Annotated in this window: 48 protein-coding genes and 1 riboswitch; of the genes, 6 read left to right on the forward strand and 42 right to left on the reverse strand. The window is 28.2% G+C overall.

Going from position 1 to position 48,864, the window contains the following annotated elements; translation table 11 throughout:
• Positions 1-199: 199 nt before the first annotated feature.
• The 9 genes from ACEXNK_RS16740 to ACEXNK_RS16780 all read right to left on the reverse strand — a co-directional run bounded on the left by ACEXNK_RS16740 (position 200) and on the right by ACEXNK_RS16780 (position 8,234).
• Entirely contained in the window at positions 200-850 is a 651-nt protein-coding gene (locus ACEXNK_RS16740) for a glycoside hydrolase family 73 protein (protein WP_373600777.1), read from the reverse strand.
• A 97-nt stretch (positions 851-947) separates the two neighbouring features.
• Positions 948-2,000, reverse strand: a complete 1,053-nt coding sequence (locus tag ACEXNK_RS16745) for an ABC transporter substrate-binding protein (protein WP_373600776.1) — start codon at positions 1,998-2,000, stop codon at positions 948-950.
• 38 nt (positions 2,001-2,038) lie between these two features.
• On the reverse strand, positions 2,039-2,710 hold the full coding sequence (locus ACEXNK_RS16750; RefSeq protein ID WP_373600779.1) for an ABC transporter permease: 672 nt from the start codon (positions 2,708-2,710) through the stop codon (positions 2,039-2,041).
• A 98-nt stretch (positions 2,711-2,808) separates the two neighbouring features.
• Positions 2,809-3,651, reverse strand: coding sequence for an ABC transporter permease (locus tag ACEXNK_RS16755; RefSeq protein ID WP_373600775.1), 843 nt, complete (start codon positions 3,649-3,651; stop codon positions 2,809-2,811).
• A 4-nt stretch (positions 3,652-3,655) separates the two neighbouring features.
• Positions 3,656-4,699, reverse strand: a complete 1,044-nt coding sequence (gene potA, locus ACEXNK_RS16760; protein ID WP_373600774.1) for a spermidine/putrescine ABC transporter ATP-binding protein — start codon at positions 4,697-4,699, stop codon at positions 3,656-3,658.
• A 20-nt stretch (positions 4,700-4,719) separates the two neighbouring features.
• Positions 4,720-5,259: a helix-turn-helix domain-containing protein gene (locus ACEXNK_RS16765; protein WP_373600773.1), complete on the reverse strand. Its 540-nt coding sequence runs from the start codon at positions 5,257-5,259 to the stop codon at positions 4,720-4,722.
• Between the two features lie 324 nt (positions 5,260-5,583).
• Positions 5,584-6,333, reverse strand: a complete 750-nt coding sequence (gene nagB / locus ACEXNK_RS16770; protein WP_373600772.1) for a glucosamine-6-phosphate deaminase — start codon at positions 6,331-6,333, stop codon at positions 5,584-5,586.
• 21 nt (positions 6,334-6,354) lie between these two features.
• Positions 6,355-7,488 (reverse strand): N-acetylglucosamine-6-phosphate deacetylase, encoded by a 1,134-nt coding sequence (nagA, locus tag ACEXNK_RS16775; protein ID WP_373600771.1) that lies wholly within the window; start codon positions 7,486-7,488, stop codon positions 6,355-6,357.
• 11 nt (positions 7,489-7,499) lie between these two features.
• Positions 7,500-8,234 carry a GntR family transcriptional regulator gene (locus tag ACEXNK_RS16780; RefSeq protein ID WP_373600770.1) on the reverse strand — a complete coding sequence of 245 codons (735 nt, stop codon included), beginning with the start codon at positions 8,232-8,234 and terminating at the stop codon, positions 7,500-7,502.
• A 199-nt stretch (positions 8,235-8,433) separates the two neighbouring features.
• On the opposite strand from ACEXNK_RS16780, the gene ACEXNK_RS16785 reads away from it, so the two are divergent.
• Positions 8,434-9,276 carry a CvfB family protein gene (locus tag ACEXNK_RS16785; protein ID WP_373600769.1) on the forward strand — a complete coding sequence of 281 codons (843 nt, stop codon included), beginning with the start codon at positions 8,434-8,436 and terminating at the stop codon, positions 9,274-9,276.
• A gap of 25 nt (positions 9,277-9,301) precedes the next feature.
• Here ACEXNK_RS16785 and ACEXNK_RS16790 read toward each other — a convergent pair whose 3' ends face one another.
• The 7 genes from ACEXNK_RS16790 to ACEXNK_RS16820 all read right to left on the reverse strand — a co-directional run bounded on the left by ACEXNK_RS16790 (position 9,302) and on the right by ACEXNK_RS16820 (position 16,302).
• Entirely contained in the window at positions 9,302-9,661 is a 360-nt protein-coding gene (locus ACEXNK_RS16790; RefSeq protein ID WP_373600768.1) for a hypothetical protein, read from the reverse strand.
• Between the two features lie 257 nt (positions 9,662-9,918).
• Positions 9,919-11,229, reverse strand: a complete 1,311-nt coding sequence (locus ACEXNK_RS16795; protein ID WP_373600767.1) for a 6-phospho-beta-glucosidase — start codon at positions 11,227-11,229, stop codon at positions 9,919-9,921.
• A 21-nt stretch (positions 11,230-11,250) separates the two neighbouring features.
• The gene (locus tag ACEXNK_RS16800; protein ID WP_373600766.1) at positions 11,251-12,609 is read right to left on the reverse strand and encodes a PTS sugar transporter subunit IIC; all 1,359 of its coding nucleotides are present in this window, start codon (positions 12,607-12,609) and stop codon (positions 11,251-11,253) included.
• Positions 12,610-12,866: 257 nt separating this feature from the next.
• Positions 12,867-13,571 (reverse strand): GntR family transcriptional regulator, encoded by a 705-nt coding sequence (locus ACEXNK_RS16805; RefSeq protein ID WP_373600765.1) that lies wholly within the window; start codon positions 13,569-13,571, stop codon positions 12,867-12,869.
• A 137-nt stretch (positions 13,572-13,708) separates the two neighbouring features.
• Entirely contained in the window at positions 13,709-14,887 is a 1,179-nt protein-coding gene (locus ACEXNK_RS16810) for an NAD(P)-dependent malic enzyme (RefSeq protein ID WP_373600764.1), read from the reverse strand.
• Between the two features lie 31 nt (positions 14,888-14,918).
• Positions 14,919-15,449: a Fe-S-containing hydro-lyase gene (locus tag ACEXNK_RS16815; protein WP_373600763.1), complete on the reverse strand. Its 531-nt coding sequence runs from the start codon at positions 15,447-15,449 to the stop codon at positions 14,919-14,921.
• A gap of 13 nt (positions 15,450-15,462) precedes the next feature.
• Positions 15,463-16,302 (reverse strand): fumarate hydratase, encoded by an 840-nt coding sequence (locus ACEXNK_RS16820; protein ID WP_373600762.1) that lies wholly within the window; start codon positions 16,300-16,302, stop codon positions 15,463-15,465.
• Between the two features lie 455 nt (positions 16,303-16,757).
• On the opposite strand from ACEXNK_RS16820, the gene ACEXNK_RS16825 reads away from it, so the two are divergent.
• Positions 16,758-17,681, forward strand: a complete 924-nt coding sequence (locus tag ACEXNK_RS16825) for an AEC family transporter (protein ID WP_373600761.1) — start codon at positions 16,758-16,760, stop codon at positions 17,679-17,681.
• 164 nt (positions 17,682-17,845) lie between these two features.
• Here ACEXNK_RS16825 and ACEXNK_RS16830 read toward each other — a convergent pair whose 3' ends face one another.
• From ACEXNK_RS16830 to ACEXNK_RS16880, 11 genes are all read right to left on the reverse strand, one after another.
• A complete protein-coding gene (locus ACEXNK_RS16830; RefSeq protein WP_373600760.1) occupies positions 17,846-18,451 on the reverse strand; it encodes a DNA-3-methyladenine glycosylase in 606 nt (201 codons plus the stop codon).
• 29 nt (positions 18,452-18,480) lie between these two features.
• Positions 18,481-18,957 (reverse strand): Cys-tRNA(Pro) deacylase, encoded by a 477-nt coding sequence (gene ybaK, locus ACEXNK_RS16835; protein WP_373600759.1) that lies wholly within the window; start codon positions 18,955-18,957, stop codon positions 18,481-18,483.
• 222 nt (positions 18,958-19,179) lie between these two features.
• Positions 19,180-20,970: an aminopeptidase P family protein gene (locus ACEXNK_RS16840; protein ID WP_373600758.1), complete on the reverse strand. Its 1,791-nt coding sequence runs from the start codon at positions 20,968-20,970 to the stop codon at positions 19,180-19,182.
• Between the two features lie 35 nt (positions 20,971-21,005).
• Entirely contained in the window at positions 21,006-21,674 is a 669-nt protein-coding gene (locus tag ACEXNK_RS16845) for an ATP-binding cassette domain-containing protein (protein WP_373600757.1), read from the reverse strand.
• On the reverse strand, positions 21,671-22,429 hold the full coding sequence (locus ACEXNK_RS16850) for an ABC transporter permease (RefSeq protein WP_373600756.1): 759 nt from the start codon (positions 22,427-22,429) through the stop codon (positions 21,671-21,673). Before ACEXNK_RS16850 ends, ACEXNK_RS16845 begins: the two co-directional genes overlap by 4 nt.
• A complete protein-coding gene (locus tag ACEXNK_RS16855) occupies positions 22,404-23,393 on the reverse strand; it encodes an ABC transporter substrate-binding protein (RefSeq protein WP_373600755.1) in 990 nt (329 codons plus the stop codon). Before ACEXNK_RS16855 ends, ACEXNK_RS16850 begins: the two co-directional genes overlap by 26 nt.
• 158 nt (positions 23,394-23,551) lie before the next feature.
• Positions 23,552-24,382, reverse strand: a complete 831-nt coding sequence (locus tag ACEXNK_RS16860) for an energy-coupling factor transporter transmembrane component T family protein (protein WP_373600754.1) — start codon at positions 24,380-24,382, stop codon at positions 23,552-23,554.
• Positions 24,379-26,085: an ABC transporter ATP-binding protein gene (locus ACEXNK_RS16865; protein ID WP_373600753.1), complete on the reverse strand. Its 1,707-nt coding sequence runs from the start codon at positions 26,083-26,085 to the stop codon at positions 24,379-24,381. Before ACEXNK_RS16865 ends, ACEXNK_RS16860 begins: the two co-directional genes overlap by 4 nt.
• A gap of 12 nt (positions 26,086-26,097) precedes the next feature.
• Positions 26,098-26,652: an ECF-type riboflavin transporter substrate-binding protein gene (locus ACEXNK_RS16870; protein WP_373600752.1), complete on the reverse strand. Its 555-nt coding sequence runs from the start codon at positions 26,650-26,652 to the stop codon at positions 26,098-26,100.
• A gap of 364 nt (positions 26,653-27,016) precedes the next feature.
• Positions 27,017-28,987 carry a YgiQ family radical SAM protein gene (locus ACEXNK_RS16875; protein WP_373600751.1) on the reverse strand — a complete coding sequence of 657 codons (1,971 nt, stop codon included), beginning with the start codon at positions 28,985-28,987 and terminating at the stop codon, positions 27,017-27,019.
• A gap of 186 nt (positions 28,988-29,173) precedes the next feature.
• Positions 29,174-30,565: an MATE family efflux transporter gene (locus tag ACEXNK_RS16880; protein WP_373600750.1), complete on the reverse strand. Its 1,392-nt coding sequence runs from the start codon at positions 30,563-30,565 to the stop codon at positions 29,174-29,176.
• A gap of 181 nt (positions 30,566-30,746) precedes the next feature.
• Between ACEXNK_RS16880 and ACEXNK_RS16885 the strand changes: the two genes are divergently transcribed.
• On the forward strand, positions 30,747-31,514 hold the full coding sequence (locus tag ACEXNK_RS16885; RefSeq protein WP_373600749.1) for a sulfite exporter TauE/SafE family protein: 768 nt from the start codon (positions 30,747-30,749) through the stop codon (positions 31,512-31,514).
• A 41-nt stretch (positions 31,515-31,555) separates the two neighbouring features.
• Here the strand turns inward: ACEXNK_RS16885 and ACEXNK_RS16890 are convergent, their stop codons facing one another.
• The 12 genes from ACEXNK_RS16890 to ACEXNK_RS16945 form a co-directional block, all read right to left on the reverse strand.
• Complete coding sequence (locus ACEXNK_RS16890; protein ID WP_373600748.1) at positions 31,556-32,008, reverse strand: DUF2383 domain-containing protein; 453 nt, start codon at positions 32,006-32,008, stop codon at positions 31,556-31,558.
• A 55-nt stretch (positions 32,009-32,063) separates the two neighbouring features.
• Complete coding sequence (locus tag ACEXNK_RS16895; protein ID WP_373600747.1) at positions 32,064-33,377, reverse strand: aminotransferase class V-fold PLP-dependent enzyme; 1,314 nt, start codon at positions 33,375-33,377, stop codon at positions 32,064-32,066.
• Positions 33,378-33,576: 199 nt separating this feature from the next.
• Entirely contained in the window at positions 33,577-34,164 is a 588-nt protein-coding gene (locus ACEXNK_RS16900; RefSeq protein ID WP_373600746.1) for a thiamine phosphate synthase, read from the reverse strand.
• Positions 34,164-35,267: a 2-iminoacetate synthase ThiH gene (thiH, locus tag ACEXNK_RS16905; RefSeq protein ID WP_373600745.1), complete on the reverse strand. Its 1,104-nt coding sequence runs from the start codon at positions 35,265-35,267 to the stop codon at positions 34,164-34,166. The genes ACEXNK_RS16900 and thiH overlap by 1 nt, the downstream gene beginning before the upstream one ends.
• A gap of 2 nt (positions 35,268-35,269) precedes the next feature.
• Positions 35,270-36,046, reverse strand: a complete 777-nt coding sequence (locus ACEXNK_RS16910; RefSeq protein ID WP_373600744.1) for a thiazole synthase — start codon at positions 36,044-36,046, stop codon at positions 35,270-35,272.
• A gap of 13 nt (positions 36,047-36,059) precedes the next feature.
• Positions 36,060-36,863, reverse strand: a complete 804-nt coding sequence (thiF, locus tag ACEXNK_RS16915) for a sulfur carrier protein ThiS adenylyltransferase ThiF (protein ID WP_373600743.1) — start codon at positions 36,861-36,863, stop codon at positions 36,060-36,062.
• Position 36,864: 1 nt separating this feature from the next.
• Positions 36,865-37,059, reverse strand: coding sequence for a sulfur carrier protein ThiS (gene thiS / locus ACEXNK_RS16920; protein ID WP_373600742.1), 195 nt, complete (start codon positions 37,057-37,059; stop codon positions 36,865-36,867).
• 86 nt (positions 37,060-37,145) lie between these two features.
• Positions 37,146-37,257: riboswitch (TPP riboswitch) on the reverse strand.
• A gap of 125 nt (positions 37,258-37,382) precedes the next feature.
• Positions 37,383-38,612, reverse strand: a complete 1,230-nt coding sequence (locus ACEXNK_RS16925; protein ID WP_373600741.1) for a 30S ribosomal protein S1 — start codon at positions 38,610-38,612, stop codon at positions 37,383-37,385.
• Positions 38,613-38,712: 100 nt separating this feature from the next.
• Positions 38,713-39,426 (reverse strand): phosphatase, encoded by a 714-nt coding sequence (locus tag ACEXNK_RS16930; protein ID WP_373600740.1) that lies wholly within the window; start codon positions 39,424-39,426, stop codon positions 38,713-38,715.
• Between the two features lie 138 nt (positions 39,427-39,564).
• On the reverse strand, positions 39,565-40,959 hold the full coding sequence (locus tag ACEXNK_RS16935) for an MATE family efflux transporter (RefSeq protein WP_373600739.1): 1,395 nt from the start codon (positions 40,957-40,959) through the stop codon (positions 39,565-39,567).
• A 139-nt stretch (positions 40,960-41,098) separates the two neighbouring features.
• Positions 41,099-42,151 (reverse strand): DNA polymerase IV, encoded by a 1,053-nt coding sequence (dinB, locus tag ACEXNK_RS16940; RefSeq protein WP_373600778.1) that lies wholly within the window; start codon positions 42,149-42,151, stop codon positions 41,099-41,101.
• A gap of 158 nt (positions 42,152-42,309) precedes the next feature.
• On the reverse strand, positions 42,310-43,818 hold the full coding sequence (locus ACEXNK_RS16945) for a DUF1846 domain-containing protein (RefSeq protein WP_373600738.1): 1,509 nt from the start codon (positions 43,816-43,818) through the stop codon (positions 42,310-42,312).
• A 419-nt stretch (positions 43,819-44,237) separates the two neighbouring features.
• Between ACEXNK_RS16945 and ACEXNK_RS16950 the strand changes: the two genes are divergently transcribed.
• On the forward strand, positions 44,238-44,552 hold the full coding sequence (locus ACEXNK_RS16950; protein WP_373600737.1) for a DUF1540 domain-containing protein: 315 nt from the start codon (positions 44,238-44,240) through the stop codon (positions 44,550-44,552).
• A 99-nt stretch (positions 44,553-44,651) separates the two neighbouring features.
• Positions 44,652-45,275, forward strand: coding sequence for a sporulation membrane protein YtaF (ytaF, locus tag ACEXNK_RS16955; protein ID WP_373600736.1), 624 nt, complete (start codon positions 44,652-44,654; stop codon positions 45,273-45,275).
• A 40-nt stretch (positions 45,276-45,315) separates the two neighbouring features.
• On the opposite strand, the gene ACEXNK_RS16960 is transcribed toward ytaF, so the two are convergent.
• The gene (locus ACEXNK_RS16960) at positions 45,316-46,659 is read right to left on the reverse strand and encodes a PTS sugar transporter subunit IIC (protein ID WP_373600735.1); all 1,344 of its coding nucleotides are present in this window, start codon (positions 46,657-46,659) and stop codon (positions 45,316-45,318) included.
• Between the two features lie 36 nt (positions 46,660-46,695).
• A complete protein-coding gene (locus ACEXNK_RS16965) occupies positions 46,696-47,310 on the reverse strand; it encodes a hypothetical protein (protein WP_373600734.1) in 615 nt (204 codons plus the stop codon).
• A gap of 74 nt (positions 47,311-47,384) precedes the next feature.
• Between ACEXNK_RS16965 and ACEXNK_RS16970 the strand changes: the two genes are divergently transcribed.
• A complete protein-coding gene (locus ACEXNK_RS16970; protein WP_373600733.1) occupies positions 47,385-48,089 on the forward strand; it encodes a MurR/RpiR family transcriptional regulator in 705 nt (234 codons plus the stop codon).
• Positions 48,090-48,218: 129 nt separating this feature from the next.
• On the opposite strand, the gene ACEXNK_RS16975 is transcribed toward ACEXNK_RS16970, so the two are convergent.
• Positions 48,219-48,864, reverse strand: a 646-nt coding sequence (locus ACEXNK_RS16975) for a C40 family peptidase (protein WP_373600732.1), incomplete at its 5' end; no start/stop codon positions are given.

Raw genomic sequence — 48,864 nt, forward strand, 5'->3', positions numbered from 1 at the left:
ATAATTTAAAAAGTTGTCCAATTGCTCAGCTAATCATTATCTGAATATCTGGCTTGGTTGTTTGTTGTTTAATTCTTAAAAAAGAATTTTTATAATTAACCTACTGTTTAATTTTCAAAGTTCTTGCTGCTCTTGTTGAGCACATTATTAATAATATCATCTTTAATTTCTAAAGTCAATTGTTTTTTTATTTTTTATTTTAATCTAATATATATAGTCTATATTTTTCTATTATTTCTATTAGTATGTCTCCATAAATATACTCTCCATTACTATTTTGCTTTGTACTATATCCCGCCTTTTCTAAAGCTTGAGCTTGTTCCTTATAATTTTCAGCATCAAATACTCCATTTTCTTCATACCTTTTATTTTCTTGTAAAAACTTCGCATGATCTTTTATAGAATCTTCTATAGAGTTATATTTTCTAAAGCTAGCAGTTATCTTATCATTATAATTTTCAGTAGTTATCACTTCTATAGTTTTCCCTTTCCAACTATCATCTGCTTTTATTCCAAATAAATTGTTACTATCTTTAGTTAGCTGAGAGTTACCCCATCCTGATTCTAATATAGCCTGCGCTATTGTTATAGATGGAAAAACTCCATATTCCTTATAGCTTTTTTGAGCTTCTTTCTCAATTGTTTTTATAAATTCAAAATTTTCCTCTTCAATTTTTAATTCTTCTCTAGTAAGAGTTTTATATTCATATTTATCTATGTCAAATATTACATATATACCTATGCCAATTCCAATTAAAAGAACCATTACTTTGATTTGTTTTTTTAACTTTTTCTTAGTCCTCGTTTTTAATTTAAATCTTTTTCCAATAAGCTTTTTTCTTCTCCCCATACTTACCTCCAATTTTTAATAATTTATATTATATACTATAAACTATTAATTAAAGCAAAAAAAATATGTGCTTATATAAGCACATATTTTTTATTTATTATTCAGATTTTATTTGTATCCAAGCTTCATCGTACTCTTTTAATACATCTTTATTTAAATCTTTGAATACTTCACTTTTTTCTATTATTTCCTTAGATGGGTTGAATATTGGACTATTCTTATACTCATCTGGTAACATATCTAAAGCAGCTTTATTAGGAGTTGAATATCCTATATATTCTACATTCGTTTTAGCATTTTCTGCATCTAACATAAAGTTTATGAATTGTTCTGCTTCTTTTTTATTTTCAGCAGTTGTTGGTATAGCCATAGCATCAAACCACTTATTAGTTCCTTCTTTTGGTATAGCATAAGCTAAGTAGTCATTTTCTTTTGTAAGTGTTAATGCATCTCCTGAGTATACTATTCCCATAGCAGCCTCTCCACCTACTAATCTATCCTTTAAGTCATCATTTCCATAAGCAGCAACTAAAGGTTTTTGTTTTATAAGTTGATCTTTAGCTTCATTTATTTGTTTAGAATCTTCACTGTTCATTGAGTATCCTAGTCTCTTTAAAGATATTCCCATACTATCTCTAACTGAGTCTAGCATCATTATGTTCCCTTTATACTTTTCATCCCATAGTATATTCCAGCTATCAACTTTATCATCTACCATATCTTTATTGTATAGTATTCCGAAAGTTCCCCAAAGATATGGAACACTATGTTTATTTTCTGGGTCGTAAGATAAGTTTTTAAATTCATCTGCTATATTTTTATAGTTAGGTATATTATTATAGTCTATTTCTTGTAACATACCTTCTTTATTCATCTTTTCAACCATATAATCAGAAGGGAATATTAAATCATAATTAGAACTTCCACTCTTTATTTTTTGATACATAGCTTCATTAGTGTCATAAGTTTCATATACTACATCTATACCTGTTTCTTTTTCAAACTTTTCAATTAAAGATTCATCTATGTAGTCTCCTACATTATAAATATTTAATACCTCACTAGAGTTTTTTTTACCAGCACAACCTGCTAATAGTCCCATTGCTACTATAACAGTTGTACTTAAAGCTACTACCTTTTTTAACTTCATAAACTTTCCTCCTTAGATTAATATTTTCCGAACTTTACTTATGCTGATTTTTTATCACTACTTCTATTAGATAGTAATAATAGTATTAAAACCACTACAAACATTATTGTTGATAGCGCATTTATTTCTGGTTTTATACCTCTTCTTGCCATAGAATATATCTCTATAGATAAGTTACTCACTCCATTACCTGTAGTAAAGAAACTTATAACAAAGTCATCTATTGACATTGTAAATGCGATTAATAATCCTGATATTATCCCTGGCTTTATTTGTGGTAAAATTACTTTTCTTAATGCATACATAGGTGTTGCACCTAAATCCATAGCTGCATCTTCTAAGTTAGACGGTAACTGCTTTAACTTAGGAAGAACAGATAGTATTACATATGGAATATTGAATAATATATGTGATAATAGCATTGTAAAAAATCCAAACTGTAAACTTAAAAATGCAAACATAGTCATTAAAGAAACCCCTGTAACTACATCAGGATTTAATATTGGTAAATAGTTTATATTAAGTAACAGTTTTTTACCTTTGCCATTTCTCATCCTATGTATACCAATAGCAGTTATAGTTCCTATTATAGTTGCTATAACAGCTGATAATATAGCCACTAAAATAGTATAGTATAGAGCTGTCATTATTCTATCATCTTCTAAAAGCTTGCCATACCATTTTAGAGTAAATCCTTGCCATCTAGCCATTGATTTGGAATCATTAAATGAAAATAAAGCTAATGCAAGTATTGGTGCATATAAAAATATAAATATCAATGTAAGATATATTTTAGATCCTAGTTTCTTTAAAATAGTAATCCCCCGCCTTCCTTGTTAGAATCACCATCAAATTTTGACATAAATGCCATAGATATAAGTATCATTATCATCATAAATATTGATACTGCTGATCCAAAGTTCCAATCTCCGACAGACATAAATTGTTGTTCTATCAAGTTACCTATCAGCATGTATTGCCCTCCACCTAATAATCTTGATATTACGAATGTTGAAACTGCAGGCATAAATACCATAGTTATCCCTGATGCTACTCCCGGTAAGCTTAAAGGGAATATTACCTTAGTAAATACTTGGAAGCTACTTGCTCCTAAATCTTTTGCTGCGTTTATTAAGTCTTGATCAATTTTTATTAATACTGTATATATAGGTAAAACCATAAACGGCAAGAAGTTATATACCATACCTAATAACACAGCTGTGTTAGTGTACATTATATTTATAGGTTCTAATCCTATTGTTGTCAAAAATGTATTTAATAAACCATTTCTTCCTAAAATAGCAGCCCACGCATATGTTCTTAATAAGAAGTTCATCCACATAGGTAGTATAAATAGCATTATAACCGTATTTCTTCTACTTAGTTTTATTTTAGATATTATATAAGCAACTGGGTATCCTAGTACCAAACATATTACAGTTGATACTAATGCTAACCATATAGATCTTAAAAATACTTTTGAGTATATAGGATCTATAAGTCTATTGTAATTTTCTAAAGAAAATATATACTGTCCGTTTTCTTTTACTGTAAAGCTAAAAAATAGTATTAGTATTAAAGGTACAACTATAAATAGTGCACTCCATACTATATAAGGGTATGCTAAGTATGATCCTTTATTTTTTCTCATATTCTTATTCACTTACCTTTTTCATTATGTGAATATCTTCTGGATATATATCCATACCTAAAACACTTCCTGTTTCTGCAGTCTTAGTATTATGTAATATCCACTCTCTACCATTTTCTTCTACTGTTATTTCATAGTGAACACCTTTAAACACACTAGATATAACTTTTCCTTTTAACATACCATCTTCAGCTTTTACCATTTTTATATCTTCCGGTCTTATTACAACTTCTATATTCTCATTTTTATTGAATCCTTTATCTACACATTCGAAAACTCTATTACAAAAATCTACTTTGTAATCTTCTAACATTATTCCATCAAATATATTACTTTCACCTATAAATCTAGCTACAAATGAGTTTTTAGGCTCATTGTATATATCTTCTGGAGTTCCCATTTGTTGTATCTTACCTTTATTCATTACAACTATAGTGTCAGACATTGTTAATGCTTCTTCTTGGTCATGAGTTACGAATATAAATGTTATTCCTAACTTTTGTTGTATTTTTTTAAGTTCTGTTTGCATTTCTTGTCTTAGCTTTAAGTCTAGTGCTCCTAGTGGCTCGTCTAGTAAAAGAACCTTAGGTTCATTAACTAACGCTCTAGCTATTGCAACCCTTTGTTGTTGTCCTCCACTTAGTGAGTCTACACTTCTATTTTCAAATCCTTCTAATGCAACTAGTTTTAGCATTTCTTTTACTTTTAAATCTATTTCTTTTTTAGGTAATTTCTTAATTTTTAATCCAAATGCTATATTTTCATATATATTCATATGAGGAAATAATGCATATTTTTGGAAAACTGTATTTATTTGTCTTTCATTTGGAGGTAAGTTATTAATTTCTTTATCGTCAAACATTACACTTCCATTATCTGCAAATTCAAATCCAGCTATTATTTTTAAAGTAGTTGTTTTCCCACATCCACTAGGTCCTAGTAATGTAAGAAATTCATTTCTCTTTATATCTAAACTTAAGTTGTTTAATACAGTATTATCATCATACGTCTTAGATATATTTTTTAATTCTATTATATTATCTACCATTTTCTCACCTCTTTATTTCTCTAAAATGTTGGTGGTGTGCTCACCCATATAACTTTTGCTTCTGTCTTTCCTGCATTTGATATATAGTGATTAGCTCTAGGTTTAAAGTAGAAACTTTCTCCTTTTCTAACCTTATTTTTTTTATCACCAATATGCAAGTAAATAGAACCTGCTAATATATAACCAAATTCTTCTCCTTCATGAGGTTTTTCTTCTTTATATTGTCCGCCTGGCGATAAAGTAACTATTACTGGCTCCATCTCATTCTTTTGAGAATTTGGAACTAGCCATTTAAATGTATATTTCAATTCTTCATCTTCAGTTTCAAACATGTCTTCTTTAGTAAAGCAAATTTTTTCATTGTCCATCTCATTGAAAAACTCTTTAAGATTTGTTCCTAAAATTTCTAATATATCTATAAGTGTCGCAATGGATGGTGATGTTAAGTTATTTTCTAATTGAGATATAAACCCTTTAGAAAGTTCACACCTATTTGCTAATTCTTCTTGCGTTAGTTGCTTTTCTATCCTTAGTCTTTTTATTTTCTCACCAATATCCATGGTCCACCTCCTAATTCTATTCATTTTTACTAAACCTTATGTTTAAAATTCCTAAACAACAAATCATATTATATAAAATTTGCAGTTATATTTCAATAGTTTTTGATAAGTTTTTTATTTTTTTGCTTAATTAGAAAAGCTAGTATTTTACACACTTTCTGTGTTATTTTAAAAAACTTGTTTATATTAATATTTACAAAGTTTAGTATCCCTAATTTTAAAGTAAACATCCATAATAATTAATTATTTAACTATTATGGATGTTTACTTTATTTAAATTTTATGCAAAAAGTCTATTCCTATTTAATAGGAATAGACTTTTCTTTATACTAATTTATAATCCTCTTTATTTAACTTGCTAGCTGCTTCTTCATCTAAGATTAGTACTACATCTTCATGAAGTTGAAGTATAGAAGATGGTACCTCTGGTGTTATATTTCCATGAACAGTATTATATATAGCTTCAGCTTTTCCTTCTCCTGATGCCATTAACATTATTTTTTTAGCTGTAAAAATTGATCCAATACCCATAGTTACTGCTTTTTTAGGAACATCATCTATAGATTCAAAAAATCTAGCATTAGCTTGTATTGTAGATTCTTTTAAGTCAACTAAATTTGTACCTTTTTCAAAAATACTTGCAGGTTCATTAAATCCTATGTGCGCATTATGACCTATACCTAGTACTTGTATATCAACTCCACCTATATTCTTTATAGCTGTATCATATTTTTCACACTCAGCTTCTACATCTTCATTCATGCCATTAGGTATATTTACATTTTCTTCTTTAATATTTATATGATTAAATAAATTTTCATGCATAAAATAGTAGTAACTTTGATCGTTATCTCTTGGCAATTGGTAATATTCATCTAAGTTGAATGTTTTAATATCTGAAAAATCCAATTCATTATCATTGTACATTTTAACTAAATTTTTATACATTCCTATAGGTGTACTTCCTGTAGCTAGTCCTAATACAGAATCAGGTTTTAAAGTAACTTGACTCGCTATTATTTGTGCTGCTTTTTTACTCATCTCATCATAATTTTTACAAACTAATATTCTCATATTCTTCCTCCACCATGTATATTATATTTGATTGAATATAACTTCTCCATTTGATATAGTCATATGACAATTTAATTCATTATCAAATATAGCTATATCTGCATCTTTTCCTATATCTAAACTTCCCTTTTTATTATCTATTCCTAAAGATCTAGCAGGATTTAATGATGCTAAATGTACAACTTCATTTATTTTTAAACTTGTATTTTCATAGAAGTTTTTAACCATTCTATTTAGACTTGAAACACTACCAGCTAAAGATCCACTTTCTAATCTAGCAGCTCCATCTTTAACTATTACAGCTTGCCCTCCTAAACTATATGTTCCATCTTCTAGGCCTCCAGCTTCCATCGAATCAGTTATTAAAACAACGTTATCTTTCCCCTTACTATCTAGTATAAATTGGAATAAATCTTTTGTTATGTGTATAGTGTCACATATAAACTCACAATATACATCTGTTGTAAGTGCTGCTCCAACTACACCTGGATCTCTATGATTTAATCCTGTCATACCATTAAATGTATGAGTTATATTGTTAGCTCCTAGTCTTATAGCATCTCTTGCTTCTGTAAATGTAGCTGCACTATGACCTATAGATAAAACTATGTCTGTGTTATTTTTTATATCTTTTGTAAATTTAAAGTCAATATCCTCTTCAGGCGAATAAGTTATAACTTTTATTACATCTTCATATTTTTTAACAAAATCATAACTTGGATTAACTATATAATCTCCGTTTTGAGCTCCTTTATATATCTTATTTATAAATGGACCTTCTAAATGAGCTCCTAAAACCTTTGCCCCATCTATATTTCTATTCATACCTCTTCTAACTGAATCTAAAGCTTTAGCTATAGATTCCTCATCCATAGTCATAGTTGTCGGAAGATACGAAGTTACTCCATGTCTAGCTATTGATTTTGATATAGTATCTATAGCTTCATCAGTTCCTTCCATAGTATCTTTTCCCATATTCCCATGTATGTGTATATCTATGAATCCTGGAGATACTAATTTTCCTTTTGCATCTATAGTTTCACATCCTGAAGGTACTGCATCAGCAATATCTATTATTTTTTCATCAAATATTAATACTTTATTTTCTAAAATCTCATTTCTTAAAAGAATCCTTCCATTAACTATTGCTTTCATTATTTTACCCCCTATGCATTTAATAATATTTCATATTGGTATTTATCACTTCTAAATATAGATATAGTATACTCAACAGGAATATCTTCATCTATATATGAAGTTCTTTTTAACTTAAGTGCCAAAGTCCCTTTATCTTGCTTTAAAAGTTTCGCCTCTTCTTTTGATAGCATTATTGGTTCTATAATTTGCTCTGCTCTTTTCATTTTATAGTTGTAATTTTCACTAATTATAGAATATAAAGAGTTATTAATTTCCAAATCACGCTTTAGGTTTTCACACATCTTTTTCGGTATATAACTTATCTCTATACCAAATGGATCATCTTCTATATACCTTAGTCTTTCTACTCTGTATATTTTTTCATTTTCATCTTTAATTTTAAGTTCTTGCCTTATATATTCATCTTGAATATCTTCTTCAAAAGATAATATGTCTGTTTTTATATGCATGCCTTTATCTTTCATTACCTCTGTAAATCCTTGCATGCTTGAAAATCTATTTTTTTGTTTTATTGCTGATACAAATGTACCCTTACCTTGAACTCTATATAAAAAACCTTCATTAACTAAATTTACTATCGCCTTATTAACTGTCATTCTACTAACATTTTGAATTATACATAATTCTCTTTCAGGTATTATAGAATCACCTGCTTTAAGTTCTCCCGAATTAATCATATCTCTTATAATTTTCATAAGTTGTATATGTAAAGGAGTCTGAATATTTTTATCTACTAACTTCATAATTTCACCACTCTCTTGATATGGTATATACCATTTTGGTATATACCAATTATACTATGATTTATAACATGCATCAATAGTTTATATACATTTATAATAAAAATTCATATAAATTATAATTTATTTATAAGATACCCATAAATATGGTATTATAATAGAATATACAAATTTAAATTTTAAAATAAAGAGGTGAATTAAATTGATAAAAATAGGTGATTTTAATAAATTAACAATAGCTAGAAAGGCTGAGTTCGGTTTCTTCTTAGATGCTAAAACTGGTAATACAAGTGATGATATATTTATGCACAGAAAATTTACTAATTACGAAGTGTTAATTCCAGGAGATGAAGTTGATGCATTTGTTTATAGAGATTCTAAAGATAAATTAGCAGCTACTCTAGTTGCTCCTTTAGCTAAGGTAAATGAAATAGGTTATTTTGAAGTTGTAGATGCTACTAAAATAGGATATTTCATAAATATAGGATTAGAAAAAGATATTTTAGTTCCTTTTAGTGCTAAGCATTATGATTTAAAAAAGGGTAAAAAATATTTATTCTATTTATACTTAGATAAAACAGAAAGAATTGCAGCTACTACAAAAATAGATGAACTTCTTTCTACAGATTCTGACTATAAAGTTGGAGATAGTGTTACAGGAGTTGTTTATGGATTCCAAACTAACAACAGTGCTATGGTTTGTGTAGATAATAAATTCGAAGGTGTTATACTTCATAATGAATATTTTACTAAATTAAATATAGGTGACCAATTAAACCTTAAAGTTATAAAAGTATATGAAGACGGAAAACTAGGTCTTACTCCTAGACAAGGAAGAGAAGAAGAATTAAACGAGTTAGAATCAAAAATAATAAACCATCTAAACAATGCTTCAAGAGGTTTTATGCCTTATAACGATAAATCAGACCCTTCTGATATATCAGAGGTGTTCAATTGTAGTAAGAAAAACTTTAAACGTACATTAGGTATACTAATGAAAAAAGGATTAATAGAACAAGACGAAGAAGGAACTCGTCTAGTTTAATAAAGAGTATGATTTATCATACTCTTTATTTTTTCCTTTCAATTTCTCCTGTGTATATATTTATTTTATGTTTCCCAATGCTTTGCTCATGTACATGCATATCTTCAACCTCGCCCTCATTTTCCTCTATACGAACATGTACATCAACTATATATTCATCCCCTTCTTGTTTTATATCTTCTTCAGTATTTATTACTTTGTCCCCATATTCAGCCTTAATAACTTTTAATGCTGTTTCTTTTGATATAGGTTTTACATTTGTAGATTGATTTACTTCCTTGCTACTAGTTTCATCATTTTTATTTTCAGATTTATTTAAACCAAAAATAATTATAGCTAATATTATAATAAAAACTATGCTCAATTTTATGTATTTTTTTTTCATATATTTTCTCCAAATTTTTATAGTAAGTATAATAAATATTTTTAATTTAAATATAAGTATATCATATATTTTAGCATTATAAAAAAGTCGCTTCGCTCCTGTCGCCAACGACTTCGTCCGTTGCTCAAAAATGTCTTTTTTTACTTTCAAAAAAGTGTTGATATAACTATACTCTATCAATTACCTATAACTATTTGTTAAGTATAGTTTAATTAAATATAAAAAGAGTGCTATTAGCACTCTTTTTATATTAATTACTATTTATTAAATTGAGGTAAATACTCTTTATGAGCTTCCATCATTTCATCTAATATTGTTTTAGCTAAATCATCAGATGGTATTAATGGATTTATACATAATGCAAGGTATGCTGCATTATAATCACCATATACAGCAGCTTTAGCCGCTAACATTTCAAATGATTTTATTTGACTAACTAAACCATCTACAGCTTCTGGTAAATATCCTATAGATAATGGCTTAGGCCCATTTTTAGTTATAACACTACTAACTTCAACAGCTTGATTATCTCTAAAGTTTCTTATTGCTCCATTATTTAATGTATTAACAACTTGAATATCTTGTTTATCATTATATATAGAGCTTATTAAATTGCAAGCTGCATCACTATAGTATGCCCCACCTCTTTTTTCTAATTGAGGAGGTTTTATATCTAATTCTTCATCTTTATATAATTCAAATAATTGGTCTTCTAATTCTTTAACCACTTGACCTCTAGCCTTACCTTTAGAAAATTCACCTAACTCTTCTTCTAACATTTCCTTAGTTTTATAATAGTATCTATGATATGGACAAGGTATTAATCCTAAATCTTTTACAAATTCAGCATTAAACTCTATAGCCTTTATATTTTGCATTGTTAATTTAGAATGAACAAATTTATCTATAGCTTCATCTGTAACATCATTTCCATCTAAAGCTACATTTAGCCCATAAACCATATGGTTAAGTCCAGCAAAATCCATCTTTATTCTATCATTCTCAACTTCAAATAACTTAGCTATACCATTTCTCATACCTATAGGAACATTACATAATCCTATATATCTTTTAAAATTAGTATATCTAAATACAGCTTCTGTTATTATTCCTGTTGGATTTGTAAAGTTTATTATCCATGCTTTAGGACATAATTCTTCAACATCTTTTATTATATCAAGTACTACAGGAACAGTTCTTAAAGCTTTAAATAATCCACCCGCTCCATTAGTTTCTTGACCTATAACTCCATGAGATAGAGGTATACTTTCATCTTTTATTCTTGCTTCTAATAATCCAACCCTTAACTGAGTAGTTACAAAGTCAGCATCTTTCAAAGCTTCTCTTCTATCTAATGTTAGATGTATCTCCATATCTAGCCCAGCCTTTTTAACCATTCTCTTAGCTAGATTCCCTACTATTTCTAATTTTTCTTTTCCTTGTTCTATATCAACTAACCATAATTCTCTTACTGGTAGTTCTTTATATCTTTTTATAAAACCTTCTACAAGTTCCGGAGTATAACTTGATCCTCCCCCTATAGTTACTATCTTTAGTCCTTTTTTCATAGTCTTATCTCCTATCGTAGTCTATAATTCTAAATCATCAAAACTAAAATCATCATCATTATTGTCTTGAACTGGAGCTAATTTAGCCTTTCTTGCTTCTATTTTCTCTGATGCTATAACAAATGGTATATAAATAACTATTGATATAGCTAAGTTAACAGCTGCTAAAAGTCCTCCTGTCCAGTGACCTGTAGCCATTATTCCTCCTAGTATTGGTGGTGTTACCCAAGGTATTTTCGGCATTATAACCGGCATTACCCAACCGACTTTAATAGCCATATAAGCAACTGCCGAACATATTACTGGAGCTAATACAAAAGGTATCATGTATATTGGATTTAAAACTATTGGTAATCCAAATATAACTGGCTCACTTATATTGAAACATGATGGCGCTAATCCTAAAGCTATCATATCTTTACGTCTTCTACCTGCAATTACTAATGCTATTATTAAACCAAGTATCATACCTGATCCACCTAAGTATACGAATGCATCAAGGAATGCTCCTGCAAATACATGGTATCCATGTGTAGCTCCAGCTTGAGCTAAAGCTGCATTCTCTGCACCTAAGTCCATTAATAATGTTTCTGTAACAGGCATTGCTATATTTGCTCCATGTAGACCTACAGTCCATAATGCATGTATAAAGAATGTTATTAACATTGTTGATCCTAATGAATCCGCTGCTCCCTTAAGAGGTGCTGCTAAATAAGTTGTTAATATATCATTTAGGAATAATCCACCTGTAAATTTCTTAATTAATACTCCTATAATTCCAAATATTAATATTGTTAACATACCAGGTATAAGCTTAGCAAAAGATCTTGCTACTGCTGGCGGTACACCATCTGGCATTTTTATAGTCATTTTCTTTATTTTAGATAACCTAACAAATACTTCTGTTGAAAGTAAACCTATTACTATAGCTGAGAATAACGCTGAGTTGGAAATATATCCTGATGGAATGAATCCCCATCCACTAATCAATTCTCCAGCATCTGTTTTAATATTAGCTACTTGAGGTGCCATTACAAAGAATATAGCTAAAGCTATAAGTCCTGCTTGTAATCCATCCTCATCATATGATTTAGCAAGATTGTATGCAATTGCAACAACTAAGAATATAGCCATAGTTGCTATAGATCCCCACCAAAGGTCTCCTCCTAGCATAGTCCAATTTTCTCCAAATATACTTGCCATAAAGTTTTTATATGCCTCTACTGGCAAATTGTTAACTAATGTAGCTAAAGCACCTATCATAGTTATAGGTATCATTGCTACGAAACCATCTCTTACTGCTACTAAGTGTCTTTGAGCACCTAGTTTTCCTGCTACTGGGATAACATACTTATCCATAAATTTCATTATTGCTCCCATAGTAATCCTCCTTTAAATACTTTCTCTTCGAAACGTTTTCTTAAGTTCTTTAACTTCCCCTAATTTGTTAGCTTTTTATAATACTAATCATAATTGCTTTTTATAGGCTTATTTTTTTATCAAAATCAAATGCCTATATGTTTTATTTATATTGTTATATATATTATATTTTAAATGTATATACATTTCAATAGTTTTGTAAAAACATTTTCCTATTTTGCAAAAAAATTTTTTAAGCAAAATAAAACTGTACCTGATTATTCAGATACAGCACTTAATGTTAAAGTATATCCATAGTGATATGTATGAGAATATTCAAACACTTCACTGTTTTGTAATTTACAAACTTGACTTATATATAAAATTGCTTCAGGTCTTGTAAGGTCTAGTAAATTTGCCAATTCATCATTTGCTAAAACTGCACTCACTTCTCTTTCTGACATTGCAATTTTATAACCGCACTCTTTTTCTACATAATTATATAGTGATCCTTCACAATGAGATTTTTTAAGATTAGGAAACAATTTTACAGGCATATATGTTTCCATATAAGATAATTTTCTATTGTTAGCTAATCGTATTCGCTTTATTTCCCATACATTTTCTTTTTCCGTAATATTTAATTTTTTCATAAGCTCATCATCAGCTTCAACTATGTTAAGCTCTACTAATATGTTAGATACTTCATAACCTTTACTTTCCATTTCTTCTGTGAAACCGCTTACCGCAGATATGTTATCATATACTTTATTAGCTAATACAATACTTCCTACACCTCTTTGTCTTGTTATATATCCATCTTTAACTAAATTGTTTAACGCTGACCTAACTGTCATTCTAGTAACACTAAATTCTTCACTTAATTGCTTTTCTGATGGAATTAACTCACCTGGTTTTAAAGATTTTGTTTGTATTAAATTTTTAATATAATTCTCTATTTTTTTATATATAGGTTCACTCATTTTCATTTCCCCTTCTTGTTTGCACATTGTATATATTTTAATAATATAATGAATATACATTTAATTATAATATATATATATTTATTTTTCTATATACAAAAAGGATATCCTTTAGGATACCCTTTTATATAATCTAATTATATTCTAGCTACTCTACTTTTTCTAGCCGCTTCTTTTACAGCTTCTGCTACATTGTTAGCTACCTCTCTATCAAAAGCTTTAGGTAATATATTATCTGGGTTTAAATCCTCTTCTTTTATAGAATTTGCTATAGCATTAGCTGCTGCTATTTTCATTTCCTCATTTATTTCTGTAGCCCTTACATCTAACGCACCCCTAAATATTCCTGGAAATGCTAAAACATTATTTACTTGATTTGGAAAATCACTTCTTCCGGTTCCAACTATATAAGCTCCACCTTCTTTTGCTAAATCAGGCATTATCTCTGGAGTTGGATTAGCCATTGCTAGTATTATAGCTTTTTCATTCATAGATGCTACCATTTCTTTAGTAACACAATTCGGCCCTGAAACACCTATAAAAACATCTTTATTTTTTATAACATCTTTTAATAAACCTGTTTCATTGTGTATATTAGTAACTTTTAACATCTCTTTTTGAGCCCAGTTTAAATCTTCCATACCTTCTTCTAAAGCTCCATTTAATCCACATAGAACTATATTTTTAACACCCATACTAAGTAACATCTTAGTTATAGCAAGTCCTGCTGCTCCTGGACCATTTATGACAACTTCTAAATCTTCAATTTTCTTATTTATTAACTTTAATGAATTTATTATAGCTGCTGATAATACTATAGCTGTTCCATGTTGATCATCATGGAATACTGGTATATTTAATTCCTTCTTTAGTTTTTCCTCTATTTCAAAACATCTTGGAGCACTTATATCTTCTAAATTTATACCTCCAAATACAGGCTCCATTAGTTTAACTGTATGTACTATCTCATCTACATCATTAGTTTTTAAACAAATAGGAAAAGAATCTACTCCTGCGAATTCTTTAAATAGTATAGCTTTTCCTTCCATTACTGGTATAGATGCACTTGCTCCTATATCTCCAAGTCCAAGCACTGCACTTCCATCACTTACAACTCCAACCATATTTCCTTTTGAAGTATATTTGTATGCTAAATCTTCATCTTTAGATATTTCAAGACACGGAGCTGCTACTCCCGGTGTATAAGCTATAGATAAATCATCTTTATCTTCTACTTTAACTTTACTACAAACAGTGATTTTACCCTTATTCTTCTCATGTACTTCTAATGCTAACTCTGCATAGTTTTTGCTCATTCTATTAACCTCTTTCATATATGATTTAAAATTATTTATCTAATTCATAAATATTGTTACCATTACAATCTATTGCAACCACAACTAACAAATCCTCTACTTCTAATCTCCTAATAGCTTCTGCACCTAAATCTTCATATGCAATAATTTCTGATTTTTTTATAGAGTTTGATATATATGCTCCTGCACCACCTATTGCAGCTAGGTACGCACATGTATTTTTCTTCATAGAATCTATAACAGCTTGATTTCTCTTTCCTTTTCCTATCATAAGTTTTAGTCCTCTATCTAATAAAGGTTCTGTTAAATCATCCATTCGATAGCTTGTTGTAGGTCCAGCTGATCCAATTACTTCTCCTTCTTTATTCGGAGTTGGGCCTACATAGTATATTGCTTGTCCTTTTAAATCAAACGGTAGTTCTTGGTTTTGATTTATACAATTTATTAACCTTTGATGTGCTGCATCTCTAGCTGTATATATAACACCACTTAAATTAATCATTTCTCCACACTTAAGCGTTTTTATAGTTTCATTATCTATAGGAAGCGTTATCTTTTTCATAATTATTTCCCCCTTATATTATAACTTTTTTATGTCTTGATGCATGACAATTTATATTTACAACTACAGGCAACCCTGCTATATGAGTAGGGAAAGTTTCTATATTTACAGCTAATGCGGTTGTGTTTCCACCTAATCCTTGTGGTCCTATTCCTAAGTTATTTATTTCTTTTAAAATTTCAGTCTCTAATTCTTTTACTACTTTATCATTATTATGTATACCTACATCTCTTAACAAAGCTTTTTTAGCTATTTGTGCACACTTTTCAACAGTACCACCTATTCCAACTCCAACTACTATAGGAGGACATGGATTTGGACCTGCTTCTTTTACAGTTTCAACAATGAACTTCTTGATTCCATCAACACCGTCTGATGGCTTTAACATTTTCAGTTTGCTCATATTTTCGCTACCAAATCCTTTTGGTGCAAATTCTATTATTATTTTATCTCCACTTACTATGTCATAATGTATTATAGCAGGAGTATTATCTTTAGTATTCTTTCTATCTATCGGAGTAACCACAGACTTTCTTAAATATCCATCTGTGTATCCTTGTCTTACTCCTTCATTTATAGCATCAGTTATATTTTCTCCTTGTATTTGAACTTCTTGTCCTATTTGGACAAAAAATACTGCCATTCCAGTATCCTGACATATAGGCATTTGTTTTTCTTCTGCTATTTCACAGTTTTTCATTAATATATTTAGAATATTTTTTCCTAATTCGCTCTTTTCCTTTGTCTCATATTCTTTTATAGATTGCTTTACATCTTCACCTAAGTATATATTAGCTTTTATACATAGTTCTTTTACTACTTCTGTAATTTGTGATGATTTTATAATTCTCACGAACTTATCCTCTACTTTCTATTTTAATATTCGACTATATATAAACTTTATCATTTTTTATTGCTTTTAACAATAAAAAAGTCGCTTAGCTTGAGTCACTACGTGTGCGAACTACTTTCTGTCGCCAACGACTTCGTCTATTGCTTAAAAAATCATTTTTTACTTTCAACAAGTTGTTGATATGGATATAATTCATAATGTATCTACAAACATTCGTTAACTTCAATTTCTTTAAACATAAAAAAGCACATACCTTCCGTAAGTATATGCTTTGTTGGGGATATATGAGTTTTATGGTTGTAAGAGATATTTTAAAGTTTTGGGGGAGATTAATTACCTCTTATATTTTTAGTATTTACCATTTTAATTATTTTATACATTTATTTTCAAATTTATTTTTTATTTATTCATTCTACATTCATATATAAATATAATAAATATTAGGAGGTGATATAATGAATTTTAATAATATTTTCACTCAGATATTAGTATTATTTTTACTTATTTTAATTGGATATATGTGTAGATATAAATCTCTCTTAGATAAGCATACTACAACTGGACTTACAAAATTAGTAATGAATTTATTTTTACCATCTATGATCATTACTTCTATGCAAATAGATTTTAATCCCACTTTATTAAATGATATTTTTTATTTGATTGTGATTTCTATTTTTATGTACTTAACCACTATTTTAATAGCATTCTTGTTTAAATTTTTTATAAAAAAAGATATAAATTGCGGAGTTTATCAATATGTTATTATATTTTCTAATGTTGGGTTTATGGGTTATCCAGTTATTGAGGCTGTTTTAGGTAAAGAGGCTATATTTTTTACGGCTATATTTAACTTACCATTTAACTTTTTCGTTTTTACAATAGGGACTTATCTTTTGAATAAACATAATAATGAATACAAGTTTACAGTTAAATCACTTATAAGTCCTCCAATAGTAGCTGTTTCAATAGGTATATTTCTTTTTATTCTTCAAATTAAATTACCACTACCTATTTTTAATACTTTAGATATGTTAGGTAGTATAACAACGCCATTATCTATGATTGTCATAGGAAGTTTATTAGCAAATTCATCTATAAAAGAAACTTTTTCAAATAAAAACTTATACTTAGTATCTTTTATAAGACTAATTCTAGTTCCTTATATTATTTATTTAATTCTAAATCCATATATAAAAAACCCATTATTGTTAGGTGTTCCTATAGTAATTTCAGCAATGCCTGCAGCTGCTAATACAGCAATAATGGCTAAAAGTTATGGTGCTAATGATAAATTAGCCTCTCAAGCAGTATTTATAACTACATTAGCCTCTATAATTACAATCCCTATTATAAGTACATTATTTTTAACTTTGTAGCTTCATATAATTTACTTCATAAGTTGCCTACAAATATTCATTAATCATAAATTACTTAATCGTAAAAAATGACTGTTACCCTTATTTGAGTTAACAGTCATTTTTATTTTTTAACTAATATTTATTATTAAAAACTTTCTAATTTTATTACCTTCTTGAATTGTTTACTTTTTTGATATGTACTTATTATCTTTTATATAAAATCTCCATAAATAATCTTTTGCTTCTTCTGCATAATCAATATTTATACGCTTACCTTCAACAATATCTATACTCTCTAAAATATCATTATCTATTATAAATAATTCATTCCCTAATATACTTTTAAAATTTAAATTTCTATCTATATTAAGAGCTTTGCAAAGTTTACCTGGTCCATTAGTTATATTTTTCTTTTGATATGAACTCAATTCTTCATAGTTTTTAGAATATCTATTTACAGATATATCATCAATTCCTTCCACAGGTTCAACAGCCCTAATTAATACACATTGAGGAATACCTTCTATATTAGCTGAAATATTTAAACAATTATACATCCCATATATTAAATAAACATATATAGTTCCACCATCTTCATATAATGGTTTTGTTCTTTCTGTTTTTTTATCATTAAATACATGAGCTGCTTTATCTTCAATTCCCATATATGCTTCGGTTTCAACTATTTTAGTAATTATTTTCTTTCCATTATAGTTTCTAACTAAATATTTACCTAATAATTCTCTTGCTAAAGTTATTGCATCTTTTCTAAAAAATTTTATATCCAATTTAATCCCATCCTTATATATGATATAACTTATATTATATCTTCAAATTTACAATTTATAACCTTTTGTAAATCTAAAGGGCTAAGTTCAACTTGATATCCAATCTTACCTCCACTCACAATAATAGTTTCTAGGCTTTCTGCACTTTTATTTACAAATGTTTTATATAATTTTTTCATTCCAACAGGAGAGCATCCACCTCTAATATATCCTGTTAATTTATTTATATCGCTTACATGTATCATTTCTATCTTTTTTTCTCCAGCTACCTTAGCTGCTTTTTTTAAATCTAAGTTTTCATGAACAGGAATTACATATACATATATGTTTTTGCTAGTTCCATGTGTAACTAATGTTTTATAAACTTCATTTACATCTCTATTAATTTTGTTAGCTACTGATATTCCATCTACATTATCATCTGATACATCATATGAGTGCATAGTATATTTTACTTTTTTTGAGTCTAATATTCTCATTGCATTTGTTTTTACTGCTTTTGCCATATTATATCCCTCCATAATTATTACTATATTTATTATATCTCTAGTGTAACAACTATATCTATATCATTTTTTACTTTCATCAAGATTTTGGTATGACTATAATTCATAAATTACTTAAACTCAAAAAATGTAGCTAAGATAAAATATTAGCTACACTTTTATATATTTTAAATATTTAATTTAATGTTCAATTAATATTGTTATTAAATTTATTGATTATTTCTATACTTCTTTTGTATATTCTTTTAACCATACCTTTTCATTTTCATCTAAATAAGGAGATATTTTATCATAAACCAATCTATGATAATCATTTAAATATTTTATTTCATCTTTATTCATGTATTTAGTATCTATAGCATCTAAATCAATAGGTGCAAATGTTATAGGTTCAAAATACATAAACTGTCCATATTCATTTTTATTACCTTTTCTTGCAACTATTTCATTTTCTATTCTTATACCATGAGATCCTTCAACATATATACCTGGTTCATTTGTAGTTATCATACCTTCCTCTATAATAGGATTATTAACTTTGTCTTCTCCTATTTTCCAGTAAAAACTATTAGGTCCTTCATGTACATTAAGTAAAAATCCTATTCCATGTCCAGTTCCACACTTATAGTCTATATCGCATTCCCAAAGCGGTCCTCTTGCAAGTATATCTAAGTTTACACCTCTAGTTCCATATAAAAATTTTGCTTTAGATAAACAAATCATTCCTCTAACTACAGTTGTAAAATGATATTTTAATTCTTCGCTTATTTCTCCTAATGCTATAGTTCTAGTTATATCTGTTGTACCATCTAAATATTGTCCACCAGAATCTACTAAAAATAATCCCTCTTTTTCTAGCTTATATTGATTTTCATTAGAAGCACTGTAATGCATCATTGCTGCATGATCTTTATATGCTGCTATTGTTGAGAAACTTGGTTCTATAAATTCTTTTTGTTCTTTTCTTAAGCTTTCTAACTTCTCACTAGCACTTATTTCTGTTATCTCTGTTTTGCCTATATTTTGCTTTAGCCAGTACATAAACTTAGTTACTGCAACTCCATCTTTTATATGGCTATTCATCATATTTTTAATTTCAGTTTCATTTTTTATAGACTTCATTACAGTGGTAGGATTTGTGTTTTCTATCTTCTTTACACCACTAGGTATTCCCATATATATTGAATAATTTACTCTACTAGAATCTATTAATATAACTTCATCTTGTTTTATATTTTTTATAAAATCATAGATTTCATTATATTTCTTTATAGAGATATTATCTTTTTTAAACTCTGTTAGTATTTCTTCATTTAATTTAGATTCATCTACAAATAAGTATACATCATCTAAAGTTATAGCTACATATGATAAAACAACAGGGTTATAAAGTACATCTTTTCCTCTTATATTAAGTAACCATGCTATATCATCTAAACTTGTTATTATATGTACTGTAGCTTCTTGTCTTTTCATTTCACTTCTAAGTCTTTCTATTTTCTTTGATGAACTCTCGCCAGTATACTTTATGTCTAGTAAGAAAGCCTCTTTATTTGATAAAAAAGGTCTATCCTTATATATTTCATCTACTAAATCAAACTCATATATAATTTCTATATTCTTATCATTAAGCTTATCATTTATAGTTTTCCCTAAATTAGCTGATATTACCTTTCCATCAAAACCTAATTTTTTGCCACTTGGTATTTTATCTAATAAGTATTCACTTATAGTAGGAACTCCCTCTTCAAACATTCTAAATAATTTAATTTCACTATTTTTCAACTCTTCTTCTGCTTGTATAAAATATCTTCCATCAGTCCAAAGTCCAGCCTCTTCCACAGTAACTACTAATGTTCCTGCAGAACCTGTAAACCCAGACATATACTCTCTAAGTTTAAAGTAATCCCCAACATATTCGCTTTGATGATAGTCTGATGATGGTATCATATATGCAAATATTTCTTTTTCTTTCATTGCTTCTCTTAATTTACTTATTCTTTCATTAATCATATCCTAATTCCCTTCCCCCATTGAAATTTTTAATATTATATAAGTTTTATAATATCTTCTCTATTTATCTTTTCTGAATTGTTAAACTCACCCTTCACTACAACAGGTTTTTCTCCCAGCACAAATATTTTATCTGCTAAAAATAAAGCTTCATCTATATCATGTGTAACAAATATAGCTGTTTTAGATTCTTCTTTTATAATGTGTTTTATTTTTTTCATTGTTTCATATTTTATTTTTACATCAATAGATTTGAATGGTTCATCCATAATTATATACTTAGATGGTTTTATTAAAGCCCTTGCAATATTTCCTCTTTGCCTTATCCCTCCACTTAGTTTTTGAGGATATTTTTTTCTATATTCTTCTATTCCTACTAAATTTAAATATTTATTAATTACATTATCTAAACTATTTTTATCATAGTACCTTTTTCCAATTAGCTTCATATTTTCTTCTAAAGTAATCCATTCTATAAGTCTATCTTCTTGAAATATATAACTTATTTTATTTTTTTCTATAGGCTTAAAGTCTTCATTATCAGGTTTTAGTACTCCTACTATTAAATTTAATAAGGTACTTTTTCCACAACCTGATTTCCCTAATATACAATTTACCTTTTCTGTTTCAAATTCTATATCAAATTTATCATAGATGATATTACTTCCATAAGTCTTACTTAAATTGCTTATATTTAAAATCATATTTTTCTCCATTTATAGTTCTTATTTGAAATATAACTTTGTATATAGTTTAATATTATAGAAATTAGACCTATAATAATTATCCAAGCAAATATTGCAGGTGTATTAAAATTGGTCTTTTCTAATTGAATTATACTTCCTATTCCATATTTAGGCTGTCCATATATTTCTCCAGCTATTACCACCTTTATTCCTAGAGAAAATGTTGATATTAAAATAGGAACTAACTTAATTTTTATACTAGGCATATACACATATCTAATTTTTTCGATGATTCTAACACTGTATATATCCATCATTTCATTTATATTTTTATCTATACTATTTAAAGAGCCTAAAACTGCATTGTATAATATAGGAAATACAACAGAAAATCCTATTATATATGCCGATTTATCTTTATCAAACCATATTAAAGCCAACACTATAACAATCATTGTAGGAGTAGATTGAATCAATGAGTTTATAGGCGTTATAAAGTTTTTGAATACGTTACTTAAATAAGATGTAACTCCTATAACTACAGCTATACCCAATGAAAGTAAAAAACTAATTAACGCTCTAATCATTGTATATCCTACATTATACAAAAAATTATTATCATTAATAATTAGTCTTAAATTTTGTAAAACCTGCCCTATAGTGGGCAGGTATATGTCATTATTCATTTTTATAGCAAAATATTCCCATATTATAGTTAATACTATACAAGATAAAAAAATTTGTATTTTATCTTTCCAAGAAGATTTTATCATCAGGTAAGCTTCCCCCTACTGTCTTAATATCAAATTCATATAATGTATTATAATAATTTTTATATTCTTCTTTTGAATCTGAAATATTTATAAACTTTAAATTTGCATTTTTTATACTTTTGCTTACTATGCCTTTTTCAGTACTAACCCCTATGTCTTGTGCGTAATTTCCAACCTCTTCAGGATTTGAGTTCGCAAACTTCACACTTTCATCCACCTTATTTAAAAACTTTGATACAAATTCTTTGTTATCATTGTAAAAATCACTTTTTACTATTATTGTAGCTTGAGGGTAACCTATTTTAGATTTAGTTATAGATTTATATTCTTCATTTAAACTCTTTATTATTTTTATTTCAGGCTTTTTAGTAGTCAAAGCACTTAATGCTGGTTCTGAAACTATGGCTGTATCTAATTTTCCCGTAGCTAGCATTGGCACTAATTCACTTGCAGAGCTAGTGTAATTAAAGTTTACATTATCATTATTAACATCATTTTCTTTTAATATATACTGTGTAGTTATATCAGGTGTTAATCCTTTCCCAGTATTTCCAACTTCACTACCTTCTAAGTCTTTTAAATTATCTATATCCTCTGTTGATACTAAATAAAAAGATCCCATACCTGTAGTTCCTGCAATTTTATAATTTCCAGTTTTATTATATGCAATAGCCGCCATATTTGATGGAACTATAGCAATGTCAGCTTCTTGTTTCATAACTGCTGTAGAAAGTGTGTCAGGAGTTTTTTCTATATTGTAGTCAATATTGTATCCATCTTTTATCTCTGGTTTTTCTTTAACTATTTTAGCCATACCTACAGCTGGTAATCCATCTGGCATTATAACTTTTACTTCTATATTTTCACTTTGTTTTTTATTTTCATTAGTAGAGGTATCACTACACCCTATTAATAAAATCATACATAGCACCATAGATATTGCTATAATTAATATTTTTTTCAATTTAATCCCCCTTTTAAATATGTCATCGCTATAATGGTAGCATAACATATCTACTAATTCAGTATTTATGCGAATATTCTGTTTGTTATATTTTTAATAATTTACAACATAATTTATACAAATAAAAAAGACATGATTTAAAATCATGTCTTTTTTGTTTATATAAACGGATTGTAGAATCTATTTCCATTCTTAAATGTAATATACATAGAAATTATTAAAATTAATATAGCTAAAATTATAGCAATATAATCACTTAGCTTAAATTTCTTAGCATTGTACCATGTACGCTTTTTCTTGTTTCCAAATCCTCTAAGTTCCATTGCACAACTTATAACCTCTATTCTCTCTAAGCTTGAGAATATCAAAGGCATAAGTACAGATGAAATATTTTTAATACGCTTAGTTAACTTTTCTTTTTTAGACATATCTATTCCTCTTGCTTGTTGTGCATAAGATATATCATGATAATCTCTTTGTATATCCGGTATATATCTAAGAGCTATTGCAACTGAGTAAGCTATTTTATAGTTTAACCCTAACTTATTTAAAGATGCTGCAAATTCACTTGGATCTGTAGTAACTATAAATAGTAGAGCCATTGGTATTGTTGCAAATATCTTTAAATTAAAGTTCAATTGATAAAATAATTGTTCTGATGTTATAGTATATGGTCCAAATAATTTAATTAAATCCGTTCTAGTTCCATATATTTCTACACCTTGATAAGGTCCTAATATAAATATAGCAATATTATTTAATACCATAAAGAAAAGAATAAAGTATACAACAAAAGCTACATCTTTAAATTTTACTTTTGATATCTTAAATATTATAACACTTAAAATTAGCATACCTACAAGAACTCTTGTATCGTAAGTTATCATAGATGCCATAGACCACACTATGAAAAATATTAATTTAGTCGCACCTGTTAAATTATGAATAGGTGAATCTTCTTTTATATATGATAGCATTGTTGTTTTCATACCCTTCTAATCCTCCTATCATAATCAATAAATCTATTTACAAATCCTCGAGGGTCAGATACATTGCATTTAACAGCTAATTCGTATACTGATGTTTCTTTTAAATTTGCAGATTTTATAACTTCATTATTAGTTAATATATTTGCAGCTGTGTCATCATCTAACTTCATGCCATCTGCTAATACTATTGCTCTATTAGTATATTCAAGCATTAAGTGCATATCATGTGTAATCATTATAATTGTTACACCTTTTTTATTTAATTCTAGCAAGAACTCCATTATTTCATTATAATGTTTAAAATCTTGTCCTGCTGTAGGTTCATCTAATATTATTATTTCAGGATTTAATACTAATATAGAAGCTATAGTAACACGTTTCTTCTGACCATAACTTAAGGCTGATATAGGCCAGTTACGATATTCGTATAATCCACATATTTTCAATGTTTCATATACTCTTTCTTTTATTTCAGATTCTTCTACTCCTCTGAATTTAAGACCCAATGCAACTTCATCAAATATCATAGTCTTAGATATCATTTGATTAGGATTTTGCATTACTATACCTATCTTTTCTGCACGCTCTTTTATAGAATCATTAGTTATATCTCTATCATTTAAAATTATTTGTCCGCTTGTTTGCTTGTAAAACCCACATATTAATTTAGATATAGTAGATTTCCCCGCTCCATTTTTTCCAACTATACTAACCATTTCACCTTTATTTATCTTAAAAGATATATCATTTAGTATAGGTTTATTTTTTTCATATTGGAAAGAAACATTCTTAAGTTCTAATAAAGATTGATTATTTTCTTCTACTTTACTAACCTCAGTGTGTTTATCCCATATCTCAACTTTTTCTCTACATTTACTTATATTGATAGTGTTTATATGTCCAGGTTTCATATCTGGTGTTATATCTACTCCTGCATACTTTAAAGCTGTGATATATAAAGGTTCACGAATCCCGTTTTTCACTAATATATCTGATGATATTAATTCATCTGCATTCATATCAGCTACTATTTCACCTTCGTTCATAACTATTATTCTATCTACATCACAATGAAGTACATCTTCTAATCTATGTTCAATTATTATCATTGTTTTTTCAGTTTCATTTTTTATCTTTTCTATAAGCTCTATAGCACTTTTACCTGTAGCAGGATCTAAACTTGCTAAAGGCTCATCAAATAATAATATATCTACATCATCAACTGTAACACCAGCCAGTGTAACTCTTTGCTTTTGACCACCTGATAAACTATATGGAGATGAGTCTAGTCTATTGTCTATTCCAACTAATTTAGATACTTTTTCTACCATAGCTTTCATCTTACTTTGATTTACACAATCATTTTCCAATTTAAAAGCTATGTCTTCTGCAACAGTAAGACCTATAAATTGACTATCTGGATCTTGTAATACTGTTCCTACTATTTTTGATATATCAAAAATCCCCATATCTTTTGTTTCTTTTTCCATTATTTTTAAGCTTCCCGTGCTACTTCCTTGATAGTAAAAAGGAGCAAGTCCATTTATACAATGAGCTAAAGTACTTTTTCCAGAACCAGACGGACCTACCACTAATACTTTTTCACCTTCATGTATAGTAAGGTTTATATTTTTTAAAGTAGGTTTAGCTTGAACTCTATATTTAAAAGTAAAATCTTTAAATTCTATTATTTTCTTTTTCATATAAATCTCCTTTTATAGTTCTTTATCTAAACTACCCGTTGGTATCTTAGTTTTAGCGTAACTCTTTATTATTGCAGTTCCTAATATAGCTACAGTTATTATGTTTCCAGTTCCACCTAAAAATCCTTGTAAATATACTTTAGATGCTGGTTCTGCATAAATAACTATATCTAGAGTTGGCGCTACTACAAACCATGCAAGTGCATTTGCTATAACTTGAGTAATATTAAATAATATTATTTCTTTTTTATTAAACTCTCCGCCACTTATATTAACTTTTTTAGATATAAGTCCTATAACTAATCCAACAACTCCTGATGCTATAACCCAGCTAAACCATGGTGATCCATAAAATATTGCATCTTTCAAACAATGTCCTATAAGTCCTATTAAAAAACCTGCTAAAGGTCCATACATAAGTGCCATAAGTGCTAAAAACGCATATGCTGTTTCTATATTTGTATTAGGTATTCCTGTTGGTATAGATCCAAAACGTCCAAGTATCATAAATACCGCTGATCCAATTCCAATTGCAACTATAGTTTTTATAGTAAGTTTATTTGCCATTTAATCCGCCTCCTTTTCTATTTTAAATTTACTTTTTATACAAAACTTAAAGTTATTTTTCATCTTATCTACTTATCTATAATACATATATTTTTATGCATTCGTCATTTTTTGTCATAATTTTTATTATAAAATTTTTATAGAAAAATGTCAATTTTCAAGCATTTAAATGTAATAAAAAGTCGCTTCACTCGTGTCCCGTTACTCAAACGACTTCGTCTGTTGCTCAAAAATGTCCTTTCTTTTACTTTCATCAAATTTTTGATATAACTATGCTCTATAAGTTATCAACATGTATTCGTTAAGCATAAATTCCTTAAGCGTAAAAAATCTGCTTAAACTTTTCATTTAAGCAGATTTTAATCTATCTTTTCTTTCTTTTTGTTTTAACTTGTTTATTATTTTTATTATTTCTAGAATCATTGTCTCTAGAATTTCTATTTCCACGTTTACCTTGATTATTATCTTTTCTATTTCCTCTTGATGAAGATTTATTTGAAGAAGACTTTCCTTTATTATTATAACTTCTTGAGTATTCTCCTCTAGGTTTAATTAAACATCTTGGTCCAAATCCTATTAAATCTTCTCTTCCTGCTTCAACTAAAGCTGCATGTACTAAATCATAGTTTCTTGGAGCTCTATATTGAAGTAATGCTCTTTGCATAGCTTTTTCATGCTTAGATTTTGGAGTATACACAGACTTCATAGTTAGTGGATCAAGTCCAGTATAAAACATTGTAGTTGATAATGTTCCTGGTGTTGGATAGAAATCCTGTACTTGTTCTGGTTGATACTTAGTATCTCTTAAGTATTCAGCAAGTTCTATAGCTGAATGTAGAGTCGAACCTGGGTGAGAAGACATTAAGTATGGAATTATATATTGCTTTTTCCCAACTTTTTCACTTAATCTAAAGAATTTTTCTCTAAATTTATCATAAGTGTTTCCTGCTGGCTTTTGCATATGTTCTAATACTTCTTCTGCTATATGTTCTGGAGCAACTTTTAATTGTCCACTAACATGATGTTCTACAAGTTCTTTAAAGAATTTATCATTCTTATCAGCCATTACATAGTCATATCTAATACCTGAACGAACAAATACCTTTTTAACTTTAGGTAAGCTTCTTACTTTTCTAAGAAGTTCTAAGAAATCAGTGTGATCTACCTTTAGGTTTTTACATGGTTCAGGGTGTAAACATTGTTTATTTTTACAAGCACCTTTAGTTATTTGTTTTTTACAAGCCGCATCTCTAAAGTTAGCTGTTGGTCCACCTACATCATGTATATATCCTTTGAAATCTTCTAGTTCAGTTATATATTTAGCTTCCTCTAATATAGATTCATGACTTCTACTTTGTACAGCTCTTCCTTGGTGGAATGTTATCGCACAGAACGAACAACTTCCAAAGCATCCTCTTGAACTTACTATACCAAACTTAACTTCCTCTATTGCTGGTATACCACCCATAGGCTTATACATAGGATGATAATCTTTAGCGTAAGGAAGTGCATAAACTGCATCTAGTTCTTCTCTATTTAATGGTGGTTCTGGTTTATTTTGAACTAAATATTTGTCTCCATGTCTTTGTATTATAACTTTACCTCTATATGGGTCTTGTTCATCATATTGAACTTTAAAAGCTCTTGCGTATGCTTCTTTGCTAGAAGTAATTTCTTTAAATGATGGTATTTCTACATAATCATCATATATTTCATCTTTGCTATCTGCTATATAACAAGTTCCATTTATATGTCTTATATATTTAGGTTCAAATCCATCATTTAGTGCATTTGCTACTTCTACTATTTGTCTTTCACTCATTCCGTAAACTAGTAAATCAGCTTGACTATCTACTAATATAGATTTTCTTACTCGATCACTCCAATAATCGTAATGAGCAAATCTTCTTAAACTAGCTTCGATACCACCAATTATTATCTTCGCATCTTTATATGCTTCTCTTATTTTATTGCAATAAACTATAACCGCTCTATCTGGTCTAAGTCCCATTTTACCACCTGGAGAGTACATATCTTTATCTCTTTGTTTTTTACTAACTGAGTAATGATTAACCATAGAGTCCATGTTTCCAGAGTTAACTAAGAATCCTAATCTAGGCTCTCCTAATTTCATAAAGTCTTCAGTTGTTCTCCAATTAGGTTGTGCTATTATTCCAACCTTGTAACCTGCATTTTCTAAAACTCTAGATATTATAGCTGTTCCGAAACTATGATGGTCTACGTATGCATCTCCCGTTACTAAAACGAAATCTAATTGCTCCCATCCTCTATCAGCCATATCTTGTTTAGAAACTGGTAAAAATTTATTCGTCATTTAATCACCTACTTATATGTCATTTATATTTATTATTAACTAGTTTTAATAAGTCAAATCAAATTTACTACTTAAGTTTCTATTATACCATTAACCGTGCAAGTATATATATGATTTTTGTTATTAATTTTAAAATTAATATATCTTCAATCAAAAAAATACTAGTCATATGACTAGTATTTCTTATTACCTCAATACTGTTTTTGAATCTATATCATGTTTGTTATCTCTATATAGTTTATTACTCTTACGTAAATACACATATATACTTATCATGCAAATTCCTTTTAATACACTTGATATACTTATGCTCCACCAAACTCCACTTAATCCCAATATATCTGGATTTGATAAGAAATAAGCCATAGGAATTCTAGCTCCAGTTAGTATTGTAACTACTATAGATGGTATATAAGTTCTTCCCATTCCTTTAAATGCTCCCACAGTAATTATCTCTATACACATAAGTATTTGTGAGTATCCTAGTATTTTAAGATAACTTGAGCCTTCATTTATTGTATCTACTTCATTTATAAAAATAGTAAATATAGGCTTACCTGCAAATATTAAAATAATTGTATTAACCGCTCCAAGTACTATGGCTATTAATAATGTTATTTTGAACCCTTTATCTATCCTATCATATTTATTAGCTCCATAATTTTGACCTACGAAACTACTTAAAGCCACTGCAATACCATCTGCTGTCATCCAAGATATAGCTTCTATTTGTGCTCCAACCTTTTGTGCCGCTATAGCTACAGGACCCCATGAAGCTACAATTACACCAAGTATCATTGAAAACAATGTAAACATTCCACTCTGAATTGCTACAGGCATACCTAGCTTTGCTAATACTTTATAATCATGAATATTTATGTTTCTAAATAATTTCACTTTGAAATTTTCATCTCTTCTTTTTATAATCAGCGCTATAAAACACACCGTAACTACAAATTGAGAAAATACTGTTGCTATAGCAGCTCCTGCTACCCCAAGTTTAGGAATTGGTCCCATACCTAATATTAATATTGGATCTAAAACTATATTAGTTACAAGTCCTATAGTATTTATTCTAAATGGTGTTTTACTATTTCCCATTCCATTAAATATAGCTGTTAACACAGGATTTATAAAATAAAATATCATACCTATTGCAACTATAACTAAATATTCTTTAGACATCGATATAACTTCTGAATCTCCTAAATTAAAAAATCCTATTAGTCCGTCTTTAAATATAAGAAGTGAAGCTGTATACATTAAAGCTAATATAATATTTACCTCTATCGCTGCTTTTATATAATTTTTAGTACTATTTATATCATTCTTTCCTATACTTTGAGCTACCTGAACTTCTCCACCTACTCTAGATATAGCAATAAATGCCATAGCTAACCAAGGAAAAAAACCTGCTGTTCCAACAGCTGCAACAGCTTTGCTCCCTGCCTTGCCTACCCATATCATATCTATCATATTATAAGCCATTTGTATAAATGATGTTCCCATTATAGGTAAGGCTAATTTTATTAGTTTATCTGTAATTCTACCTTCTGTTAAGTCTACTCTCCCTTGCAATTTTCCCACCTCTTTTTATAGAATTTTCTGAAATTTATTACTTACTATATTAATAATAGCTATATCTTTTATATTTTTCTATATATATTTTATTATTTTAATAAGTGCTAATGTGTAAGGTTATTTATTAAGGGAATATATATATTGTTATTCTTATTTTGAATTGGAGATGATTTATTTTATGAGTAGTATCTTGGTATTTATAATTTCCGGTATATTAGCCGGAATAGGAATAGGATTAGTTGGTTTATCAGCTGCATCAATTATAACTCCGATATTAGTAGCTATATTAGGTTTTGATGCATATAAAGCAATAGGTATTGCACTATCTGCAGATGTTTTAGCCGCTGGGGTATCGTCTATAACTTATTTTAAAAATAAAAATATAGATATAAAAAATGGCATAGTAATGATGATATCTACTATGATTTTTACATATATTTTTAGTTATTTTGCTAAATTTATTCCTAGCGATGCATTAGGTTCTTCTTCCATAATAATGACAATATTATTAGGTTTAAAATTTTTAACTAAACCTATAAATGGTAAAAAATCCTCAAAAATTGTTCAAAACAATAAATCTAAACAAATTTTTCTTTCTATATTATGGGGTTCTTTAGTTGGTATAGTCTGTGGTGTCCTAGGTGCTGGCGGAGGAGTAATGCTACTTCTTGTTCTAACAAGTGTTTTAAATTATGATTTAAAAACAGCTGTTGGTACTAGTGTATTCATTATGGCTTTTACTGCTTTTACAGGAGCATTTGCTCATATTATACATGGTGGTACTAACGTAGTTGCATTGCTAATTTGTAGTTTATCAGCTTTAGCTTCTTCTAGAATAGCTGCTGTATTTGCTAATAAAACAAATAATAAAACCCTTAATAAAGTTACAGGTATATTTTTAATGTTATTTGGAGTTGTGCTTCTAGGCATAAAATTTATTAAATAAAAGCTAGTTGCCTTATGAGGTAACTAGCTTTCATTTAATACTTATAAAGATTTGTACAGCTTCTCAAGTTTATTATTTATACTTTTATACTCACTAACTAACTCATTTAACTTTTGGAAAATTGATTTATCTAGATGGTTCTCTTGATACGATTCTAATAAGTTATTTCCACCTTCTATTCCCATATCAATTGCACTCATTGCATGTTCAAGAACTTCTTTATCGTTATCTATAAACATATCTTTCAATTTTTCAAACATACTTGCCATATCCCCTGCTACACCAAGTGAATTTGAAGGTTCTCCTCCAAGTTTTTTTATATATGAACTAACTTTTTCATCTTGTTCTCTAAATATAAACATTATATTTCTTAGCTCATTTTTCACTTCTTGTTTTTTAGCCTTCTCTTGATAAACTCTAAATGAATCAGCACCCATATGAATTCCTCTTAAAAATTTATTAAGTTCTTTTATTAATTCATCATTTTTATCCATTATATAATCACCTCAGTATTAATTTGTTTAAAAATACTAAGATTATTCATATATACTAAAATATATTGTTATCAAATTTTCTACATCTATTAATTATAAATTCCATTGTATTTAAAAATTCATCTACTTCTTCTTCTGTATTATAAAGTCCCAAACTTGCTCTAACCATACCAGCAACTTTACAATCTCTGTTTAGTAAGTTTAACACTTCATCATCACTTATACCCAGTAATCGTCTTACATAGGCATGGGCACAAAATGCACCTTGCCTTACAGCTATTCCTCTAATATATGATAGTCTGTCTGCCAAGGAATCAAAATTAATACCATCTACATTAAAAGTTACTACACCTAACCTCTCACTGTATTCTGAATCTCCATATAATACTACTCTATCTATACTTTCAAGTCCATTTATCAATCTATTTTTAAGATTTTCCTCATGCGCCTCAATTTTATCAAAACCAATTTCCTTTAATTTATTCATAGCTGTATATAAAGCTATGACCCCTAAATAATTTGGAGTTCCTGCTTCAAACCTTGCTGGTAACTCACTCCAATATACATCATAGTCAAAAACTAAATCAACGGCACCTCCACCTTTTATAAAAGGCTCTTTATTCTCCAATCCATCTTTCAATCCTATAATTAATCCACTTCCATATGGGGCATACATTTTATGTCCAGATAATACTAAGTAGTCTATTGCATCATTATCTCCAGTACCTTTCATATTTACTTCTTTATGTGCAACTAATTGAGCTCCATCAACAATTATTTTAGCTCCATATTTGTGTGCCATTTTAGCTATAGTGTTTATGGGATTTACGTATCCTGTAACATTAGATGCCCCAGTTATTGTTACATATTTGACATCCCCATTATTTTTAATTAATTCATTTTCTATGTCTTCTATATTTAATTTTCCCTCTCTATCAACATCTATATATATTAAATTTGCACTATATCTCCAAGGAAGGTCATTTGCATGATGCTCCATTCTTGTTGTAATCACCTTATCATACTTACTATTTAACAATGTATTAGCTAATACATTTATACCTTCTGTAGTATTTTTAGTAAATATAACTGTATAGTTATCGTCATTTTGCAAGTTAAAAAATTCTTTAACATAATCTCTACACTTTTCATATATTCTAGTTGAATACTCTGATTTTGGACCTTTACCTCTACCTATAGATCCATACATTTGCATATGTTTATAGATTTCTTTATTTACACATTTTAACGGTGGTGTAGTTGCTCCATTATCAAAACATATAGGTGTTACATATGCCCCCCCTGATAGTTTTATAGTTAAATCAATTCCATCAAATAGTTGTCTATAGTAATTTTCATCTCTGTACATAAATATCCCCCCATGACAATAATTGAAGTTTTCCAAATACTTTCTTTTGTTTAATACTATTCATCAAACATATATATTGTTCATTTAAATAATTTTTATATATCTGCATATAATAGTATTACATGTTAATATACATCATGTTTTCCCCTAATTTTAAGGTATGGAAAAGCTCCGTATTAGTATATACGGAGCTTTTTCTTTAGTAATATCTATATATGTCTTTTCTTACATTCTCAGATTGCATAATTGTAGACATAACCGCAATATCATCGCAATACATCAATGTATTTTTAGAGTTACTAGGAGTTATCCCTCCTAGTGCAACCAATTTTATATTAGTTTCTTTCAATAATTTCTTAATTTTAGCCAATGCTTTTATTCCTTTTGGCTCTAATCCTTCTTTACATTTAGTTATGTATATATGTGAAAATGTAACATAGCTTAATTTTAAATTTAAAATTTGCTTCATTTCATCTATTGAGTGTATAGATACTCCAATAATCTTATTTGTATCTTTTATATTATTATACTCCTTAGTGAATAATTGAAATGGTAAGTGTATTCCATCAGCACCAACTTTTTTAAATATATTTATATTGCTATTAATTATTATTTTTGTATCCTGATTTATATTATTTCTAATTTTATAATATAAACTTTCTAAGTCTTTATCATCTAAATCTTTTTCTCTTAGAATAATATATTTTACACCACTATAAGATGCTTCTTTCAAAACTTGTATATATCTATCTTCGCTACACAGTTTTCTATTGGTTATTAAATACATTAAAATCTTTCCCAATCTTTAAATATATGTTGGTATCCTATTTCATTTAACATATTTTTTATTTCACTTACACTACTTTCATCACTTATTTTAAATTGCGAAGTATCTTCACCATCTTGAGAATGACCACCTACATTGGTAGATACTCCTGCACTCAGTTTCGTAACACCTAATGGAATTAAATTTTTTCTTAAATTTAAGTTTTCTCTAGTAGATAAGTTTATCCCGCCTTGGTTGTCAAATAACCTCATCACAATCATAGCTTGCACTAAATCTTTATCTTCAACGTCCAAAATATTTTCATAACACCCCTTAAAAGGTCTTATTCTTGGTATAGAATAAGATATATCAATATGAGGATATTTATTTCTTAAATATTTTCCATGCATTAAGGTGAAAAAAGTTTCTTTTCTAAAATCATTAAGTCCTAATAATGCTCCTATTGATATACTTCTCATACCTGCTTTAATACCTCTTTCTGGTGCATCTAGTCTGTATCTATAATTTGATTTAGGTCCTTTTACATGTACATCTTTATATATTTTTTCATCATATACTTCTTGATATATAGTAAGACCTTCCACCCCTTTATCAACCAAGTATTTATATTCATCTTCATCCATAGGATAAACCTCTATTGTAATTGATGAAAAATCTGATTTTAATCTATCTACTGCATCTCCTATGTATTCTACATTTGAATGAATTTTACTTTCTCCTGTTAACAGTAATAAATGTTTAAAACCTTCATTTGATATAGCTTTACCTTCTATACTAACTTCATCCATATTTAATTTTTTCCTAGTTATGGTAGAATCTATATTATATCCGCAATATAAGCATTTATTTACACAATAGTTTGCTATATACATTGGTGTGTATAAAAGTATAGTTTTTCCAAAATATCTATTAGTTATTTCATTTGCCTTTTGAGCCATTTCTTCTAAATAATTACTAGCTTTTTCAGATAATAAATTTAACAAATCATATTCATCTAAATTGTTTTTTTCCAAACTGAAAATAACATCTTCATCTGTAACATTTAATAAGTATGAATCTATATCAAAAGCATTATATTTTTCTATAATATTATAAAAACTCACTTTTAAACACCTACCTCACTTAAAAATCCAGTAAGAGGTGATGATGCATTTGCATGTTTGCTAACTCTTCCAGCTTTAGCTAAATATGCTTCTCTTCCACCTTCTACCGCTAAGTTAAATGCTTTAGCCATTTTTATAGGATCTTTTGAACTAGCTATTGCTGTATTTACAAGTACAGCCGCCGCTCCCATTTCCATAGCCTCCATAGCTTGTGATGGTTTTCCAATTCCTGCATCAACTATTATAGGTATGTCTAGTTCATCTATCATTATTTTTATCATTTCCTTCATTTTAAGACCTCTATTAGATCCTATAGGTGCTCCAAGTGGCATAACAGCCGCTGCACCTGCTTCTATTAATCTCTTTCCTGCATATAAGTCTGGAGTCATATAAGGTAGTACTACAAATCCTTCTTTAGCTAGTATTTCAGTAGATTTTATAGTTTCTTCATTATCTGGCAATAAGTACTTTGTATCACTTATTACTTCTATTTTGATGAAATTTCCACATCCCATTTTTCTAGCTATCCTTGCAATTCTTACAGCTTCTTGATGATTAGTTGCCCCAGATGTATTTGGTAATATTACCATGTCTTTTGGTATGTGAGTTAATATATTTTCTTCTTCATTGTCTAAGTCAACTCTTCTTAGTGCCATAGTTATTATTTGACTCCCACTTGCTTTTATTACCTTTGGTAAAACTTCATTAGAACCATACTTTCCAGTTCCTATTAATAATCTGCTATCAAATTCATGACTTCCCAAAATTAATTTATCCATTAAGATCCCCCATCTACGCTTCTATTTTTTCTATTAATATTTGTGTTGCTAAGTTTGCCATATGCCCTGCACATATAGAAACTCTTGGAGCCATAAGTCCATCTCCTTCTTTAGCTTCACTTATTTCATCTCCACATAAGTAAAATTTATTTCTTATTTTCTTAGTTTGTATTATATTAGAGTCATAATATCCTGCCATACCGGATGATGATATTAAATATTTATCTCTCATTTTAGTTAATATATTATTTGCAATATTAGCTTTACATTTTGGATCATCAAAAGCTTCTATTATTATATTTGCTTCTTCAAATTTATTTATATTAGTTTCATCTATAAACTCATTAACTATGTCAACTTTTATAAAAGGGTTTATATCTTTTATTTGATTTTGTAATGCTTCTGTCTTGTATTTTCCAATATCTTTAATAAAGTATTGTTGTCTATTTAAATTAGATGGCTCCACAATATCAAAATCAGCTAATATTAATTTCCCTACTCCTATTCTAGCTAAATATATTGCAATATTAGAACCCAATCCTCCTAGTCCGAGTATTGCAATGCTTCCGCATTTTAATTTTTTATGTACATTCGGAGTATGTCTTGCTATCATTAAATTTTCTAGTTCTTCATATTTAGGAACTTCTCCCTTTTTTATTAATGTTAATTTATCATTTTCTCTTAATTGTTTATCTTCATTAACAGGAAATCCATTTAATATTACAATATCAGCATCATTTTTAAACTTAGATTTTATTTTACTTATATACGTTTCTCCCTCTGTTTCTATCTGTATTTCATTAACAAAAATCTCCATTTTAACCCCCTCCTACAAACCTTATAACTTCTATAACATCATCCTCTCTAAGAACATATTCACTGTATTGACTATTTTCTAGTATATCTAAATTTATTTCTACTACTACATTATCTTTATTTATTTTTAATTCATCTAATAAGCCTTCTACTGTGGTGTTTTCTTTAAATATAATTTCCTTACCATTTACCTTCACTTTATTCCCTCCCTTTATATATTTTCCACATTAAAAAAACGTTCTCTAAAAGAGAACGCTTTCGTATAGCTAAATTAATTTATATCTACAATAATATACAGCTTCCCTCCGCAAGAATTACCTTGATCAGGTTTTTAGAGTCTGAAAGTTACGGCTTTACTTCTCAACTATCCAATTATAGCTCCCCTAGCTTTTATTCATTTTTTATACCTTGAGTATAGCACAGTGTTTTTCACTATTCAACAAATTCTTTAATTATCACATATAACTTAATGTCTAAATAAAAAGAGTATCAATCTGAAATTGATACTCTTTATGTTAAATTATTTTAAATCTTTAAATTTATCTTTGAATAATTCACCTAGAGAACCTAAAGAATCTTCAGTTTCTAAAAATTCACTATAATCCTCTTCTGGCTCTTTTGTAGCTTCTTTTAAAGAAACTACCATTCTCTTATCTTTATTTTTTATATCTATTATTACAACTTCTATTTCATCTCCAACATTAACTACATTAGACACCTTCATAACTCTATCTTCACTTAATTCAGATATAGGTAGGAAAGCTTCAACTCCTAATTTTACTTCAACAAAAGCTCCTCTTTCTATTAATTTTAGAACTTTTACTTTTATTTTATCTCCAACATTCATTTCTTCTTTAACTGAGTTCCACGGATCATTATTTATATCTTTTACAGCTAATGCTATCTTTTTATTTTCTTTATCTACATTTATAACGTATACATCTACTTCTTGACCTTCTTTAACAACATCTTCTACTTCATTTACTCTATGCCAAGCTAGTTGATTTATATGAGCTAAACCTTCTACTCCACCTAAGTCTATAAATGCTCCATAGCTCATTATTTTACTTACTTTACCAGTTCTTTTTTGTCCTACTTCTAAAGAGTTAAATAAATCTTCTTTAGCTTTTTTAACTCTAGCTCTTTCTGCATCTCTTTCTTCTTTTATTCTAGCTCTTTCTGCTGCTTTTTCTGCATTAACTCTTTCTTGAGCAACCTCTCTGTGAGATGCTACTATTCTATTTCTTCTTAAATCCATTTCTATCATGTATACTTCTAAGTCACGTCCTACATATGCAGCTGTATTATTTACAAACTTCACATCTATTTGAGATAATGGTATAAATACTGTCTCTGTTTTGTATTTTGCAAATAATCCTTTTTCTATGCTTCTTTCTACATGTACAGTTATTATAGAATGACTCTCTAAAGCATCTTTAAGTTCTTTTCTAGTTGCTTCAACTAAAGCTTTCTTAACTGATAAGTATATAGTTCCGTCTTTACGTTGAACTTTAGTTATTTCTCCTGTTATTTCTTGCCCTACTTGATACTTGTCTGATATTTCTTCATTTTTATCTAGTACAAGTTCATTTGCTGTGACAATTCCATCAAATCCATAATTTAATTCTATACGAATTTCATCATATAGTACTTTAGTTATTTTCCCTGTTACCATTTGACCAACTTTTAGGCTATTCATTTCTTGCTCTTGTTGTTCTAAAAGTTCTTGCATAGTTTGATTATTATCCATTAAAATTCATTCCTTCCTATGTAAACGTTTATATTGTTTTTGTATTTTATTACCTATTATTATATCACTATAATTTATCACTTTATATTATTAATTAATCTTAATTACTAAAAAATATTTCTTTTATATATTCTTCGCTATAATTCACCACTAAATTTCCTGGGAAATCTACTTCATTTAATATTTTTTCACAGTTTTCAAAAGAACCTACTTGATAGTATATGTGTGCATCACTTCCTAATATAACCTTAGCTTTATATTTTTTACATAGTTCAAGCATTTGTTTTGCATTTTCAACTGCTCCTACTCTAAAGCCATTTGGTCTTAATGATGAGTTATTTATTTCTAATAATGTATTAGTCTCTATAGCCTTTTTTACAACTCTATCATAATCTACTGGATATCTACTATCATCTAAGTGTCCTATTATTTTAACTTCTTTATTATCCATTACTTTTAATATAGCCTGTGTATTTTCTTCTTTACTTCCTGACTTTATACAAGGTGGATGAAAACTAGCAATAACATAATCTAACTTTCCAACAACATCTTCTGGTATATCTATATTCCCATTTAAATCTATTATATTAGCTTCTATGCCTTTTAATATATTTACTCCATTTATCTCATTTTTTATAACTCCTAAATTCCCAAAATAATAAGGATGAGTGCTACCTGGCATACCTGGCGCATGATCAGATACTCCTACATACTTCAACCCTTTTATTTTAGCTTCATCTATATTTTCCTTTATAGTGCTATATGCATGTCCACTTGCAACAGTATGACAATGTAAATCTATAATTGCTTTCATAATTATGCCTCCCTATTTCTAGTTTATTTATTTATTATATAATAAATATATGATATTTGTTAAATTAGAATTTTTAATTAAATTATTAAAAGCTATGATAATTAATACATTAATTATCATAGCTTTTTGTAAATAGTTTTATTCTTCAGTTTTTGCCATTTCAAGATTTTGTTGTTCTAAATTGCTAACTGATAATGTTTTTTTGTAGAATATACTAAAACATACTATAGTTGTAAGTGCTGCAACTATGTCTGCAACAGGTTCTGCCATTAATACCCCTTGTAATTTATTTTCAAATACCATTGGTAATATAAATATTAATGGTATTAATAGTATTATTTTTCTAAGTAAAGCTAATATCATAGATATTTTCGCTTGACCTAATGCAAGGAATGTTTGTTGACAAGCAATTTGTGCTCCAAATAAGAATATTCCTGCAAAGTAGATTCTCATACTCCATACAGTTATAGCTACAAGTTCTGGATTACTATTGAAAATGGATACATATACTTGTGGGAATACCATAACCGATGCCCACATAAGAGTTGTATACGCTAAGCAACATACTAATAATAGCTTAAATGTCTTTTTAACTCTATCTATTTTTCCTGCTCCATAGTTAAAACTAATTATAGGTTGTGCACCTTGAGTTAATCCCGTCATAGGAAGTATTATCATTTGCATAACACTACTCATTATTGTCATAGCTCCTATAGCTAAATCTCCACCATATTTTGCAAGATTATTATTCATAGATATTATAACCAAGCTCTCTGTTGATTGCATTATAAATGGTGATATACCTAATAATAATACTGGTCCAACAACCTTCATGCTTGGAATTAAGTACTGTTTTCTTAACTTAAGTACACTTTTCTTTCCAAGTAAAAATATTAATACCCATACTGCTGAAACAAATTGTGCTGTTATTGTAGCTAAAGCAGCTCCTTTTACCCCCATATTAAGTCCAAATATAAATATAGGGTCTAATATTATATTTATAACTGCTCCTATCATAACAGTCATCATACCTGTTTTAGCAAATCCCTGAGTATTGATAAAAGGATTCATCCCTAATCCAATTTGCACAAATACTGTTCCTATAAGATATATACCTATATAATCAGTTGCATATCCTATAGTATCATTACTTGCTCCAAATGCCCAAAGTATATCTTCTTTAAAAATATAAAATGATACCGTTAATATAACTGATATTATTAACAATGTAGAAAAACTATTTGTCATTATTTTTTCTGCACCGTCATCATCTTTTTCTCCCATTTTTATAGCTGCTAATGGGGCTCCTCCCATACCTATTAAAGCACTAAAAGCAGATACTAACATTATTATTGGAAATGCTACTCCAACCCCTGCCATAGCAATTTCTCCATGTGGCATTCTTCCTATAAATATCCTATCCACTATATTGTATAGTACGTTTACTATCTGTGCTATTATGGCAGGTAAGGCTAATTGAAATAATAACTTTCCAACACTACCTTTTCCTAAATCTGTAGCTTGTTTTGCCATATCTTAACCTCCACCTCAAATTTATATTACATTATATAATAGCATACTTATACATAGATATAAACATTTTAATTTAAAACATTTATCTAATTAATAATTTATTATAAAAAATAATATTTTGTTACTTAATTTAAAATATTTATAAACTATCAAATAACGATATATTTATATACTCTTCTTTATTTTTATCAATTAAGTTTGATAATGTAACGCCTATAAGTCTTATTTGCTTTTTTTCTTTATTAATTTTTTGAATCAAAACATTTGCATTTGATAAAATATCTTCATATTCGTATATAGGATTTTTTAAAGTATATCTTTTAGTAACTTGTTGAAAATCTTCATATTTAACTTTTACAGTTATAGTTTTACCACTCTTATTTATAGAATTCATCCTAATATATACATCTTTTACAACTTCTTTTATATGCTCATTTAACTCATCTGAATCAAAACTTACATTTGATACAAATGTACTTTCTGCTCCAACTGATTTTCTCTCTCTACTACTTTGTACAGGTCTGTTATCTATTCCTCTAGCAAAATTATACATATCATAGCCTTTTTTCTTAAATATAGATTCTAATTCTATCAAATCTAACCTTCTTAAATCATATCCATTATTTATTCCCATCATTTTAAGTGTTTTTCCTGTTACTTTACCTATACCAAAAAATTTTTTTATAGGTAATTCATCTATAAATTTTTGTGCTTTATCTGGAGTTATAACTGTTAATCCATTAGGTTTTTGATAGTCTGATGCAATTTTAGCTAAAAATTTATTATATGAAACTCCTGCAGATGAAGTTATTCCTATTTCATTGTATATATCAGATTTAATTTGTTTAGCAATAGTTGTTGCGTACTCTATATTTTTCTTATTATAAGTTACATCTAAATATGCTTCATCTAATGATAATGGTTCTATTATATCTGTGTATCTCCTAAATATAGATCTTATTTGATTTGAAATATCTTTATATACATCAAATCTAGGAGGAACAAATATAGCATGAGGACACCTCGTATACGCTACTTTACACGGCATAGCTGAATGTATCCCAAACTTTCTTGCTTCATATGAGCAAGTCGCAACTACTCCTCTTCCTTGAGGACTTCCTCCTACTATAACTGGTTTTCCTCTTAAATTTTTGTTATCTCGTTGCTCTACAGATGCATAAAATGCATCCATATCTATATGTATTATTTTTCTATCTCTATATTTCTCCAATATATACCTCCCTATATCAAATTTATATTACTTATATAGTTTATAACTTTTTATAAATATAGGCTAATTAAGCGTAAAAAACCGTATTGTAAATATTTACAATACGGTTATATATATTATTAATTTTCGTATAAGTTAGCTGATGGATATTCTGGATCAGAAGTAGTATCTACCCCTAACTTTCTAAATGTTTGTTCATCATTTAAGCTTAATATAGTAGTTGAATGAGCTTGAGCTCCTTTAAGCATAGGTAACTTATCCATAGCAACTTGAGCTGTTGGGTTAGTTACTGCACATATACTAAGTGCTGTTAATACTTCTTCACAACTTAAAGCAACATTTCTATTACCTAAAGTATTAGATTTTAAGTTTATAATTGGCTCTAAAACAACCGGTGATATTAAGTGCATATCATCATTTATATCAGCAAAGTGCTTTACAGCATTTAATACTGCTGCTGCTGTTGCATTCATAGTTTCTGATGCTTTTCCTGTTAATATAGTTCCATCACAAAGTTCTAATGCAACTACTGGACACATATCACTAGGATTATTTGATGCTTCTTTTAACTTAGCACTATATTCTCTAGCAGGTATAACTACCTTTCTATCTTCAGGCTTTAAGTTTACTTCTTCCATTATTAACTTCATTCTGTCGTAAGCACCTTTGTCAACTTGACCTTTTTTGTACTCACAAGAAGTTTTAAAGTATCTTCTTATTATTTCTTGTCTTGATGCTTCTTGAACTACTTCATCATCAACTATACCAAATCCAACTCTATTAACACCCATATCTGTTGGTGATTGGTAAATAGACTCTTTTCCTGTTATTTTTTCTATTATCTTCTTTAATACAGGGAATAATTCTAAGTCACGGTTATAGTTTACTGACATTACTCCATATTTTTCAAGATGGAATGAATCTATCATATTAACATCTTTTAAATCTACTGTAGCTGCTTCATAAGCTATATTTAAAGGATGTTTTAATGGCACATTCCATACTGGGAATGTTTCAAACTTAGAATATCCAACTTCATTTCCTCTTTTATTTTCATGGTATAACTGACTTAAACAAGTTCCTAACTTTCCACTATTTGGTCCTGGTGCTGTTACAACTACTATAGGTTTAGTTGTTTCTATATATGGATTAGCTCCATATCCTTCGTCACTTACTATAGTATCTACATCACTTGGGTATCCTTTTGTTGGAGCATGTTTATATACTTTTATACCTCTACGCTCTAATTTATTTATAAATACTGTTGTTGCAGGTTGTCCTTCAAATCTTGTTATAACAACACTGTTAACATCTAGTTCATATGCTCTTAAGTCATCTATAAGTCTTAAAACTTCCATATCATAAGTGATACCGAAATCTCCTCTTATTTTGTTTCTTTCTATATCTCCTGCATAAACACATATTACAACTTCTAATTTATCTTTTAAGTTTTGTAATACTTTTATTTTTGCATTTTCATCAAATCCTGGTAAAACTCTTTTAGCATGAAGGTCAAACATTAACTTCCCACCAAATTCTAAGTATAACTTATCATAGTTATTAACTCTTTCTAAAATATACTTAGATTGTTCTTCTAAATACTTCTTATGATCAAATCCTATTTTCATTTGTAATTCCTCCTAGATAAAATATAAATTTAGTAGATATTTCTTCAAAAATAAATTAAAATTAAATTAAATAAATAAAAAATAAATATAAATAGATTATAGCAATAACCTTTACGATAACTCAAAAACAAATTATCATGTCTTATATAACTATAACCCAATTTAAAGTAAAATAATATCATATATTTTTATATTTTTCTAGTATATTTTAAAAATATATACAAAAAAAAACTAACTCAATTGAGTTAGCGTAATCGAAATATCTACTAAATATTTAATCTATTTATCTTAGGACTTACTATTCTAAATCATTTGAAGACTATTTGCAATATCTTTTTTTAATTTATATTGAAATTTTCAGTATATTTTTTCCAATTTAAATTAATACTATATTTATATGGTAGTGGGAGGTGTTTCTTTTGGTTAAATGTCTATCTACAAATTGTACATTTAATAACTCTGGAGTATGTAATGCATCTGTTATAAAAATAGAAGGATTTGATGCTAACATAACACCAGAAACTTACTGTAACACATTTATTGACTCTTCAAATTCATCAAAATTAACTAGTTCTATAATCGATAATCCAGCTGAATCTAAAAATATAATATGTACTGCATCTAATTGTATGTATAATTTTAGTGGTTCTTGTAAATCTTGTGATGTACAAGTTAACTCTCTAAACAATACTTGCGAAACATTTAAAATTAGAAATTGTAATTATGAATATTAATTTAAGATACCTCTTTGGTATCTTTTTTTACTTATAAGTAACTATTTTCTCCTAATTTAATAATATATAATAATCATCTTAGGTTAGGGGGAGAATATTTTGATAGAATCTTTAATTTTGGTTTCTTCCTTATGCATAGATACTTTTGTAGCAAGTATGGCATATGGAACTGATAGAATAAAAATTCCATTTTTATCTAATATTATAATAAACTTTGTATGTTCTTTATTTTTATCACTATCAATTGCTTTTGGTTATATATTTAAAGAGCTTTTATCGCCTGAAATGGCTGCTAATATTAGTTTTATTTTATTGATATCATTAGGTACACTTAGGCTGTTTGAATCTGCCTTTAAAACTTATGCTTTAAAGTTTTCAAACATAGGTGCACCTTTAACCTTTAAAGTGTTTGACTTTAAATTTGTTCTTGAGATTTATGCTAATGAAACTAAGGCCGACTATGATAAATCAAAAAATTTAAGTCCTAAAGAAGCTGTTTATCTAGCTGTTGCACTTTCTATAGATAGCTTAGCCGTTGGATTTGGTAGTAGTTTGGTTGCTATAAATTACTATCAAGTCATACTGCTTTCATTTATTATTGGTGTATGCTCTTTATTTTTAGGGGTTTATGTAGGTAAAAAATTCATAGAAAAGGTGGATATTAACCTTTCTTGGTTATCAGGTTCCTTGCTTATTTTTCTTGCACTTTTAAAATTTATATAATAAAAAGAGAAGTTTGTATAATACAAACTTCTCTTTTTATTTATGCTAAATCAAACTCATCAAAATTAAAGTCATCCTCTATTTTATTTTCCTCTGATTCTTTTCTTAACATATTACGTTCGTAAATCTTAAAAAATGGATAATACATAAATATACTAATCAGTACTAACATAAATGTAAATACTACATTTCTTATATCCATAGATGATAAATATGCTTGTGCAAAAAAAGGTGTAAAAGATGGATCAACTATATATCCACAAGTTATAACTCCTATTTTTTGTGCAAAATATGTAAGTGATACTGATATAATTGGAGTTAATATAAATGGTATTGCTAATATAGGATTGAAAACTATAGGACCCCCAAATATTATAGGCTCATTAATCCCACAAATTCCCGGTACTATAGATAATCGTCCTAGCGATTTTAAATGTGTCGATTTACTTTTTGCCATTAATAAGGCTAATCCTAACGTATTTCCAGCTCCTCCTAATATAGCAATTCTAAACATCTGTAAATTCATTATTACATTAGGATCTTTGCCAGAAGTAACTAATTCTGAATTTATTCCAGTATTACTAAGACCTAATGTGAATACTATCGGAAATATAATAGAAGTTCCATTTACTCCAAATAACCATAATATATTTCCAAATGTTATAAGTGCTAAATACCCCCATAAGTTATCTGCTACATTAAGTGCTGGTGTAAGTATATTCATTATAGACTGTGGCAAATTCATACCTGTATTAGCTATTATAATTACATTTATCCCATATAAAATTATAATATTTAACATTAATGGTATTAATGTATTCATAAAACCTGCAACAGCTGATGGCACAGAACTTGGTAAGTTAAATTTCCATTCCATTTTATCTACAAATCTACTTATCTCAACTGATATTATGCCTATTATTATAGCTACAAAAAGACCATCTGCACCTAAGAAAGACATAGGTATATTACCTTCATTACTAGGTGCGCATATCATAAAGAACAAAGATGTAGATATAAGCCCTGACATTGAAGCATTCATTTTATAATCACTTGCCAATTTATATGCTATTGAAAATGCTGACATTAAACCTAATAATCCCATAGTCATATCAAACGGCGCCGTTATAGTCGCATAGTTATTTACTGCAAATTCTTTCCATGATAGTAAAAACTTTATAAATATGTTTGTATTATTAACATCTACTAATTCTGGGTTAATAGGAGGATTTGCAATTATTAAAAACAATGATCCAACTACTATAAGTGGCAAAGTCATCATCATCCCTGTAGATATTGCATTTAAATGTCTTTGACTCCCTATTTTAGCTCCTATAGGCGATAATACTTTATCTAGTTTATCTAAAAACTTATTTTGTCCCATTTAAATATTCTCCCTTTATTATAATTTTATTTTATATTACTCTTGCCAAGGGTTATATTGAAATGCACTATCTACTGCATCTTCAGGTTTATAAATTTCTAATATATTCCCGTATCTTTCTTTATAATCATTATCAACTTCCATTTGAGGTATAACCTTACTTGCTTCATTTAAAAAATGGAATGAATCTCTTCCCATCTCAGCTCCTCTTACCGTATGTTTATCAAGTGCATAATCGGGTATTTCAGGTACATTTCCCATTGCAAATCCTTTTATTATAATATTTTTTAATAAGTCACTAGATCTATCTTTCTTACATTTGCATAGATATCTTATCGCATGTATAAAGTATATAGGCCTATCTCCATCTGCATAAGAAAATTGTTTTCTCATTTCATATAAATTATTAACTATAACACAAGCATTAGGATCTCCCATTCCTATATCTTCTACAGTAATCGTTAATAGTCTTCTCCATAATTTTTCTTCCATTTGTGGAGATGTTATATACATTTCATAAGCAAATTCACATGCTTGTTCTTCAAGTCCCCTTCTTATAGATTTTTGTAATGCTGATATAACTTCATCTCCATTTAACCCATTACGAGTTTTTATCCTTGCCCAAGGATCTTTTATAAATTTTTCAGTCATGATGTCTACCTCCATACAATTTTTATTTATATTTTTTTAAAATTCATATATAATAGCCTTTGAGGTGATTAATTATGAATTTTGAATATCTTTGTGATAAATATCAACTATCTAACATAGAACAAAATATATTAAAATACCTGTACGATAATATTAATAATCTAAAAAAAATTGGTATACGTAAAGTAGCTAAAGATAATTTCACTTCAACTACAATCATTTACAAACTTTGTAAGAAGCTAGGTTTTGAAGGATACTCTGATATGATTTATAATATATCTCTCTCAAATAAATTCGAAGACCTCGAATCATCTGTAGATATATTTACTAATGCTTCTAATCAAATCGAATTAAACTTAGTTCCTTTTTCTAAAATGCTAAAAAAATGTGAGAATAAACTAATTATGTTATTAGGTGTTGGATATTCTCAAATGATTGCCAATTATATGAGTGAACGCTTTGTAATCAATGGTTTTAAGTGTATTGCTAATACTCACCTTCAATTACTAAGTAACTCTCATAAAAACGATGTTTTACTTATAGTTATTTCAAATTCTGGTGAAAGTTCAAGTATATTAGAAATAACACAAACAGCTAAAAATAATGGTATAGAAGTTATTAGTTTTGTAGGAAATGAAAACTCTACTTTAGCTAAAATCTCTGATTTACCAATAGTTTTAAAAGGTTATGAAAAATTTCCTATGCTTAAAAATATTCCAAATACATTTTTTTCTGAAGTTCTATTATTATTCGAATGTTTTATAAGTAATATAGATTAATATTCCGTAATGTAATATTAATCTTTTTTTTATTTAATTTAAATAGATTTATCTCCTTTAGAAAAAAGTTTTCAAATAAAAAACATTTTATTAAAAAAAGCTCCTTTTTAGGAGCTTATCACATTTTGATTAAAAGAGTCTTCTAGCATTTACATATTGTCTACTGTAATATCCTTCTAACTTTGATATAGTTACTTTCATGGTATTTCCTGTTGCTGCATGTATAAATTCATTATTTCCTATATAAATACCAACATGCGATACATTTAAATCATTTTCTCCTTGAGTATCAAAAAATACTAAGTCTCCTGCCTTTAAGTTTTTTCTATCTATTAAAGTTCCATATTTACTTTGTTCCTTAGATACTCTAGGTATATTAATCCCTAGTTGTAGTTTAAATATATAATATACAAACCCTGAGCAATCAAAAGTATTAGGTCCTTCGTCTCCCCAAACATATTTACATTCCAATTTGGATTTAGCTATATTTATAGCCTTTGAAATTATATTATTCACACTATTTTCTGTTGTTGATTTATTGCTTAAATACCTACTTGCAACATATCCTTCAGTACCTTTATTTCTTATTTTAGACCATCCATTACTTTCACTTATTACCTCTACTTCTTCTCCTTTTGTTAACACTCTTATTACACTATAACTTGTTCCTGGTCCTTTTCTAAAGTTTAATCCTCCTACATTTACCTCTTTTATCTCTATTACCTCTTCTTTTTCCTCTTTATTACTTAAATACCTACTTGCAACATATCCTTCA

It is taken from the genome of Paraclostridium bifermentans (genome assembly GCF_964259345.1).
Classification (GTDB): Bacteria; Bacillota; Clostridia; order Peptostreptococcales; family Peptostreptococcaceae; genus Paraclostridium; species Paraclostridium bifermentans_B.

Coding starts and splice junctions, on each gene's coding strand:
- ACEXNK_RS16740 (WP_373600777.1), bottom strand. CDS start 850: ATGGGGAGAAGAAAAAAGCTTATTGGAAAAAGATTTAAATTAAAAACG.
- ACEXNK_RS16745 (WP_373600776.1), bottom strand. CDS start 2,000: ATGAAGTTAAAAAAGGTAGTAGCTTTAAGTACAACTGTTATAGTAGCA.
- ACEXNK_RS16750 (WP_373600779.1), bottom strand. CDS start 2,710: ATGGCTAGATGGCAAGGATTTACTCTAAAATGGTATGGCAAGCTTTTA.
- ACEXNK_RS16755 (WP_373600775.1), bottom strand. CDS start 3,651: ATGAGAAAAAATAAAGGATCATACTTAGCATACCCTTATATAGTATGG.
- potA (WP_373600774.1), bottom strand. CDS start 4,699: ATGGTAGATAATATAATAGAATTAAAAAATATATCTAAGACGTATGAT.
- ACEXNK_RS16765 (WP_373600773.1), bottom strand. CDS start 5,259: ATGGATATTGGTGAGAAAATAAAAAGACTAAGGATAGAAAAGCAACTA.
- nagB (WP_373600772.1), bottom strand. CDS start 6,333: ATGAGAATATTAGTTTGTAAAAATTATGATGAGATGAGTAAAAAAGCA.
- nagA (WP_373600771.1), bottom strand. CDS start 7,488: ATGAAAGCAATAGTTAATGGAAGGATTCTTTTAAGAAATGAGATTTTA.
- ACEXNK_RS16780 (WP_373600770.1), bottom strand. CDS start 8,234: ATGAAGTTAGTAGATAAAAATATTCAGACTCCTTTACATATACAACTT.
- ACEXNK_RS16790 (WP_373600768.1), bottom strand. CDS start 9,661: ATGAAAAAAAAATACATAAAATTGAGCATAGTTTTTATTATAATATTA.
- ACEXNK_RS16795 (WP_373600767.1), bottom strand. CDS start 11,229: ATGAAAAAAGGACTAAAGATAGTAACTATAGGGGGAGGATCAAGTTAT.
- ACEXNK_RS16800 (WP_373600766.1), bottom strand. CDS start 12,609: ATGGGAGCAATAATGAAATTTATGGATAAGTATGTTATCCCAGTAGCA.
- ACEXNK_RS16805 (WP_373600765.1), bottom strand. CDS start 13,571: ATGAGTGAACCTATATATAAAAAAATAGAGAATTATATTAAAAATTTA.
- ACEXNK_RS16810 (WP_373600764.1), bottom strand. CDS start 14,887: ATGAGCAAAAACTATGCAGAGTTAGCATTAGAAGTACATGAGAAGAAT.
- ACEXNK_RS16815 (WP_373600763.1), bottom strand. CDS start 15,449: ATGAAAAAGATAACGCTTCCTATAGATAATGAAACTATAAAAACGCTT.
- ACEXNK_RS16825 (WP_373600761.1), top strand. CDS start 16,758: ATGAATTTTAATAATATTTTCACTCAGATATTAGTATTATTTTTACTT.
- ybaK (WP_373600759.1), bottom strand. CDS start 18,957: ATGGCAAAAGCAGTAAAAACAAATGCAATGAGAATATTAGACTCAAAA.
- ACEXNK_RS16840 (WP_373600758.1), bottom strand. CDS start 20,970: ATGATTAATGAAAGAATAAGTAAATTAAGAGAAGCAATGAAAGAAAAA.
- ACEXNK_RS16845 (WP_373600757.1), bottom strand. CDS start 21,674: ATGATTTTAAATATAAGCAATTTAAGTAAGACTTATGGAAGTAATATC.
- ACEXNK_RS16850 (WP_373600756.1), bottom strand. CDS start 22,429: ATGATAAAATCTTCTTGGAAAGATAAAATACAAATTTTTTTATCTTGT.
- ACEXNK_RS16860 (WP_373600754.1), bottom strand. CDS start 24,382: ATGAAAACAACAATGCTATCATATATAAAAGAAGATTCACCTATTCAT.
- ACEXNK_RS16865 (WP_373600753.1), bottom strand. CDS start 26,085: ATGAAAAAGAAAATAATAGAATTTAAAGATTTTACTTTTAAATATAGA.
- ACEXNK_RS16870 (WP_373600752.1), bottom strand. CDS start 26,652: ATGGCAAATAAACTTACTATAAAAACTATAGTTGCAATTGGAATTGGA.
- ACEXNK_RS16875 (WP_373600751.1), bottom strand. CDS start 28,987: ATGACGAATAAATTTTTACCAGTTTCTAAACAAGATATGGCTGATAGA.
- ACEXNK_RS16885 (WP_373600749.1), top strand. CDS start 30,747: ATGAGTAGTATCTTGGTATTTATAATTTCCGGTATATTAGCCGGAATA.
- ACEXNK_RS16890 (WP_373600748.1), bottom strand. CDS start 32,008: ATGGATAAAAATGATGAATTAATAAAAGAACTTAATAAATTTTTAAGA.
- ACEXNK_RS16895 (WP_373600747.1), bottom strand. CDS start 33,377: ATGTACAGAGATGAAAATTACTATAGACAACTATTTGATGGAATTGAT.
- ACEXNK_RS16900 (WP_373600746.1), bottom strand. CDS start 34,164: ATGTATTTAATAACCAATAGAAAACTGTGTAGCGAAGATAGATATATA.
- ACEXNK_RS16910 (WP_373600744.1), bottom strand. CDS start 36,046: ATGGATAAATTAATTTTGGGAAGTCATGAATTTGATAGCAGATTATTA.
- thiF (WP_373600743.1), bottom strand. CDS start 36,863: ATGGAGATTTTTGTTAATGAAATACAGATAGAAACAGAGGGAGAAACG.
- ACEXNK_RS16925 (WP_373600741.1), bottom strand. CDS start 38,612: ATGGATAATAATCAAACTATGCAAGAACTTTTAGAACAACAAGAGCAA.
- ACEXNK_RS16930 (WP_373600740.1), bottom strand. CDS start 39,426: ATGAAAGCAATTATAGATTTACATTGTCATACTGTTGCAAGTGGACAT.
- ACEXNK_RS16935 (WP_373600739.1), bottom strand. CDS start 40,959: ATGGCAAAACAAGCTACAGATTTAGGAAAAGGTAGTGTTGGAAAGTTA.
- dinB (WP_373600778.1), bottom strand. CDS start 42,151: ATGGATGCATTTTATGCATCTGTAGAGCAACGAGATAACAAAAATTTA.
- ACEXNK_RS16945 (WP_373600738.1), bottom strand. CDS start 43,818: ATGAAAATAGGATTTGATCATAAGAAGTATTTAGAAGAACAATCTAAG.
- ACEXNK_RS16960 (WP_373600735.1), bottom strand. CDS start 46,659: ATGGGACAAAATAAGTTTTTAGATAAACTAGATAAAGTATTATCGCCT.
- ACEXNK_RS16965 (WP_373600734.1), bottom strand. CDS start 47,310: ATGACTGAAAAATTTATAAAAGATCCTTGGGCAAGGATAAAAACTCGT.
- ACEXNK_RS16970 (WP_373600733.1), top strand. CDS start 47,385: ATGAATTTTGAATATCTTTGTGATAAATATCAACTATCTAACATAGAA.